Below are 57,671 nucleotides of genomic sequence, written 5' to 3'. Positions count from 1 at the left end.
TTTTCCACCACCCGGAGACTTGGTGCGTTCTCAGGCCGGATATTGATTTCCATCCTGTGCAGGCCCAGGGTCCGGAAGCAGTGGTCCGTAGCCATGGCAACTGCCGTGGGAGCAATGCCGTGCCCGGCGCGTTCCTTGTCAACCCAGTAACCCAAGGTAGCCATCATCGCCGAACCCCACACGATGGATGAGACCGTCAATTGCCCCACAATCTGCGGCTCACGGAACCCCTCGGTCCGCTCCGTGATGAGGAAGGGCAAAGCCGTGGACTGCCGGGCTTGCGCATTCAGGGATGCCACCATTTGACGGTAACTCGGCAGGCGCCCACCCGGCGCAGGATTGGATGCCTCCCAAGGTGCAAGCCATTCACTGTTCCGCGAACGGACTTCAGACCACTCCCGCTTGTCGCGGTAACGGATGGGCCGGAGCACCAAGGCTCCGCTTTCCAGCGTTACCGGCCAGATCGCAGAGCCGTACACCGGTGTTATTTGGGAAGGCCGGCAGTGAACGTTGGAAGCCACTCGCGGAGCTCGGGGCCCAGGTCATCGCGTTCGCATGCCAACTCGATGCAGGCCTTCAAGTAGCTCAACTTGTCACCGGTGTCATAGCGGCGCCCACGGAAGACAACGCCATAAACGCCGTAGCCTTCACCTTTCCCGGCAGCCAGAACCTCAAGGGCATCCGTCAGCTGGATTTCTCCGCCGCGTCCGGGAGCAGTGTTCTCCAGGACGTCGAACACTGCCGGGTGCAGAACGTAGCGACCGATCACCGCGAGGTTGGATGGAGCTTCTTCGGGGGACGGCTTTTCCACCAGCTGCTTGATGCGGACGTAGCCGTCTTCACCGTTTTCCTCGACGTCGGCGCAACCGTAGGCGCTGATCTTCGAAGGCTCAACTTCAATGAGGGCAACGACAGAACCGCCGGTCTTCTGCTGGACAGCGATCATTTCGCTGAGCAGGTCCTCGCGGGGATCGATCAGGTCATCGCCCAGCAGAACGGCGAAGGGCTCGTACCCGACGTGCTGCTTTGCACGCAGGACCGCGTGGCCAAGGCCGTTGGGGTCGCCCTGACGGACGTAGTGGATGTCGCCCAGGTTGGTGGCGGACTGGATGGCCTCCAGCTTGGCAGTATCGCCCTTCGCTGCCAGCGTTGCTTCCAACGCCGGCACCCGGTCAAAGTGATCTTCCAGGGCGCGCTTGCTGCGCCCGGTGATCATCAGGACGTCGTGCAGGCCAACCTTCACCGCTTCTTCGACGACGTACTGGATGGCTGGCTTGTCAACCACGGGCAGCATTTCCTTCGGCATCGCCTTCGTGGCGGGGAGGAACCTGGTACCAAGACCCGCTGCGGGGATGACGGCCTTACGGACAGCATTGTTATCGAGAGTCACCGGACTAATGTAACGGAAGGAATACATCAACGGGTAAACCCTCGCCGTGGCAAGACGCAGAAACAGCCCTTGAACTGGAGCGGATTTGCTGCTTTACGTAGACCACGGTAGCCCGCGCGAATCTCATGATCGGAGAAAAATGGCATCGAAGGAAGACATCCGCAGCAGCCGACGCCTGTACAGGCGCGGCCTCACCAAGGAGCAAGTAGCCGAAGCGGGCGAGGCGATTGCACCGCACGGCTTGGCGTGGGCCCGGAAGATTTCGGCCGGATCCCCCCGGACCTTCGCGATCTACGTCGGCGTGTCCCACGAACCCCCAACCATGCCCCTGATCGCAGGCCTCCACAACGCCGGCCACCAGGTCCTGCTTCCCGTCTGCGAAGCCGGACGCCAGTTGAGCTGGGTCTACTGGACGCCGGAGACGGTCTTCGTCCGGTCCGACTACGCACCCATCGACGAACCCGAAGGCGAGCGTTTGGACAGTGCTGTTGTGAGCGCTGTTGCGGGCATCTTCATGCCGGCCACCGCTGTGGACCGGGATGGCAACCGCATCGGACAGGGCGGCGGCTACTACGACCGCCTCCTCCAACGCCTGGACAGTTCCGGTGGGCGGCCACCCACCATTGCGGTGGTGTACGACGACGATGTGTTGCCTTCCGGAGCTATCCCCGCCGAGCCTTTTGACCGCCCGGTGCCGGATGCCTTGACACCCTCGGGAATCATCGCGCTTGGCGGCGGAGAGTGACCTGGTTGACGCTACGTGAAGCCGCCCACCTACGTGGAGTTGGCAGATAGCGAATGAGCGGGATGCTGATGATAGAATTGGCACTCAGGCCCTGCGACTGCTAATGCGGAGATTCTCCGCCACGGCTCCACAGGACCTGAACCTTGTCCTGAAGGAGGAACTCAGTGCCCACATACGCATACGCCTGCAAAGACTGTGACCATGCCTTTGACATCGTCCAGTCCTTCTCTGACAGCTCCCTGACGGAGTGCCCTGAATGCCAGGGCGCGCTCCGCAAGAAGTTCAACAGCGTCGGCGTTGTCTTCAAGGGCTCGGGCTTCTACCGCACGGATTCGCGCGATGCCAAGGGCAGCACCGTCTCCGCTGCGCCCTCCTCCCCGGCGACTCCGACCCCGGCTGCCACGCCTGCACCAGCGGCTGCAGCCGCAGCAAGCTAGCAGCACTTTTCCACACCAGTTACTTTTCCACATAGGGCACCCGGCCGCTGTTGGGCGGCCGAGCCCGGTGGCTAACGTGGCGTCATGCCACTAAAGTCCACCACTTCCCCACTCCCCCGCCGCGAACATTCAACTGCCCCTGCCCGGGGCCGTGGTCGCTCCCGAAACCCGCCAACCAGCACGGCTGGCTCTTTCCTCCCGCGGAAGCAGGGGCCACATCGCCAAGTGAGGCTGGGCCCCAGGCAGAGCCTGAACTTCTGGGTCTCCCGGAATCGTCGGCTGACAGTTGCACTGCTGCTCTGCCTGGCCACGGGCATTACAGTCCAACAGCTAACCCCTGCCTCTGAGCAGCACGTCAGCATTCTCGTCGCTGCCCGTGATCTTGCCGCAGGCACCAGCCTCACAGTGGCCGACTTCACCACTGTTGATGTGCCGCCCGACCTCGCGATCTCCGGAGCCCTGGAGGATCACGTTTCACTGGTGGGCCGCCAGCTTGCCTCGCCCTTGACTAAAGGGCAGATTCCCACTGAATCCAATCTTCTGGGGCCGGGTCTTCTCACTGGTGCACCTGTAGGTTCAGCTGCGGTCCCTCTTCGCATGGCTGACCCTTCATCCATCCAGCTTCTGTCCCCGGGACAGCTGGTGAATGTAGTACTCACTGCTGCAGGATCATACGACGAGTCCCGGCAAACCGAAGTCCTGGCCGCCTCCGTCCCTGTTCTTTGGACGTCTGCCCAAGGGGGTAAACCTGGCCAATGGCTTGGCACCAGCGACACCGACGGCTTGATGGTGGTAGCTGCAGATCCCCGGCAAGCAGAAAAGCTTGCCGGCGCATCCACGCTTGGCAAGCTTTTCTTCGTTTTGGTCAATCCCTAGGTTTTGGTCAATCGCTGGGGGTTTTGGTCAATGCCCAGGTTTCGCCCATCCCTGATGCAGGGCTTGGATTCGGTGATCTCATCAGCCCCAATGCGGTGGCTTCTGCTCCTTCAACCACTGCTCATGGTCATAGTTGCCTTCGTCGCCCCAACGCCGGGGATCGTCTTCAGCGGCCTTGGTAGGCAAGATTCCACCGGAAGCTTGCTTCGTCGCTGGCGTCTTTGACTCTGCCTGCTCTTCAGCGTTTTCGGCGCCTACAGCTGCGGTCTGTTCGTCAGAGCCGCTTTCGTTGTCGGTTCCCTGTTCATTCACTGGTACTTCAGTCCCATCCTCTGGATCACTGGGGGTTGGATTGCTGGCTTCTGCGTTGCTTGGTTCGCCATCCGCCCCCCTGCGCCTGTTCACATCTGTCTGTCCGGGCTGCTGGGATTCCAGCGATGCCTGGGGACTTCCCGGGCTTTGCCGATGCGAAGCCCGGGTTGCGGAGGAACTGCTGTACGAGGAGCTGCTGTACGTGGACATCCCATATGAGGAGCTGGAATACGAGGAACCTGCATACGAGGAGCCAGCATTATCCAGATTCAATTGTTCAACATCCATGTCCAGGAAGCCATGCTCCGCTGGCGGGGCGGCCTGGGGAACATGGTTCTCAAGTCCCAAATAGGACCCGATTCGATCTGCGCAGGACGACGGATCCGTGAACACTTCGATGGTCCACAGGGACATGTAACGCCAGCCCATGCGTTCCAGCAGCTGGGGCCTCAGACGGCTGCGTTCACGGACACTCATGCGTCGGTAACGCTCCGTGCCATCGGACTCGATTGCCACTGGCGTGGGAATCTCGGCGCCTTCCCGTCCAATGGTGTGGACGGGATCGGCAGCGGCGGCAATGTCCAGGACACCGTCATACAGGTGCCACACGCGGGCACCCCTTGCCCGCAACCTCTCGCCGAGATCGGCAACCAGGGGGTCCTCCCCCAAAGCCTGTTCGCTTGCAACGGCGCGCGAGGCAGGAGTTCCAAGGTTGCTGTTCCCGGACAGTTCCCGGTCCAGCAGTTCGTAAAAGTCCACAGCGCCGTGGGCCAGGCGATCCAGATCCAAATCTTCCGGACGGAAGCAGCTCAGGACGTGCATGGAACGGCGGGCGCGGGTCATCGCCAAGGCGAAGCGGTTTCGTCCGCCCTCAATGGACAGGGGTCCGAACGAGTGCAGGGCGCGGCCATGAGGTGTCCGGCCGTAGCCCAAGGAGAAAATGACATGATCGCGCACCAGGCCTTGGGCTCGCTCGAGGTCCACGACGCGGAAGGACTCAGGGCCGGCGCCGAAGAAGGCGGACAACAAGGGGTGGTTGGGTAACTGAAGCCGGATAGCCTCGCCGATCCGCGCAGCGTGGCGCAGGCTGGCCGTGACCACCGCCAAGGACGTGCGGGGCCGGAGTCTGGCATGCTCGAAGACAAGATCCACCACGCGGTTGACCTCCGCCGTAACGGACTCAACGCCCTCATGGTCCGCGCCGGGGAGGCCGGTTCCATCGGGGATGTACTCCACCAGGATCGAACGATCCAGGCCAGTCACCGAATTGCCATCAGGCAAACGCCGGAGGCCGCCGTCGTAGTAGTTCTTGCTCAGCTGCAGGATCAGATCCTCATCGACCGCCCGGTAAACCCAGTTCAGCTGCCAGGTGGGCAGGACGCGTGCCAAGGCTTTGAACGCACTGTCCACGCTCTCGTGGCTGGCCACTCCCGCCACGGGGGGTTCGACGGCAACGCTGAAGGTGCGGGCGTTCGCGACCTTCGCATCCCCGAAGGCTATGACTTGCCGGGCCCGTGCAATCGCCGGGAGGACGGCCTGAAGTGAGGTCGATTCGGCGTCGATGATGATGACGGCGTCAAACTTCTGCTCCGCCGGAAGAACTCCCGTCAACAGGTACGGGCTCACCGACCACACCGGAACAAGCAGGGGCACGAGGTCAGGGGCCTGCGCACTCAAAGCAGGGAGCGTCACCCGACCATCCTTCAGCAGGGCACGCAGCAACTCGGCTTGCCGGGGGTGCTCCACTATCCCTTGGCCCCACTTCCGGGCCAACTGCCACCGCAAACGGGCAGCACCACTGGCAATGTGGGCTTGGTCCGCGAGACGGTACTCAGCTTCAAGACGGCGGAGAGAGTCGCCGTCGGACATGGCGAGGTAGTCATCACCACTGATCATTGCTTCCAAGGCAGACTGCCACCAGGCAAGGTCCAGCTCGGCTGCCACCGAAGCGGCCGGAACTTCACGGGCGGCAAGGTCAGCGAGCAGCTCGCCGAGTCCGTGCTCGCGCATCTCCTCAATCAGGAGTGTGCGCTCCGGAAGTGTTTCAAGCGTGGCTGTATCCGCTACCAGCCGTTCGAGCCGCTCCATCAGTTCCAGATACGGAGTCTGGTGCAGCGAACCACCGGCCGAAGTGTGCTTGAGTGCCTCACCCAGACGGCGAAGCTCGCCATCGAGTTCGCGGTACAAGGACCCGAGGTCGGCGAGCCCCGACGGCACGGCCGGGTGACGTTGGGTGGTTGCATAGCCCGCCCACAGGGCACGCTGCTCCTGGACCAGGACCAGGGAGCTGTGCAGGTCCGCGATGTGAACGCCAGGCCGCACATACTCCTTCGCAACCCGCCGCAGCCTCGAACGCTGCATGGACGGCATCTCCAGGTTCCGCTCCCGCCTCCACGCCGAGCTTGCAGTTGCAGAGATGAGATCGTGAACCGGGCGATCAAAAATATCCGGAGTGAACTTGTCCAGGCTTTCGCGCACGGCAATCAGCAATTCAAGCTGTGCGCCCCACTCGGTGAAGGTGTCCGCCAAACGGATCTCGGCGTGATCCGAAACCTGCTTCATGCGCTCGCGCAGGACGGGAAGTTTCTCCTCGGCGATGCGGGCAAGCTGTTGGGCCTCTTCTGTCTCCTTGCGGGTTACGAGTCGGGCACCGTACCAGGGGCTGGAGGTGGAAGCCCGGCTGAAGCTGCCCAGCTCGGCAGCACGACGCAGGCGCCCAGCCAGTTCTTCACGGTCCTTGATGTTGTCCAGCACACTGCGCTTCAGGCGCACCGTGGTGGACGGCGCCGGGTGGATGGACGTCAGCTCGGCCAACGATTGCATAGCCTGGTACGGCGAGCATCCCCAACGTTCGCGGACATTGTGGAGCGAGGCAACATGGTCCCTCAGGGCATGCCGGTGTCCGATCAGCGTCTGATGGAGGTTCCCGAGTTGGGGTTCCAGCGCCTTTTCACTGCGCATGATGGCACGGACCAACTGGCCCTTTAGCTGCTGCGGTGTGGTGCCGTTGCCCGGACGGAACAACATCGAATCCAGGCCCAGCGATTCCAGGTGCGCAGAAAGTCCCGCCAGGCTGGACTGCCGGTCTCCCACCACAAGGACGGATTTGCCTTCGCTGACCAAGGCGCCAATCGCATTGATTGCCGTCTGGGTCTGGCCGCTGCCCGGTGGGGTGCTGACAACAAGCGAATCTCCGGCGCGAACAGCGTCCACAACATACTGCTGGTCCGTGTCAGCGTCGAGCAAGAGGAGTTCGTCTGCCGGGTCGCGTTCATCAAGGCTGGGGAACCGCCCTGCTTTGATGGGTTCGGGCTCAATCTCGCCACCATTGGCAGCAGTTGCCAGCGCAGCCACGGTGGGGTTGTTCATGTTGATCCACGGATCATCCAGGTTTCCCGAAAGATCAGCCAAAGTGGTCACGAGCAAGTTGAATTCAACCTCGGCGCCGTGAATGGGCTGAACCAGGGTAGCCAGGCGATCCAGGACCGGTTGGGGGTCAAGCCGGGCCGTGTTGTAGGCCATGCGGGCTACTGCATTGACGTCGAAGACGATGCCGTGGACGGTCTTCAAGTGACGTACCAAAGCCGGGTTCATGCGTGCTTGCGCGGTGAGCTGCAACTCGAAATCGTCCTCGCCCGGGCGAACGGTCAGGATAATGGAGGTCAGCATGACAGGGGCGGAAACCCGCTGGGGTTTGCCGCCTACGGCTGAAGTCCACACCACCGTGCCGGCGGAGAGGTACCCGGCCTCGATACCGCGATCATTGCTGAGCTCAAATATTTTGGAGCGAATGTTGCGTGCGGCCCGTGCCGCCACCAGATATTGCTGCCGGTCGCGGATAAGCGTGGACAACCTCGTTCTACGCCCAGCCAACAGCTGCGCGAGGCCCGACGGATGTGCGTTGCTGAGATCGATGGCGCCTTCGGGCGTCTTCACGAAACGCAGCATCGTGTCCGCCCCTGTAACGGGCTTAAGTCCGGACAGCCATTTGCGGAGCTCTTCGGAGCCCTCTTCCTGGCCTTGACCTAATGACACAACTGCTGCCTTCTTTTCTGTACTAGCTTTAGACGCCTTGGACCATACCGGCATACTTTCGAGGGTAGCGGGAATACTCCTTCAGCCCGCTCCGCAACACTGTGGCAATGCGAAATTCGCCGTCATTTCACAGCTGAAAGAACAGTGGCCGGCCTCCCAGGGGAGGCCGGCCACTCAAAATGCTATTCCCACTCGATGGTTCCCGGCGGCTTGCTCGTGACGTCCAGCACCACGCGGTTAACTCCATCCACTTCGTTGGTAATGCGGTTGGAGATGCGCGCCAGGAGGTCATACGGCAAACGCGACCAGTCGGCCGTCATTGCGTCCTCGGACGATACCGGACGGAGAACGATCGGGTGGCCGTAGGTACGGCCATCGCCCTGGACGCCGACACTGCGGACATCAGCCAACAGAACCACCGGCATCTGCCATACATCGTTGTCCAAACCGGCAGCAGTCAGCTCGGCACGGGCAATGGCGTCAGCCTTACGGAGCAGGTCGAGACGCTCCTTGGTGACTTCACCAACGATCCGGATACCGAGGCCGGGGCCGGGGAACGGCTGGCGGCCTACGATTTCCTGAGGCAGGCCAAGCTGGGCACCGACCGCGCGGACTTCGTCCTTGAACAGGGCGCGCAGAGGCTCGACGAGCTCGAACTGCAGGTCCTCAGGAAGCCCACCCACGTTGTGGTGGCTCTTGATGTTCGCAGCCCCCTCGCCGCCGCCGGACTCGACGACGTCCGGGTACAGCGTGCCCTGGACCAGGAACTTGATCTTCTCACCCTCGGCAGCCGCCTGGGCGATGATGGCCCGCTCCGCTTCCTCGAAGGCGCGAATGAATTCACGGCCAATAATCTTGCGCTTGGTCTCGGGATCGCTGACTCCGGCTAACGCAGACTGGAAGCGCTCTTGCTCGTTGGCAACATACAGATTTACGCCTGTAGCTGCCACGAAGTCGCGTTCAACCTGTTCTGCTTCGCCTTCGCGAAGGAGGCCGTGATCCACGAAGACACAGGTCAACTGGTCTCCAACGGCCCTCTGGACCAGGGCTGCGGCAACGGCCGAATCCACACCGCCGGAAAGACCGCAGATGACCTTGGAGTCGCCAATCTGCTGGCGGATGCGATCCACCTGCTCTTCGAGGATATTCCCCGTGGTCCAGTTAGGGCTCAGGCCCGCGCCCTTGAACAGGAAGTTCTCCAGGACGTGCTGGCCGTGCACGGAGTGCTTGACCTCCGGATGCCACTGCACACCGTAGAGGCGCTTTTCCTCGTTGGCGAAGGCGGCTACCGGTGCGCCGGCCGTGGTGGCCAGCACTTCGAAACCCTCGGGAGCTTCCTGGACGGAATCGCCGTGGCTCATCCAGGTGTTCTGTGAGGAGGGCACGCCATCAAGAATCGAGCGGGCATCGCCAACCACCAGTGCTTCGGTGGCGCCGTACTCCCGGAGGCCCGTCTCGGCCACCTTGCCGCCCAGTGCGTTGGCCATGGCCTGGAAGCCGTAGCAGATACCAAAAACGGGCACCCCGGCTTCAAAAAGGTCCGCTCCAACGCGCGGAGCACCTTCTGCGTAGACGCTGGAAGGTCCGCCGGAAAGGATGATGGCTGCCGGGTTTTTGGCCAGAAGCTGCTCGGTGGTGAAGGTATGCGGAACAATTTCCGAATACACATTCGCTTCGCGGACGCGGCGGGCAATCAGCTGCGCGTACTGGGCACCGTAGTCAACAACCAGCACCGGCTTCTGGGAAGTCTGGGGTGCGGTGGGAGTAGTCACCAACCAAGACTACTTTGCCGGGCCGCCCCGGTGCACGTTGGCAGCGGCCCGAAGAGGTCAATTACGGGGTGGTGGTTAGGTATCTCACACCCTAACGCCTCTTGGGCTGGCCCCGACGCCGCTAGTAGCGCTTTGAGGCCTGCGGGTTGGCTGCCAGTTCGGCCTCAACCTGAGCGTGGAACTTCTTCTCGACGATGAACGACATCAGGGGTACGACACCACCCAAGGCCAGCAAGACCAGCTTGGAGAAGGGCCAGCGCATGAGCGACCACAACCGGAAGTTGGACACCAGATACACCACGTACATCCAGCCATGGACGATCAATACAGTGGTGGAGATGTTGAAGCCACCGATCACGCCCTTGGGCTCAGACTCAGCGAATCCGAAGCCAAACGGCTTACCGGTCACGGCGTCCGTGCCACCGGCAAAGAGCGATACGCCGAAGCCATAACGGGCAATCAGCTCCGCGCAGAGCAGCAGGAGCATGGCACCGGTCAGGTAGGCCATGACTTTGTAGAACTTCAGCGCCGAACGGATCTGGGCTTCCGTTCCACCAAACTTGCGCTTCTTCGGCTTGGGTCCGGACTGCTCGGGCTGGATGGCCGGCTTGGGCTCAATCATTACTGCACCTTTTGTTCTGGCCCAGGTTGCTGGGGTTCAGGGCTTGTTGGTTCGTTGGGGTGGTGATTATCTTCGTCGAACTCGTCGTCTTCGAGCTCGCGACGGTAGTCGTCAGCCACCATCCGCCACCAGATGTACAGGGCGAATCCTGCGAAGACCACCCACTCAACGGAATAGAAGAGGTTCAGCCAGTTGATCTGTTGTTCCGGCGGCTGCGCAGGGATGTTGAGGGGCTTTACCGCGTCATTGACGACGACGGGAACACCTCCGGCTAGTTCTGATGTTGCGGCAACGAAGCCTTGGTAGCTGGAGACGTCCCAGACGTTGATGAGTTCGGCAACGGCCACCGCAGACGCCCGGCCTGGACCGGCGTCGACGTTTGGCACCGGCGCTTCAGAGGGCAGCAGGCGGCCGGTCAGCGTGATGGTGCCCGACGGCGGCGGAACGGCTTGGGCGGCGTCGGCCACCCAGCCCCGGGCTACTGGAATCCAGGTCTTGGGCGAGGCCGCGACACCGCTCAGCTTCGGAGCATTGTCCACAGCGAACGCCGAGACAATCCAGAATCCCTTCTGGCCGTTGTACAGGCGGCCCTCCACGAGGACCTGCTTGGCGGGATCGTAGGAGCCGGTGGCCGTGACCATCTGGTCTGAGACAGAACCAGGGAAGAACTGCCCGGGCTGCAGGACGTCCACCAGCGGCTTGACCTCTTCAATGCCGGGCGATACGGGAGCTTCGTGCTGGGTGGACCGGCTGAGCTGCCACTGGCTGAGCAGCACAAAAACCGCGGACAAGAGAAGCGCAAAGACGAGTCCTGCGATCCAGCGGGGTTTCAGCGCGGTTTTCAACACCCCTTAACCGTACTTCGTCCGGCTGTAGAACAACGAAACGAACGGTAGGAACCTTAGCCCTGGAACGGGTCCGTGGCGGCCATCTCAATAGTCGAATCTCAGTGGTCGAAGAACACCAGGCTGGAGTTGATGAGTTCGGAAATGACCTCGGTATCGTGCGCCCGGCGCAGGGACTCCCGGAATGACTCCTTGGAGAGCGAACGCGCCAACGTAGCAAGGACTTCCAAATGATCCGAGAAGGAGCTGGCAGGGGTGGCAATGAGCAGGATCAGCGTGGCTGGGCCATCAGTGGCACCAAAATCCAGGGCATGGCCGAACTTCGTGACGCCCACTGCAATGGAAATCCGGTCTACGAATTCACTGCGCGCATGCGGCAGTCCAATGCCACCGGGAAGTCCGGTAGCCAGCTGGTGTTCCCGGGAATGGACCTGCTCCAGGAAGCCCTGGAGGTTCGAGATCCGGCCAGCCGCGTGAAGCCGTTCCGCAAGTTGTGCCGCAGCGTCGATTTTGTCCTCGGCAACGAGCTCCAGGATGACGGTGTCTGGCGTCGTCAGTTCCGCGTCATACCGGTCAAGTGGTTCAGCCAAGTCGTGTTCCCTCCAATGTGGCCTTCCGGCCGCAGGTCCTGTGTTTGCTCAGCGAAGGGGAACGATGTCATCGACTCCCATGCGCGCGGCGTCAGCTGATTCGTCATCGGGTTGTTGCTGGCTAAGCCGCTCAGCTTCCACCCGGGCCAGATAGTGCTTTATTTCGCTTTCCCGCTGTGCTTCGCTCCAGCCAAGGATTTCTCCCATCAGCTTAGCCACTACTGGCACCGCTGACACACCCCGGTCCCAGGCTTCGATCGAGATTCGGGTGCGGCGCGTCAAAACGTCGTGAACATGACGGGCGCCCTCATGGGTGGTGGCGTAGACCACCTCTGCGGCAAGGTAATCGTCCGCACCGGGAAGCGGCTCCCCGAGTTCGGGTTGCGCCGCGATGAGATCCAGCACTTCCGAGGCCATGGACCCGTAGCGGTTGAGCAGGTGCTCCACGCGGGCAACATGGACGCCGGCTTCTTCCGCTGAGCGGCCGCGGCGGTTCCAGGCGGCCTTGAACCCCTCTGCACCGAGCAACGGGATTGTTTCGGTGCAGCTGGAGGGAACCCGTTCATCCATCGCCCGGGTGGCTTCATCCACCGCATCTTTTGCCATGACGCGGTAGGTAGTGAACTTCCCGCCAGCCACCACCACCAGCCCTGGCACCGGATGAGCCACCACGTGTTCGCGGGAGAGTTTGGCGGTGGAGTCGTTTTCCCCTGCAAGAAGGGGGCGGAGTCCTGCATAGACGCCTTCTACATCCTCGCGGGTGAGGGGCCGCTTAAGGACCTTGTTGACGTGCTCCAAAACGTAGTCAATGTCCTTGCTGGACGCGGCGGGGTGCGCCTTGTCCAGCTTCCAGTCGGTGTCCGTTGTCCCGATGATCCAGTGTCGGCCCCAGGGGATCACGAAGAGCACTGACTTCTCCGTGCGCAGGATCAGCCCAACTGTGGATTGGAACCTGTCCCGCGGTACCACCAGGTGAATGCCCTTGGATGCCCTGACCTTGAGCTGGCCCCGATCCGTAACCATTGCCTGGGTTTCGTCAGTCCACACGCCCGTGGCATTGACTACCTGCTTGGCACGCACTTCGAAGACGCTGCCGTCTTCCTGGTTTTCCAGCTTGGCCCCCACCACGCGTTCGCCTTCCCGGAGGAAGTCCACCACACGCACCCTGTTCACAGCATGGGCGCCATAGTGGGCTGCGGTGCGCACCACGTTGACCACCAAACGGGCGTCGTCCACTTGGGCATCGTAGTAGCGGATGGAACCAACGAAGGCATCGTCCTTGAGGCTGGGAGCCGCCCTGAGGGTGCCGCGCCTGAAGAGGTGTTTGTGCATGGGAACACCGCGGCTGTGTCCGGAAGTGAGACCCAAGGTGTCGTAAAGCATGATGCCCGCGCCCACATAGGGGCGCTCCCAGAACCTGCGCGTCAGGGGGTAGAGGAAAGGCACAGGGCGGACCAGGTGGGGTGCGATCTGCTGGATCAGCAAACCACGTTCCTGCAGGGCCTCCTGGACCAGCCCGAAATCAAGCATTTCAAGGTAGCGGAGGCCACCATGGATGAGCTTGGATGATCGCGATGACGTCCCTGAAGCCCAGTCCCTTGCCTCAACTATGCCCACCGTGAGGCCGCGGGTCACGGCGTCGAGGGCTGCTCCAGCCCCCACCACTCCTCCGCCGACAATCAGGATGTCCAACTGCTTGCCGGGTTCGGCAGTGGCTTTCAGGACTTCAATGGATGCGGCACGGGATTCCGGGCTTAATGCTCCCGGAGAATTCACCTGCGGACCGCCTGCGACATTGCTCATCGGACCCCTCCTCAAACGCAACTGCTGGTAGTCCCCTACCCTACTTGTTGGCCGGTCCGATTGGCAGAAGTCCTAGTTGCCCGAGTATGGGGATACTACGACGTCCACGCGCTGGAATTCCTTGAGGTCCGAGTACCCTGTGGTCGCCATGGACCGACGCAGAGCGCCAATGAGGTTGGACGTACCGTCGGTGTGGTGCCCGGGCCCGAAGAGGACTTCCTCCAGGGATCCGACCGTGCCAACGTTGACGCGGTCGCCACGGGGTGATTCGAGATGATGCGCTTCCGGACCCCAGTGCCAGCCGCGGCCCGGAGCTTCTTCGGCGCGCGCGAGGGCACTGCCCAGCATGACTGCGTCCGCTCCCATCGCGATGGCCTTGACGATGTCGCCCGAGCGGCCCATGCCGCCGTCGGCGATGACGTGGACATAGCGCCCACCGGACTCATCCATGTAGTCGCGACGGGCCGCAGTGACGTCTGAAATGGCCGACGCCATGGGCGAATGAATGCCCAGCGCACGGCGCGTGGTGGTGGTAGCACCTCCACCGAAGCCAACCAGGACGCCTGCAGCACCCGTGCGCATGAGGTGCAGGGCCGGTGTGTAACCAGCTGCTCCACCAACGATCACGGGGACATCGAGTTCGTAGATGAACTGTTTAAGGTTCAGTGGCTCATGGTTTTTGGAGACGTGCTCGGCGGAGACCGTGGTGCCACGGATGACGAAGATATCGACGCCGGCAGCCACCACGGTCTTGTAGTGTTCCTGGGTGCGCTGTGGGGTCAGGGAGCCGGCCACGGTGACGCCGGCGGCGCGGATCTCTGCCAGGCGGGAGCTGATGAGCTCTGGCTGAATGGGTGCCTGGTAAAGATCCTGCATTCGGCGGGTGACGGCCGGGCTGCTGGTTTCGTTGGCCAGGCCTGCGATCTCGTCGAGCACCTTCTGTGGGTTTTCGTACCGGGTCCAGAGGCCTTCAAGGTCCAGGACGCCAAGACCACCCAAACGGCCCAAAGTGATGGCCGTGCCCGGGGACATCACAGAGTCCATGGGGGCGGCAATCACCGGCATGTCGAACTTATAGGCGTCGATCTGCCAGGAGACAGAGACGTCCTTCGGGTCACGCGTCCGACGATTCGGAACGATCGCGATGTCATCCAGGGAGTAGGCACGACGCCCACGCTTGCCACGGCCAATCTCAATCTCATAAGTCACTGCTCGAGTTTATCCCACCAAAACCAAGCCACCGTTTTGTTCCGAGCTGCTCTTAGGGGGTGTTCTGGCTGGTCTCTTCCACAGTGAGCTGGGATTCGAACATCCGGAAGTAGCGGCCCCTCAATGCCACCAGCTCCTTGTGCGTTCCTTGTTCGGCAATCCGGCCATCTTCGAGCATGTACACAACATCTGCCCTTTCGATGGTGGCCAGCCTGTGGCTGATGGCAATGATGGTGCTGTTCCGGTCCGCGAAAAGCCGGGTGAAGATCCGGTGCTCAGCCAAAGCATCGATGGCCGACGTCGGTTCGTCCATGACCATGAAGGAGGCATCCCGGTAGAAGTTCCGTGCCATGGCCAATCGCTGCCATTGCCCGCCTGAGAGCCCACTCCCCTTGCGCCCGCGTGGATCCTCCATCCAATTGCTCACATGGTTTTCCAGGCCGTTGGGCAGCTTGTTGATGAATTCCATGGCCTCGGCATCTGAGGCTGCCCTCCGGATGCGTTGCTCGTCCCGGGCTTGATCGACATCGCCCAAATAGATGTTCTCCGCAGCCGTAGCGAATTCATACTTCAGGAATTCCTGGCTCAGGACCGCAAGGTGCCGGTGCCAACTGGTCACGTCGATTCCGGTGAGATCGACGCCGTCGAGCAATACTCGGCCTGAATCCGGCCGGTAGAGACCGGCCAGGATCCGGATCAGCGTGGACTTTCCTGCGCCATTCTCACCAACTATCGCAATGTGCTGGCCTGCCCTGATGGTCAGGGAAATGCCCTTGATAACTTCAATGTCACTCCCCGTATAGCTGAAGCGGATATCCCGCATTTCCACAACGGACGGCGACTTCACCAAGGGAGGTTCGTGGCCGCTGGGCACCGGAAGCGCCATGAACAGCTCGTAGTCTTTGAGGTTGGCAAGGTCTTCGTCAATGGAACTCAGCGACGAGACCAGGTTGCTGGCGGTGGACAGGGCCCGGCTGACGATCTGTTGGATGTAGAGGAACTGCCCTACCGCCTGTGCCCTGGCAATGATTTGTCCCACCACCCAGATCAACGACACTACTTCGGCCCCATACTGCAGGGCGTCCGCTGCGAGTTGCTTGGGGATGTAGCGCTTCTGGAAGTCCAGCCGCCGGCGCTCGTCAGCGTCCCGAAGCCGGGACCGCAGGTCCATCAAATAGCCCACGATTCCATAGAGCCGCATCTCGGCAATGTGCTGGGGCCTCAGGAGGTTGGTCTCGATCATTCGCCGTTGACGCCGGGAATCCACCTGGGTATTCCAATGCGCTATTTGCTCTCGTGAGAGTTTGAACTGCAAGTAGACGCTCGGGACGATCGCTATAAGGACAATGACAGCGATCCACCAACTGACCAACAACAGCGCACCGACTGCCAGGATGACCGAAACCAACTGCGTAAAGATGGCCGCGATCCGGTCCAGGACCCGCGCATAGGAATCGGAGAACCGCTTGGCGCGATCGTAGAGGTCCACCGTTTCTTTGTCGTCATAGCGCCAGAACTCCAGTGCCAGGAAGCGCTCGTACATCATGTCGCCGACGATCGCGCCTACTTTGAAGCTCATCAACTGCTGGATGTATCGGTCGACGCTGCTGAAGGCGCCCCAAAACAGTCCCAGCGCGGCAGTAATGATGACGTACAGTACCGCCCGCGGACCGGCGTCGGGATCTCCCGCGTAACCGGCGGCCAACGCCGTGGTGGTCAACGCGGCGAAGTAGGTGGTTACCAGCGGCAGCGTGGCCGAAATCAGGGAGCCAGCCACTTTCATGATGACTGCAATCGGCGATGCCTTGAAACTCACCTTCAGGACCTGCCCGACGGCGCGTGCGTACGGCCGGAGGGCAAGCTTGCGGGGCGCTTTGCCGGGTTGGACTGAATTCAGCCGGACTGACTCCGGGTGCCGCGGTTGTGCGGGCTTTTCGGACATGTCCCCAGCCTATTCCTCCCCACAGACATTTCCGTTGCGGCCCTTAAACAGCTGTTCCCCGTGGAGGCTTCCACGGGGAACAGCTGTTTAAGAAACTGATGTCAGCGGGAACCGTAGTTGGGTGCCTCCACCGTCATCTGGATATCGTGCGGGTGCGATTCCTTCAGGCCGGCAGGAGTGATCCGGACGAACTTGCCGCGTGCCTTGAGTTCGGCAATCGTGGGGGCGCCGGTGTAGAACATGGTCTGGCGGAGGCCACCGACCAGCTGGTAGGCCACCGATGCCAGCGGACCACGGAACGCGACGCGGCCTTCGATGCCTTCCGGGATGAGCTTGTCATCACCGGACACGTCAGCCTGGAAATAGCGGTCCTTGGAGTAGGACGTGTTCTTTCCACGGGACTGCATGGCGCCAAGGGAGCCCATGCCGCGGTAGCTCTTGAACTGCTTGCCGTTGACGAAGATGAGCTCGCCGGGAGACTCTTCACAACCAGCCAGCAGTGAGCCGAGCATCACGGTGTCCGCGCCGGCAACCAGTGCCTTGCCAATATCGCCCGAGTACTGGAGTCCGCCGTCGGCAATCAACGGCACGCCTGCCGGGATGGCAGCCTTCGCGGATTCGTAGATGGCCGTGATCTGGGGAACGCCAACGCCGGCTACAACACGGGTGGTGCAGATGGAGCCTGGGCCCACACCGACCTTGATGCCATCGGCACCAGCGTCAATCAGGGCCTGGGCTCCTTCACGGGTTGCTGCCTGGCCACCAATGATGTCCACGTGGGCAGCAATCGGGTCTGACTTCAGGCGGCGGATCATGTCCAGCACGCCCTGGGAGTGGCCGTTGGCGGTGTCCACGAAGAGTGCGTCCACCCCGGCGTCGATGAGCTTCATGGCGCGTTCCCAACCGTCGCCGAAGAAGCCGATGGCAGCGCCTACGCGCAGGCGGCCTTCGTCGTCCTTGGTGGCCAGCGGGTACTGCTCTGCCTTGGTGAAGTCCTTGGTGGTGATGAGGCCCTTGAGACGGCCCTGCTCGTCAACGAGCGGGAGCTTCTCAATCTTGTTGGTGGCCAGCTTGTGCGAGGCTTCCTCGCGGCTGATGCCCACATGGCCGGTGATGAGCGGCATCTTGGTCATGGCATCGCTGACGCTGCGCAGCGGGAATTCAGATTCCGGAATGAACCGGGTGTCGCGGTTGGTGACGATGCCCAGCAGCCGCCCGTCGGTGTCCACCACGGGAAGGCCGGAGACGCGGTAGCGGGAACACAGCTCGTCCAGTTCCTGCAACGTGGCCTGCGGGCCGATGGTCAGCGGGTTGGTGATCATGCCGGATTCGCTCCGCTTGACGCGGTCCACATGCTCAGCCTGATCATCGATGGACAGGTTGCGGTGCACGACGCCCAGACCACCCTGGCGGGCCATGGCGATGGCCATGCGGGACTCCGTGACGGTGTCCATGGCAGCGGAAAGCAACGGCGTCTGCACTGTGATGCGCTTGGAAATCCGGGAGGACGTGTCCGCGTCAGAAGGGATGACATCGGTGTGTCCGGGGAGGAGCAGGACGTCGTCGTAGGTCAGGCCTACGAAGCCGAAGGGATCGTGTTCGGGCTGGGTCATGAGTGCGGCCTCTTACCTGGGTTCTGGGGGCTTTAACTGGTAGGGGTTGCAACTGATGACCAGCCCGTCATTACGGGACTGGCCTGTGCATTAATTGGCCTATGCATGAGGTACTGCAAGGCAAAGGTGCTTCGGGTATTGAATAAATAGTAGAACCTCGGCGGCCATCGCCATATTCCGCGGCGCCTGAGTGTGAGCAACAGCACTGGCGGAAGGTCGGCGTCGTGCGTTCCGTGCTCCCGCGGGGCGGCGAGGCTAGCGCCCGGACTGACCAGTCGAGTCGGACCAGCCCGTCGCGGCGAGGAGCCGCTCCTCGAACATCGGGATCATGCTCTGCACATAGGTCTTGGTGAGATGGTTATCGTCCTTGTAGACGTACACATTCCCCACCACTGCCGGACACGTGCCCCGTTCGCAGATGAAGTCGCTCATGTCCATCAGGTACAACCGATCCACCTTGCCCGCGTAGTCGTCCAGAGGCGAGGACGCAGCCAGGGAATCTTCCAGCGGAGGGTTGCAGTCGGGCGAGTCAGGGCCCTTCTTCTGCACGCACTCGGGCATGTTGATGCTGAACCGCGGGTTGTCACGGATGCCCACGACGTCGATTCCTGCATCCGTGAAGGGCTTGATGCCTTCCAAATAGCCGGGCACTTCGGTCTCGAAAGGGGCCGTCACATGAGTCAGAGACGCCACGGTGAACACCGCATCGGGTTTGTGTTCCATGACGTAAGCCGCACTCGCCTTGTTGAAGTCGTTGCAGTCACTGGTGCGCTCAGGAGAGTCGGCACCGAACCGGCAATTCCCCTTCAGCAGAGTTACCACTTCCCAGCCATGCTCCTTGGCGATGGGGCCCAGGGCGGCCATGTACTGCTGGGCATGGGAATCGCCGAGCACCACGATCCTCTTGGTCACGACTTCGGGTTCTGCATTCTGGAGGCACCCCTGCAGCAACGGATCTGACGGCACGTTGGCGCCAGTACACAGGCCATCGATGTCCGCCCATTCATCCTTCATGGCGGCGGGTGCGGGAATGATCATTGCCTCAGGCGTCGGTTGGCCCGCGAACTCAGGCGACAGCGCTGCAGCACCGGGCGTCAGTTCTTTTGGCTGATCCGCAATCGCCACGCTTTCGGCGGCGATGGCACCCTGCCAGGCGGTCATCGGCAGTGCCAGCAGCGCACCGCAGGAAACAATGACGACGGCGGCCCGCCAGGACCGGGCGTCCGGCCACTGCCAGCGGCGCATGGGCACCTCGACGTACCGGGTGGTGGCAACGGCCAACGCCATCGACGCTGCCATGATGCCCAAGCCCTGCAGGAGGTTCGGGCTGGTGGTCTCCGTGACGAGCAGGAAGAACACCAGGACCGGCCAATGCCACAAGTACAGGGCGTAGGAATTGTTGCCCACCAGGACCAAGGGCTTTGAGCTGAGCACACGGTCAGCACCAAATCGGCTGTTGCTCTGGCCCGCAACGATAACCGCCGCGGCTGCGAGGGTTGGCCAGAGAGCCACGAATCCCGGGAAGGAACGGTCCACCGTCAGGATCAGGCCGCACGAGAGCATGGCGAGCAGCCCCGCCCAACCCAGGAATACCCGAAGCCGCTGAACTGGTTTGAGGTACGGGAGAGCCAGTGCCAGCAGGGAACCCAGCGCAAATTCCCACAGCCTTGTCCGGGTATCGAAATACGCATACGCCTGATTGTGGGCAGTCTGGTCGATGGAATAGACCAGCGAGGCCACAAAGACCAGGCCGAACGCCATGAACAGCAGCTGCCGGTGTTCTGTGGCCTTGCGGCCTGGGAACAGCTTTGCAAGTTGCGGCTGCAGCAGGGCCACCGCTGCGAAAATCAGTGGCCACAGGATAAAGACCTGGCCTTGCACGGACAGGGACCAAAAGTGCTGCAGGGGACTCGCTCCGGAATGGTCCTGCGCATAGTAATCAACGGCAGAATCCGCGAGCTGCCAGTTCTGCCGGTACAGCAGGGAGGCCCAAGCCTCGGCGAGCACATCCGGCCACCGGCTCTGCGGGATAAAGGCCCAGGTTCCGGCCAGGACTGCCAGCAGGACCACGACGACCGCGGGCAACAGCCGGTTGAACACATGGAGCCAGTGCTGCAGGAGCCTCAGGGGCTTACGGTTTTCGAGCTTCCGCGTAAAGGACAGGGTCATCAGGAAAGCCGAGATGAGTAAAAAGACGTCTACGCCGCCGGACACCCGGCCGAGCCAAATGTGGTAAGCCGCCACCATCAACACAGCCAAGGCACGCAGTCCCTGGACCTCCGGGCGGAAGGTTCGTTCCGCCGTCGTGGGCTTCGCTGTAGTGGGCTTCGCTGTAGTGGGCTTGCCACCCAAAGGTGCTGTTGCTTTCACCTGTCCGCTCATTGCGCCCACCCCGTCGCGGCAAACCACCTTTCGTCGAACATCTCGCCCATGCTGGTGACGTAGGTCTTGGACAGGTGGTTGTCATCCAGGTAGACGAACACATTTCCTATGACGCTGGGGCACTGGACACCATTGCAGAGGAGATCCGTCATATCCAGGAATGCGGCATTTCCAAACTTTCCCTGTTCGGCCGCGAAGGGGCTCTCCGCAGCCAGGACGTCATGCTGGTCAGACTTGCAGTCAGCGCTGTCCACGCCCTTGGACAGGGCACACTCGGTGACATTGTGGTCGTACCGTGGGTTGTCACGAATGGCCACCACCTGGATGCCGAGGTCGTTGAAGTTGGTGACGGACTGCTCAAAGCCGTACACCAACTCCTCATCCGGTGATGAGGGGGCCGCCTTGGTGCCCACCATGAACACGGAATCCGGGGTGTGGGATGCCACGTATTTGAAAGCCGCCGAGTTGAAATCATTGCAGTGCTGGTCAGCGTCAGGGTTCTCCGGCATGAACGGACAACCGCCCAACAGGAGGGCCGTGACCTTCCAATGCTCAGCCTCAGCGAGAGGGCCGAGTGCGGCCAGCCACTGCTGGGCATGGGAGTCGCCTAGGACCACAATGCTCTTGGTGGCGTCATCGCCCACACCGTTTTGCTGGCAGTTCTCCTGCAGAGTCTTGTCTTCCGGCTTGGAAACTCCCTCGCACGTCCCACCCAGGTGTGCCCAGTCTTCAGGCAACTGTTCTGCCGTGGGAAGTGTCTTGGCATCCTTGCCGACTTGGTTTACATAGCCTGGAAGGAGGGCATGGGCTCCAGGGTTGTCGTTGAATGCCTGCGTGTCAGCGGCCTTCTGGTCCAGATACTGCTTGTACTGGAAGCCGAGCAACGGCGCACACGCCACGGCCAGGCAGACGGCGATGGAGATGGCTGCGCGGCGACGTTTCACCTCCGGCCACTTCCACTCCCGGAATGGCTTCTCCACGAACTTCGTGGTCAGGAAGGCCAGGACCAATGCCAACGCCACAATCGCGGTGCCGGACAGCCACCCGGCGTGGTCCTTGCCGCTCCAAGCCAGGGCGATCACCAGGATAGGCCAGTGCCAGAGATACAGGGCATAGGAGTTATCGCCAAGACGTACCAGGAATTTGGAACTCAGGATCCGATCCACGCCGAAGCGGCTACCGGTCTGTCCCGCTGCAATCACTGCAACGGCAGCCAGCGTGGGCCAGAGCGCAACAAAGCCGGGGAACGCAGTTTGGACCTGCAGCAGGATGCCGCAGGTAAGCATGGCGGCAACGCCGATCCACCCCATCGCCACGCGGACAGGTTTGGAAAAGTCCAGGGCAGGCAGGATCAGGGCAACAAGTGTTCCGAGGGCGAACTCCCAAAGCCGGGCGAAGGTGTCGAAGTACGCCACAGCCTGGTTGTTGGCCGTAAAAATAATGGAGTACGTCAGGGAAACGACGAAGATGAGCGCAAAAACGTACGCGAGCGAGGCCCGGTACCGGAGATCGAATTTGCGGCAGATGACCGCCATCACGGCGAAGATCACCGGCCAGAGAATGAACACCTGGCCCTGGATGGAAAGTGACCAGAAGTGCTGCACAGGACTGGCGAGACTGTGGTCCGTGGCGTAGTAATTCACCGCGAGAGTCTGCAACAGCCAATTTTCGTAGTAGAACAAAGAGGCCCAAGCCTGATTGACCACTTCCACCCAGCGGGTGGGAGGCAGGAAAGCAAAAGTAGCAGCCAGTGTTCCAAAGAGGACAACCACCACTGCCGGGAGCAGGCGCCTGAACAAGTGCAGCCAGTGCCGCAGCAAGTCCATCGGGCGCCGCTGTTTGAAGCGGCTCGTGAACTGAAGAGTCATGAGGAAGGCCGAGATCAGCAGGAAGACATCAACCCCGCCTGACACCCGCCCAATCCAGATGTGGTAGCTCACAACCATGAGCACAGCGAGGGAGCGCAGGCCCTGGATTTCGGGTCGGAACGTGGACTTTACAACGGGACCGGTAGCCCGCCTGTTGGGACGGGCGGGCGGTCGGATCGTTGATGTAGTCACGTTAGGCAGTTCCTCAAGGCTATTGCACAAAGCATCCATCATACGCTGTTCCGGGCGCCGACCCCAGTTGGGCCGGCCTGCGGAACCGCCTTACGAGTGTCTATTAGCTCAGGTTGGACTATGCGTTTGCAAAGATGAAACTGTGCGTTGCCTGTGCTGCGGGCACTTCTTTTTGAAGGTCAGCCACTATGCCAAAGCCGGCCGACGCTCAGCTGTGAACTGCCGGTCTGCTGTGATCTGGCGTGCCAGATAGCGGGCGTCACGGCCAACTCCTGGAAGTGTTGCCGAAACTGCCGCGAACAGAAACTCCTGGCCAAGGAAGTAGAGACCGGGCACAGATTCCACCACTCCCCTCTTGTGGGTCGGAATCCCATCGCCGTTCTGGTACGGGAGCTTCAGCCACGAGTAATCCTCCCGGTATCCGGTACACCAAATGACGTTCGCCACATCCAAAGTCCGGCCCTCTTCCAGCACCGGTTTACCTTGCTTTACCCCGGCTATCCTCGGCAGCAGTTCCACCTTCGCGTCACGCAGATCCTTGGTGCGTGTCCGGATCAAAGGTGCCGCCATCATCTTGAATGCCGGCGCCACCTTCCGGCCAACCGGGGTATTAAGGGTCAGGACGTGAAGTCCTGCGAACCGGATCACAGGCAGGACAAACCGGGCCGCGGCGCGTCCATGGCGAACAGGGAGTTCGCCACTGGCTTTGCCAGCCAGCAACGTGGTGTGCGTTCTGCTGGCTTCAAGGGCAATTTCCGCGCCGGAATTGCCGAGCCCCACCACGAGCACTGGCCCAGGTTGGAGTTGCCCGGGGTTTTTGTACTCCTGCGAGTGAAGCTGCACGATGCCGGGATCCAGCTCAGTGGCGAATGCCGGCCGCTTAGGCAGGCGATATCCACCGGTAGCAACCACTACGTTGTTGGCGATCCAAGACCGGTCACCGGAGCTCACAAGAAAGCAATCACCCTGTTGCGTCACCCCGTCAACACGGACTCCGTGGATCACGGGCAGACTGAACCGCCGTGCATATTGTTCGAGGTAGTCCGCCAACTCATCCTTACTGGGAAACGCCAACGGGTCCCCTGGGAAAGGTGCGCCCGGCAATCCGTCGTATTTAGCCGGGGTGAAGAGACGAAGCGAATCCCAGCGTTGACGCCACGAATCCCCGGTCCTGGCGTTCTCATCAAGGATGACGAAGTTGTGGTGTCCTTTGGCCAGCCAATAGCCGAGCGCCAAGCCGGCCTGGCCACCGCCCACGATCACAGTATCGAACTGCGAATCACTAGCATTTTTCATGGCATTTCCTTTCTCGTTAATCCAACGCGGGGTCACTTATGGCCCATGGCAGGGGCCGACATGGGCCTTAAGTGACCCCGGGTTGCTGGGGTTGCAGTTGCTGGGGTTGCAGTTGCTGGGGTTTCAGCCGGAGCCTTCCGGTACCGCAGGCACCACACCAACATCAAGACCGACGTCACCACGTAAAAGGAGTGCAACAGCCACACGGGTCCCGCCGGAAGGTCGAAGACGTAGAAGGAATGCACGGCGTTGGCGATGTTGGTCAAAGTGATGTTGCTCAAACTGTAGGAGGCCAGGTCCTTGGTGCGGACTGCCTTGACCAACATGGGCAGCATGCTGGATGCAAAGAGCACGGTGGATACGGTGCCGGCGAGCAGTGGAATGTTCATAAGCCCAAACTAGGAGTCCGGCACCCTCTGCCGCGTCGGCCAAATGACGCATCCTGCTGGATGGGGCATGGGTATTTATGCGCATGTCGGGACGTGAGAGAACAACGGGAGAAACCCCGCAGGACGTGAGAGAAGATCGGGAGAAAGGCTGTGGGATGTGAGAGAAGATCAGTTGGTCAAGTGGTGTTCGAAGGCGTATCTGGTCGCAGCAACCCTGGAGGGCAAGGAGAGTTTGCTGAGGATATTGCTGACGTGCCGGGCAACGGTTTTTTCGCTGAGATACAGTTCCCGGGCAATGGACTTGTTGGCTTTTCCGTCGGCGACAAGCCGCAGGACTTCCAGTTCACGGTTTGTAAGTTCATGGGCGGTGGGCGCAGAACCAGTCCCAACACCTCCCGCCCCGCCGGCTCCCGCACTGCCTCGTCCCGCAGTAAGGCCCAGCACCTCAGTTACAGCAGGCGTTGCTTCGAGTTCAGCGAACTCGGCTGTGGCTGCTTCGAATTCCATGGCGGCAGAGTCGGGATCGCCCAGTTCCGAACAGGCGCGGCCCGTCAACACCCTGCAGCTGGCGGCGCCATACGGTGCCTCAAGGCTGTACCAGAGCCGCCATGCCTTTCTTGAGGCCACCAGCGCGTCGCCCGCCTTGCCCTCTGCGAGCAGCACTTGGGCTTCCGCCTGCGCCGCAAGCGCCCGTTCCAGGGGCCTGCCCGTTTCAAGGACCGGAGCCGCGAGTTCGTCAGCCGCGGCCCTTGCCGCTTTAAGGTCACCAGCGGCAAGCTCGACGTCGACGACGGCGGGAAGCAACCGCCGTCGGTTGGCGGGGTCCGAGCCTGCCATGGCCCTGCGCAACATGGCTTGGGCCTGGGACACTTTTTGCTGGCCTGCCAGCACCAGCGCGAGTCCGGGGAGAGCTTCGAAGCCGGTCTCTGCAGCCTTGGCATAAGCCGCGCTGGCTTCATCAAATTGGCCCTTCAAACGCAGAATCTCGCCCTGCAGATACCACGCACCCCAGGCCGCTTCCGGGTCGCCGCGGCGCGAGCGGTCCTGGGCAATGTGGACGGCTGCTATGGCGTCATCCCAGGCGCCATGGAGGATGAACAGTTCTGCCCTGTGGGACTGGCACTGCCCGCTGAACATCACCATGTCCGGCCGGTCCCCGCACCAGCGTTCCAACGCGGCGGTCCATTCATGGGCACGCTGGACGTCGAACGCCAGGCGGCAACTGCCGATGACGGAGCAGTAGATGATGCCTGAAGGGATGGGCGATACTTCCCCCGCCGTCACGGAAACCATGACTTCATCCAGGATCTCCAAGCCCTTGTCCGGGAATCCAAGGGTGATGCTGGCCGTGCCCAGGCCCAGCCGTCCAAGTGCCATCAGATCCTTGTCGTGGAATCGCTGCCCCACTGCCAAGGCGCGGCCAAAGAGCTCATTGCTGGCTTCAGGATTTCCTCCGTACAAGGCTCCCAGCGCTGACGGAATCAGGAGGTAGCCTTCAGCTTCGGTGGGCTCGTCCAGTTCTTCCACTAAATGCTTCGCCCGGGACATCCAGCCCGAGCTGCGGGCTGGCTCCCCGATGTCCATGAGGAACAGCACCAGCCACGTTGCGCAACGGGCGGCTGCAGCCATGTCTCCTACGGTGACATATTCATCGTGCGCCCGTGTCAGGTAGGCGACGCCTTCGGAGTCCTTGCCCAACAGCATGGCCACGGAGGCCGCGACTTCAATGTCCTCGGGTAGAAGTCCGCCCTCCGTGTCCGCCCGGGCAAGGCAATCCAGTGCATCGCTCCAGCGGTGCTCGGAGAACGCGGAGCGTCCCAGATCCAAGGCTGTAACCGGCATAGTCCACACTCATTCTGCGACCGCGAGCAACCCGGTTGGCGCACCCAAGCGGCCGTATTAGCGTCAGGGTACCGCCGCCGTCGTAAGCCCACAATGGCTCCACGAATCCCTGACGCGCCGTGTGGGTTCCTGACCGTCTCTGGTCCCGAGATGCCACTTTGTCACCCTTTTTCGGTTGCATGGCGGGCGCCTGAGGTTCAAAGAAGGTCGGGACGCCACACGCCCACGCCACAACCGGACGCCGGGAAGCCGACATCGGGAAGCGCAAGAGGGCAGAAAAAAGCCCTGGCCACGAGTGACCAGGGCTTTTTCGAACAGGCTGTTAGTGCTGGTGGCCTGCGTGTGCGTTTTCGTCCTCAGCCGGCTTCTCGGCAACCAGGGTCTCGGTGGTGAGAACCAGGGCAGCGATGGAAGCGGCGTTGCGGAGTGCGGAGCGGGTGACCTTGACGGGGTCGATCACGCCAGCGGCGATCAGGTCCTCGTACTCGCCGGACTTGGCGTTGAAGCCGTGGTTGGCTTCGAGTTCGGAGACCTTGGAAACGACGACGAAGCCATCGAAGCCGGCATTCTGGGCGATCCAGCGCAGCGGCTGGACCAAGGCGCGACGGACGATGCCAACAGCTGCTGCTGCGTCACCTTCCAGTGCCTTGACGGCCGGGGACTCATCCAGCGCCTTGAGGGCGTGGATGAGGGCGGAACCGCCACCGGAAACGATGCCTTCTTCAAGGGCAGCACGCGTGGAGGAAACGGCGTCCTCGATGCGGTGCTTCTTTTCCTTCAGCTCAACCTCGGTGGCTGCGCCGACCTTGATAACGCCGATACCGCCAGCCAGCTTGGCCAGGCGCTCCTGCAGCTTCTCGCGGTCCCAGTCGGAGTCCGTGCGGGTGAGTTCGGCACGCAGCTGGGCCACGCGGTCGGCAACGTCCTGCTCGGTTCCGGCGCCATCAACGATGGTGGTGTTGTCCTTGGTGACCGTGATGCGGCGTGCCGTACCCAGTACCTCGAGGCCAACAGTGTCCAGCGACAGGCCAAGGTCCGGGGAAACAACCTGGGCGCCCGTGAGCGTCGCAATGTCCTGGAGCATGGCCTTGCGGCGGTCACCGAAGCCCGGAGCCTTGGCGGCCACAACGTTCAGCGTGCCGCGGATGCGGTTGACGATCAGCGTGGAAAGGGCTTCGCCTTCGATGTCTTCGGCGATGATGAACAGCGGCTTGGAGGCCTGCAGCGCCTTCTCCAGCAACGGCAGGAAGTCCTGCAGCGAAGAGATCTTGCCCTGGTTGATCAGGATCAAGGCGTCTTCGAGGACAGCTTCCTGGCGTTCTGCGTCAGTGACGAAGTACGGGGAAAGGTAGCCCTTGTCGAACTGCATGCCTTCGGTGAGGACGAGTTCGGTCTGGGTGGTGGAGGATTCTTCGATGGTGATGACGCCATCTTTGCCCACCTTGCCGAACGCCTCGGCCAACAGTTCGCCAATTTCGTCGCTCTGTGCGGAGATGGCGGCAACGTTGGCAACCTGGGTGCCTTGCACTTCGCTTGCGTTCTCCAGGAGGCGGGCTGCGATGGCTTCAATGGAAACCTCGATGCCGCGCTTGATCTCGCCAGGAGCGGCACCAGCAGCAACGTTGCGCAGGCCTTCCTTGACCAGTGCCTGCGCCAGCACCGTAGCGGTGGTGGTGCCGTCGCCAGCGACGTCGTTGGTCTTGGTGGCTACTTCCTTGGCCAGCTGTGCACCAAGGTTCTCGTAGGGGTCGTCAAGCTCAACTTCGCGGGCGATCGTCACGCCATCGTTGGTGATCGTGGGAGCGCCCCACTTCTTGTCCAGCACGACGTTGCGGCCGCGCGGGCCAAGCGTCACCTTGACAGTGTTGGCGAGCTTGTCGATACCGGCCTCAAGAGACCGGCGGGCAGCATCGTTAAAAGCAAGCTGCTTTGCCATGGTTGTGTCCTTTCAAGACAGAAAACCCGCACCGCAGAAGGTCGGAATGATTCCAACGCGGCTGCGGTGCGGGGCTCCAGGAAGTTACTTTACGACGATCGCAAGGACGTCGCGGGCGGACAGAACGAGGTACTCGTTGCCGCCGGTCTTGACTTCGGTTCCACCGTACTTGGAGTAGATGACGACGTCGCCAACAGTTACGTCAACCGGCACGCGGTTGCCGTTGTCATCGAAGCGGCCGGGGCCGATTGCAACAACTTCGCCTTCCTGCGGCTTCTCCTGCGCGGAGTCCGGAATTACCAGGCCGGAAGCCGTGGTCTGCTCTGCTTCGAGCGGGCGAACAACAATACGATCCTCAAGAGGCTTAATCGAGACCGACACTCGGACTCTCCTTTTCATGAGCTGATTCATGGACTAAGAACTAGGGTGCCGTGGCGTGCAACCGTCGTCGCGGTGCCGGTGACGCCTGGCGTGATTAGCACCCTCCGGGGGAGAGTGCTAACACGACTCTATGTAAGCGTTAGCACTCGGTCAAGGTGAGTGCCAGAATTTCGTCCTGAGTGAACTCCCGTTACCGACCGGTGAGGTCGTCCAAATCGTAGTCTTCGCCGTCGTCGTCCTCATCTGCAGGGGCGGTTCCGCGGTTCAAATACAGCACGACGGCGGCCGCCAGGGCCACGACGCCGGAAATCACCAAGGCGATAATCCCGCCAATACGGGCTCCACTGTAGAGCTCCCGGATGTCGCGGGCTTCATCAGTAGCGTCATTCACGCTCTTGCCCGTCACGGAGTACGCCGCAGCGTTGAATGAGTCCAACGCGAAGATGACGATCAGCAGGCCAATGCAGACTACAGCGATCACGGCCCCCGCGATCAAGGCAGGACGGGCAAAAGCCACGAGGGATCGACCGGAGGAATGCTCTGAAGCTCCCGGGGCAGTGGAGTGGTTCCCGCCCGGGTTGTTTGTGTCGGAGGGCTGCGGAACTGCGTTGTCTTCCATGAAAACAACCCTATCGTCGCTGGTTCCCAACTCACGGCGTCATGGCGGGCGCCGTTAGGCTTGATCCCATGTCTCACGCACCGCAGGAACAGATCGCACCCTTGCTGACCACTGAAGGATGGGAACTCCTTGCCTCGCTGGGGCCGTACCGCGAAGACGAAGCGTTCAGCGTTAACGCCGACCTCCGAAAAGCAGGCCACTCCCCTGAACTCGTGGCCGCGGTACTGACGCAGTCCCGGCTCCGGACCCGCGCCGAAGCAAAGTTCGGCGAGTTTGCCCGCCAGATGCTGTTCACCCAGGCCGGACTCGAACAGGCAACCCGCCTCAACGTCGCGGCCCGGCACGCCGAGCGTTTTGCCAAGGCCGGCATTTCCCACGTAGCCGACCTCGGCTGCGGCCTCGGAGCTGACTCCATGGCCTTGGCCTCCATGGACATTGCCGTGACCGCCGTGGAAATGGACGAAACCACTGCCGCCTGTGCCACCATCAACCTCATGCCCTTCCCGCACGCCACGGTGGTGCATTCCGATGCCACATCAGTGAACCTGGACGGGATCGACGGCGTGTGGCTGGACCCCGCACGACGCACAACCTCGACGTCCGGAACCAAGAGGATCTGGGATCCGGAAGCGTTCTCTCCCCCGTTGTCGTTCGTTGAAGGCCTGGCCGCGGCCGGCCGGGCAGTGGGAGTCAAGATGGGTCCCGGGATGCCGCACGACTCGGTTCCGGCGAACTGTGAAGCGCAGTGGGTCTCGGTAGGCGGCGACGTCACTGAGGTCACCTTGTGGTTCAACGCGGTGGCCCGCCCCGGGGTTCGGCGCGCGGCACTTGTCATCGGCCCCCAGGGCGCTGCCGAGCTCACCAGCGGCGAGGATTTCGACGGCGGCCCGGTAGCCGCCGTCGGGCCTGTAGAAGGATTCCTCTACGAACCGGACGGTGCGGTCATCCGCGCAGGGCTGGTGGCCGACGTCGCAGAACGCCTTGGCGGGCACCTGGTGGACGAACATATCGCCTACATCTGCGCCCCGGAACTCCATGACTCGCCTTTTGCCCGCGCGTACAAGGTGCTGGAAGTGATGCCTTACAACGTGAAGGCGCTCAAAGCCTGGGTCAAAGCGAACGGCATCACGGTGCTGGACATCAAGAAGCGCGGCACGGCAGTCACTCCGGAAGAACTGCGCAAACAACTGCTTCCATCCAAGCGCGAGACCAAGCCCGCAAAAACGGCCACCCTGGTCCTCACCAGGATTGGCGAGGAAAGAGTGGCCGTGGTGGTGGAGCCTGTGACGTTCTAGGCCACGTCAGCGGCGGGAGAACTCCGAGGCTTCGCGGACCTGGTCTGCACTCGGGCGGACGCCCGTGTACAGGACGAACTGTTCCTCCGCCTGGATGGCGATGACTTCGGCTCCGGTGATCACCGGCTTGCCTGCTTGACGGGCCGCCGTGATGAGCGGTGTCTCGGAGGGGAGGGCGACGACGTCGAACACTATCTTCGCAGCGGCAATGGTTGCGTCGTCAAAGGACTGTGCCCGTTCGTCCGCGCCCGCCATCCCCAACGGCGTGACATTGATGATGAGGTCCGCCGTTGATCCGTTGACGTCGTCCTGCCAGCCGAAACCATAAAGGTCCGCGAGCGCACGTCCGGTGGTTTCGTTGCGGGCCACGATTGTCACGGACGTAAAGCCTGCATCGCGGAGAGCTGCGGCCACCGCTTTTGCCATTCCTCCTGCTCCACGCAGCAGCACCGTGTGGCTGTTGGGTACTTTGTGGTCCTTCAGCAGGCGGGCAATGGCTATGTAGTCGGTGTTGTAGGCCGTGAGGACGCCGTCGTCATTGACAATCGTGTTGACCGAGTCGATGGCCCTTGCCGATGGATCCATTACATCAACCAGCGGGATGACAGCTTCCTTATAGGGCATGGACACCGCGGCTCCCCTGATGGGGAGGCCGCGGATGCCAGCCACTGCAAGAGTGATGTCCGCTGGGGCGAAAGCCTTATAGACAAAGTTCAGTCCGAGCAGATCGTACAAATAATTGTGGAACCGGGTCCCGATGTTGCTGGGCCGGGCCGCAAGCGAAATGCACAGGGACATGTCTTTGTTCAGGATTGGCATTCACCCATTAAACAACGGTCTCTTTACGCTGCCGTTCTCTTAGCCCTGGCGGGCCTTCATGCGCGGATTGTTCTTGATAATGACGAATGTGCGCCAACGCCGCCGGACGATCTGCGCACCCGCCAGCAATCACGCATGCTCCGGCTGCACTAGACTTGAGCCGACCGCTGACGGCCCCGCAGCGGGTTGCGTCCAGCTGAAACTCCAGCAGAAACAAGCAACGAGGGGACTACGTGCAGATTGAGTTTGCGCCATCCAGGCAATCGACACTGGGTGTGGAATGGGAGTTGGCGCTCGTCAATGCACGCACCGGGGAACTGGTCTCAGTCGCGAACGACGTCCTCAAGGGCGTGGCCGCGAACCACCCGGACCTCAACGAAGACGACGAACACCCCCATATCAAGCGCGAACTGCTCCTGAATACCGTGGAGCTCGTTACCGGAATCTGCGAAACGGTCAAGGAAGCCAAAGAGGACCTCAGCCGCTCTCTCGCCGCTGTCCGCGAAGTCACAGATCCCATGGGAGTCGAGGTGTTCTGCGCAGGCAGCCATCCCTTCAGCCCTCCCCTGCTCCAGCCGGTCACCGACAAGGAGCGCTACGCCAAGCTGATCGAGCGGACCCAATGGTGGGGACGCCAAATGGTCATCTACGGAGTCCACGTCCACGTGGGCATCGATCGCCGGGACAAAGTACTCCCCATCCTGGACGGCCTGGTCAACTACTTCCCGCACTTCCAGGCCCTTAGCGCTTCCAGCCCCTTCTGGGCCGGCGAAGAAACCGGCTACGCATCCCAGCGCGCCCTCATGTTCCAGCAGCTCCCCACCGCTGGCTTGCCGTTCCAGTTCGAAACCTGGGAAGCGTACGAGTCCTATGTCCAGGACATGTTCACCACAGGTGTCATCGATGCCACCTCTGAAATTCGTTGGGACATCCGACCCGTCTCCAACCTGGGCACTATCGAGATGCGCATTTGTGATGGCCTCGCCACACTCGAGGAAGTGGGCGCGATCGCAGCACTGACGCAGTGCCTCGTGGACGAGTTTTCCTCCATCCTCGACGCCGGCGGCAGCATCCCCACGATGCCGCCATGGCACGTCCAGGAAAACAAGTGGCGTGCCGCCCGCTATGGCATGGAAGCCATCATCATCCTCGATGCCAAGGGCAACGAGCAGTTGGTCACCGAGCACCTGGCAGAAACCGTCGCACGCTTGGAACCCGTGGCAGCCAAGCTCGGGTGCTCTGAGGAACTGGCCGATGTCCTGAAGATCATCGAACGCGGCGCCAGTTACCAGCGCCAGCGCCGCGTGGCCGCTGAACACAACGGGGACCTGCAGGCAGTGGTCATGGATCTCGTGCAGCAGATGCGCAAAGGCCCGGACGCTTAGGTCCAGGGTACTTACGCCGCCACCGACACCGTAGTAACCGGCATGGAGGAATCCGGCGCGAAGGCGATTCCGCTGGGCCCGATCCCTGCCATGATCAGTTGAGCTCCAAGCGCTGCCACCATGGCACCGTTGTCCGTGCAGAGATCCAGCGGCGGCACGTGCAGCTTGATGCCCGCCGACACGCACCGTTGACCGGTTAATTCACGCAGCCTTGAGTTGGCGGCAACGCCACCACCAAGCAGCACGTGGGTAATGCCGTTCTCCTTGCAGGCCAGGACCGCCTTTGAACTGATGACGTCCACTACGGCTTCCTGAAACGCTGCAGCGATATCGGCTACAGGTACTTCCTCACCGCGGGCTTCGAATTGCTCCACGCATCTGGCCACGGCCGTTTTCAGGCCGCTGAAGGACCAGTCGTAGCGATGCGGTCCCTTTTCCTCCGCCGTGCCCATGTATTTGGGCTGGGTGAGGCCGCGCGGAAAGCGGATCGACTTGGGATTGCCCTGACGCGCGAGTTTGTCGATGGCCGGGCCACCCGGGTAGCCAAGGCCCAGGATCCGGGCTACTTTGTCGTAGGCTTCTCCAGCGGCGTCGTCGATGGTGGAGCCCAGGAGTTCCACGTCATCTGTGATGCTGCGAATGCGGAGGATCTCTGTGTGGCCACCGGAAACCAGAAGGGCACCGAGGTTCTCTGGCAGCTTGCCCGCACTCAGGCCGGCACTCAAGCCGGCGGCAGCACCGGCGTCGGGCCTTGCCTCCAGCAGCCCCACTCCAACGTGCGCCACAAGGTGGTTGATCGCATACAGCGGCTTGCCCGTAGCGACGGCCAAGGCCTTCGCGGCGCAGACACCCACCATGAGGGCGCCGGCCAGGCCGGGACCGGAGGTGACAGCAATGGCATCGATGTCCTCCAAGGTCACCCCGGCTTCGTGCAGCGCTTCCTGGAGGGTGGGGACAAAGGCGTCAAGGTGGGCGCGCGAAGCGATCTCCGGGATGACGCCACCAAAGCGCACGTGCTCGTCCATGGACGAGGACACCGTGTTGGTCAGCAGCGTTGTGCCGCGCACGATTCCGACGCCGGTTTCGTCGCAGGACGATTCGATGCCCAGCACCAACGGCTGCTTCGGCTGTTCTGGATAAGGGCCGCTCACGCGTTGGCTCCTTCTGTGGAATGTGGCTCGTTGAGGGGTAGGCGCATGATCAACGCGTCCGTCCCGTCCCGGTAATACCGCGGCCGGACATGGATCTGCTCAAATCCGAAGCGCAGATACAACTGCTGTGCGCGTGGATTGTCCGCACGCACTTCCAGGAGGACGTCCGCCGCACGACGTCGCCGGGCCTCTTCAATCAGTTCTGTCAGGATGGCAGAGCCGATGCCCTTGCCTTCGAATTCAGGAACGACGGCGATCGTCTGGACGTCCGCGATCGGCTCAATGCACATCAAGCCGGCGTACGCCACGATCTGTCCCGCAACCTCGGCCACTACATAACGGCGGGTCTCCGGCTGGGACAATTCGTCGAAGAACATCTGCAGGGGCCAGGCATCCACGGGGAACAATCGCCGTTCCAAGGCTTCCACGGCCGGGACGTCAGCCTCTGTCATGTCTCGCAGGGAAACTCCGGAGAGCTCCAGTTTGGGTGAAAGTTTCATCGTTCCCCTTTCATCACAGGGCACGCTTCCTGGGGCCCGGTACCTGGGCGTCCGATTCGCGCAAGTACAAGGGTGTGGAATCCAAGAGTTCCTGCCCTGCCGTCAACCGGGCAAGCGCGACCTGGCCAAGGGAAGCCGCGTCCGGTTGGGTGTCGGCAAAGTCTTCGTCGGCGCGGAGGACGTCGGCATACAGTCCAGCGCCGGCCCCGAACACGGGAAGATCCGGCAAGTCCGAGGCGAAACCCACATGCGGTCCGTCGATGAGTTGGGGAAGCTGGCCCTCCTCGAGGACGTACCGCGACCAGTAGACCTCTTTGCGTCGGGCGTCAGTGGCCACCAGGAATTCGGGAGCGGCGGCAGTGGACTCCGCCACTTCAAGGGCTATCGCATCAAGGCTCATCAACCCATACAGGGGCTTGTTCCAGACGAAGGCCAGGGTGCGTGCGGTTGCTATGCCCGAGCGCAGCCCGGTAAACGGTCCGGGCCCCACCCCTGTGACGATCACGTCAATGTCCGCGCCGGTGACCCCTGCTCCGGCCAGGAGTTTCTCGATGCCGGGCGCAAGGACTTCGGCATGGCTTCGCGTGTCCTCAGTGGCGAAGGAATCCAGCACGCCTTCCATGGCAACGTCCGAAATCAGCGCAGCACTGGCCACTGCAGAGGTATCGATGGCCAGGATCAGCATCAGTGGCCTCCTTCAGAGATCGTGGTTTCAAGAAGCTTCGGTGCCTCGGCCCAGCGGGGGCCGAAACCGCGGAAAACGATGGTGCGGGGTTCGTCGTCGTCACCAGTGTCAAAGTCGAGCACCATGCCGCCGCTGTCCGCAACGTTGGCCGGCACAGCACCCACAGACCGGTGAAGATCCACTTCCAGACGGCTGTCCGAGAGGTGCTCCACCCGGTCCCGCCCCCACTCCACCACGGTTACGGACGAGTCCATGGTGTTCTCCAGATCAATGTCATCGATCTCAGCAGCTGATTCCAGCCTGTAGGCATCGACGTGGACCAGGTCCGGGCCACCGGGGCGTGGTCCATCGGGAAGGTTGGGATGAATCCGAACCAGCACGAACGTAGGCGAGATGATCCCGGCACGGACGCCTAAGCCTTCTCCCAGACCCTGGGTGAAGGTCGTCTTTCCAGCACCCAACTCCCCGGTCAGGATAAGGAGATCCCCCGCCTCAAGTACCCCGCCCAGTGCTGCACCGAGCGCGTGGGTCTGCTCCGCCGTCGTGACCTTCAGGCTGCGTTCCCACAGCGGTTCGCTTGGTTCGGTCAGTGGTTCGTTCACAGCGTCGCCGATTCCGATGCGGCCTGGGTGCCGCGTTGTACCTTCGGTTGTGCCTCCGGCCGCGCCGGAGCCTCATTGACGTAGCTGCGAGGCACGCGCGGGCTGATGCGCGTGACGATCTCGTAGTTGATGGTTCCCGCTGCGGCCGCCCAATCATCCGCGGTGGGACCCCCATCGGCACCGTCGCCGAACATCACGGCTTCGGCGCCCTTGAGGCCGGCCGCTTCTTCAGAGGTGAGCGGTCCAAGATCAATCACCATCTGGTCCATCGCGATCTGGCCCACCACAGCGTAGTTGACGCCGTTGACGCGAACTGGTCCGCCAGTGGCGACGCGCGGGACGCCATCCGCGTAGCCCAGGGGAATCAAGCCGAGGGTGGTCTCCTGGCTGGTGTGGTACTTCAGGCCGTAGGAAACGCCTTGCCCTTTCGGCACCTTTTTGCAGTTAGAGAGGAGTGTGCGGACGCTCATAGCAGCGTGCAGGCCAAGTTCGGCGGAGGTAACCCCTTCGAAGGGCGACAACCCGTAGATGCCGAGCCCGACGCGGATGAGGTCAAAGTGCGAATCCGGCCGGGACAGCGCAGCGGGAGTGTTGGCGATGTGCCTGACCTCAGTATCGACGCCGGCATCCTCAGCAATGGCGAGCGCGTCACGGAAAACCGCTAATTGCTCGTCCGTTTCGGGTCGGTGCGGCTCGTCGGCCACGGCAAGGTGAGAGAAAATGCCAACGACGCGAAGCAGGCCTTCGTCCTGGTATTCCATCGCCTGGCCCACCAACTGGTCCCAGTCGCTGATCGGGCAGCCATTCCGCCCCAGCCCTGTATCCACCTTCAAGTGGACCCGTGCGGGGCGCTCCTGTTCGCGGGCGGCCGCCACGACGGCGTCGAGTTCCCACCCGGAAATCCCGACGTCGATTCCAGCGGCGACTGCGGCTTGGAAGTTGCTTTCACGGGTGTGCAGCCACGCCAACAGGGGTGCTTCAATGCCGGCGGCACGTAAGGCGAGCGCCTCGGAAATGTGGGCGACGCCGAGCCAGGCCGCTCCGGCGTCGAGGGCGGCACGTGCCACCTGCAAGACGCCATGGCCATAAGCGTCGGCCTTCACCACAGCCATGACGGAAGCCGGGGAGGCAATAGCAACAAACTGGCGAACGTTGTGCCGCACGGCCTCAAGATCGATCACGGCGGAACGCTCCAGCACCGCTGACTTTGCTATGGAGGCCTTGGACCCGATCCCGATATCTGCAGCTGCTTCGTAAGTCACCCTAGAGATTCTAGTGGTGTGGGTGAAGAGGGGTTAACTGCCGGCTCTGCTACTGGGCGTCTGACAAGTGGGCGATCGTGGCGCGGGCTCGCCGTTGGGCTTCGGCGGGGATGTCCTTCACGATCGGCTCAAGGAACGCGAAACGCCGCAGCCACTGGCTCGATTGGCGTTCCTTCCTCGCGTTGGCACGCTGCCACCAGTCCGCGATGTCGCCCCAGCCAGGTGCAGCGAGGGATCCGCCAACTTGTTGTACGGCCAGCGAGGCACAGAGGTTCGCGAACCGCAGGCGGTCCCCCAATCTCCACCCTGCCAGAGAGCCCACAATGAAGGCCGCCCCGAAACAATCACCGGCGCCGGTCGGATCGTACGCAGACACAGGCAACGACGGCACCCATTCCTCTTCGCCCGTCTCCGAGTCCACGGCCATGGCGCCCTGCGCACCTAATGTCACCACAGCCACTGGAACGCGATCGGCCAAGGAATAGAGCGCCGCCCAGGGATCGGTCTTGCCCGTGAACGCCATGGCCTCCGGGGCGTTGGGCAGGAAAGCGTAAAAATGTTCCAGTTGGTCCAGCCTGCGCTGGGACCACTCTCCGCTCGGGTCCCAGCCCACCACGCCGAAAAGCTTCGTTCCCCCTGTCTTCGCCGCCAACATCCACGGTTCCAACTCCTCGTCCAGATCCGCGACGGCGGCGAGTGCCTTGGGTGGCTGTCCGATCAGCTCCGAGGCCTTGATCGGCGCGGGGTGCCCGTGGGTGACCATGGATCGATCCTGGTTCACGCACATGGACACCGTCACCGGCGAGTGCCAGCCGGGGACGCGGCGCGACAGGGACAAGTCCACATGCTCCTGGCCTTCCAGGATCTGCCAGTTGTAATCCCCGTAACCGTCGTCCCCAAAGGCTGCGGCCAAGTTGGTCCTCAGGCCAAGCCGGGCTGCTGCGATCGCTTGGTTGGCAACCCCGCCCGGGCAGCTGCCCATGCCTTCGCTCCACACTTCAGTTCCGGGCTCGGGAGAGTGCGGGAGTCCCGTGAAAATGATGTCCTGGAAAACCGTTCCTGCCAGGAGAAGGTCGCATTGACCATCGCCCTCCTTGCGCACGGCGGCAAGAGGGTCAAAACGTCGCTGGGGCATTGCGTCCATGCACGGCACACTACGCTGCGCCTTCCGGGCTGCATAGACTCGGATCATGCGGCTCATGATCGCCGGTGGCGGCGGATTCCGGGCACCCCTTGTGTACCGTGCCTTATGTACGGGTCCGTTCGCGGGACTGGTGGACGAGGTGGTGCTTTACGACGTCGATCCCGCACGTCTCGCCGCCATCGAAGCGGTCCTCCACGATATGCCCACCCCGGAAGGCTCCCGGCCCGCCGTCGTGATTTCCACGGACCTGTTGCAGGCACTCACGGGCACCAACGTGGTCTTCGCGGCGATCCGCCCTGGTGGAACGGAAGGCCGGATCGCCGATGAACGCGTGGCCTTGGACCTGGGGTTGCTGGGCCAGGAGACCACGGGCGCGGGCGGTATCTCTTACGCCCTCCGCACCATTCCGCACATGCTGGATCTCGCCGAGGGAATGCGGCAGTATTGCCCGGATGCGTGGCTCATCAACTTCACCAACCCCGCCGGGATGGTGACCGAGGCACTCGTGCCGGTGCTGGGACGAAAGGTCCTTGGGATCTGCGATTCCGCCGGCGGCTTGGTCCAGCGCGCGGCACGGGCTGCCGGTTCACCCCTTCATGAAGGAACGCTCGACGGCGTGGGCTACTTCGGGTTGAACCACCTCGGCTGGCTTTACAGGCTGGCGCCCGGTGGCCGGGACCTCCTACCGGACCTGTTATCGGATCGTGGGGCGCTCGAACGAATTGAGGAAGGGCGTTTGTTCGGCCAGCACACCCTGGAGAAACTCGGTTGCCTGCCCAATGAATACCTTTACTACTACTACGAAACCGAGCAGGCGACGGAAGCCATCCTGAAGCAACGCGAAACGCGTGGGGCCTCCATCCACCAGCAACAGAGCACGCTCTACCCTTCCCTGGTGGAATCCGCCAACGCCTACGCCACGTGGGATGCGGCCCGGCGCTCCCGGGAGGAAGGCTACTTGGCCGAGGCCCGTACTCACGGGGAGCACCGCGACGAGGAAGACCTCGCCGGGGGCGGCTATGAGCGCGTGGCATTGTCCGTGATGCGGGCTCTATCCGGAGGTGGGAGCGCCCAGTTGATCCTCAATGTCCCCAATTCACCCGTCTCCCCCTCCTCGGCTGGTGAGGCGGAAGTCGCCGTGCCCGGGCTGCCGGGGGACGCCGTCGTCGAAGTTCCCTGCGAGGTAACGCCCGACGGCGCCCTGCCGCTTGCGCAGGAACGGCCGGGTGGGCAGTTCCTCACCCTGATGCAACACGTCAAGGAAGTGGAGCGGCTGACGGTCCGGGCAGTGCGGGACGGTGACCGCGACGCTGCAGTGGAAGCCTTTGCCGCCCACCCGCTGGTAGGTTCGGCGTCGCTGGGCGCGCAACTCCTTGACGGCTACGAGGCAGCCTTCCGGGATCTGCGCGGGCTCTGGAAATGATTTGTGTGGGCTCCTAGAGCTTCCGGTACATCACATGCAGGCCGACGTAGCCGATTTCAGGATGGTCGAAGGCCTCAGGCACTGTGGCAAGGATGCGGAAACCCATCGATTGCCACAACCACACCGCGCGGACGTTGCTCTCCACCACAGCATTGAATTGCATGGAGCGGAATCCTGCCGCTTTGGCTTCTTTTAGCGAGTAGGCACACAGCGCCCGTGCAATTCCCTGACCCGAATGTTTGGAGCTCACCATGTACCCGGCGTTCGCCACATGACTGCCGCCACCGGCCTGGTTCGCATGGAACTCGCCGGTGCCCAGGACCTCGCCTCCGGGGTGCGGCCCGTCCGCAGTACGCACCGCCACAAACGTTTGGCCCGGCGCTTCCTTCATCCACTTGTCACGGGCAGCTTCTTCAGTGGTGTCGCGGTCCCAGGTGAAGGTCTCCCCCTCACGGATGATGGGCTCCATGACGGACCAGATACCGGGCCAATCTTCGGATGTGGCTGGGCGGATGTCGAAAAGGGTTTCTTGGCTCACAGCGCACACGCTAGCAGCCTTGTCCACTTAGCCGGGATTGCTTGTCCACATAGCCGGGATCGGCGCCATGTAGTGCTCGGCTTCAGGAGTAGTGTTTTCTGCAGGGCAAAAAGTGGTTTGGCTTCACAAGTTGGCTTCACGAAGGAGGAAAGTGTGCCGTTGATCCGGCGGGTGGCATTCCTTTCACTGCACACCTCCCCCATGGAGCAGCCAGGGGCAGGTGACGCTGGGGGGATGAACGTCTATGTGCGGGCCCTGGCCCTCGCACTGGCGGAGTCCGGCGTAGAGGTAGAGATTTTTACCCGTTCCACCAAAGCCGGCCAAGCTGCCGTCGAACATCCCGGTCCCGGTGTATGCGTCCACAACGTCCTGGCCGGACCGCGGCGGAAAGTCCCGAAGGAAGAATTGCCTGCCCTGCTCCATCAGATGGTGGAGCAGATCGATCGAATCCGGCACGAGCAACCGAACGGCCGCTACGACGCCATCCATTCGCATTACTGGGTGTCCGGGGTTGCGGGTCTGGAATTGTCTGAGCTCTGGGGTGTTCCGCTGATCCACACCATGCACACCATGGCGAAGGTCAAGAACCTTGTTCTCGAGTCCGGTGAGCGCCCCGAGCCGCGGCGTCGGGAGGAGGGCGAGCAGAGGATCGTTGATGGAGCTACCCGTCTCATCGCCAATACAGCTTCCGAGGCAGACGAGCTGGTCTCCCACTACGGTGCAGATATCGACAGGATCGACATCGCGCCTCCGGGGGTCGACCTCCAGATCTTCACGCCATCATTCCGTCGTAAATCCCGAGCCCAGCGCGATGTCAGGCCGGACAGTTTCCATATTCTGTTCGCGGGCCGGATCCAACGGCTCAAGGGCCCCCAGGTCTTCGTCAAAGCAGCCGGCCTCCTGCGAAAGCGCAGGCCAGACATCGATTTGGAAATGACCATTCTGGGCTCGCTCAGCGGCGCCAAGGACTTCAACCTGCAGCACATCATCGAGGAGGCCGGGCTGGCTGACATCGTCACGCATCGCCCGCCGGTTGTAGCGCCCGAGCTTGCCAGCTGGTTCCGCTCCGCCGACGTCGTAGTGATGCCCTCTTTCAGCGAATCCTTCGGACTTGTGGCCTTGGAAGCACAAGCGTGCGGGACTCCCGTGGTGGCCACCAACGTTGGTGGGCTCTCTCGCGCCATCTCCGATGGCCGGACAGGCATCCTCGTGGATGGTCACGATCCTTCCGACTGGGCTGATGCCCTTGAGGATTTGTACGACGACGTCCAGACACGCGAGGACATGGGCCGTTTGGCCGCAACCCATGCCGAATCCTTCGGCTGGCAGCGCACTGCTGCGATCACTTTGGAAAGCTACCGCGAATCTGTCAGCGGCCTGCTGGTCCCCCGGCGGTGAACCTCACGCAGTTACTGGCTGTTGACTGATAGATTGTCGCGCACAGCGCAGGCGGACGCGGAGCGTCTGCCCACACAGCGTAAGCACTAAGCCGAAGGACAACGATGTCTGAAAACAAGGGCCTGAGCGATCTTGAGATAGCCCATAGCGCCACCATCCTGCCCATCGAAGAGATTGCACGACGGGCGGGCATCAACGTGGACGCATTGGAACTGTATGGGCCTTACAAAGCCAAGATCAATCCGGCCAAGCTTGTGCTCCCTCAGGGCAAGGCGCCCGGCAAGGTAGTCCTCGTTTCAGCCATGTCCCCCACCCCTGCGGGCGAAGGCAAATCGACAACCACTGTAGGGCTCGCCGATTCCCTCGCCCGTGCCGGCCACAAAGTGATGATCGCACTCCGCGAACCCTCACTCGGGCCGATCCTTGGCATGAAGGGCGGGGCAACCGGAGGCGGCTACTCGCAGGTGCTGCCCATGGACGATATCAACCTCCACTTCACCGGCGACTTCCACGCCGTCACCTCGGCCAACAACGCCCTCATGGCACTCGTGGACAATCACATCTTCCAAGGCAACCACCTCGGAATCGACCCCCGCCGCATGACCTTCAAGCGGGTCATCGACATGAACGACCGCTCCCTACGGGAAATCATTATCGGGCTCGGCGGTCCCGCCCAGGGCGTACCCCGGCAAGATGGCTTTGACATCACAGTGGCCTCCGAAATCATGGCCGTTTTCTGCCTCGCCACGGACTTGAACGACCTTCGTGCACGCTTGGGCCGCATCACTTTCGGCTACACCTTCGACCGCCAACCCGTAACTGTTGCGGACCTTGGGGTGGAGGGTGCCCTGACTCTGCTCTTGAAGGACGCCATCAAACCAAACCTTGTCCAGACCATCGCCGGGACGCCGGCACTGGTCCATGGTGGGCCCTTCGCCAACATTGCCCACGGGTGCAACTCGCTCATAGCAACCCGGACCGCGCAGCAACTTGCGGACATCGTGGTCACCGAGGCTGGATTCGGCGCGGACCTGGGTGCCGAAAAGTACATGGACATCAAGTCCCGCATCGCTGACGTGGCACCGTCCGCCGTCGTTGTTGTGGCAACGATCCGGGCGCTGAAGATGCAAGGCGGAATTCCAAAAGACAAACTCAGCGAGCCCAACGTGGACGCTGTAGCCGCTGGGGTGGAAAACCTCAAACGCCATGTTGGGAATGTTGCCAAGTTCGGCATCTCGCCGGTCGTCGCCATCAACAAGTTCGCCACCGATACCGACGAAGAACTTCAGTGGCTACTGAAGTGGTGCGCAGCCGAAGGCGTGGAGGCCGCCGTCGCCGATGTCTGGGGCCGCGGCGGCGGAGGCGATGGTGGGGACGAACTTGCGGCGAAGGTGGCAGCGGCAGTGCAAGGGCCATCAAATTTCCACCACTTGTACCCGCTGGAACTTTCTGTGGAGGACAAGATCCGGACCATTGTGCAGGAGATCTACGGCGCAGACGGCGTCGAATTTTCTGTCCCGGCACAGAAGCGACTTGTGGACATTCAAAAAAATGGCTGGGGCGGGCTCCCCGTCTGCATGGCCAAGACGCAATACTCGTTCACGGACGACGCATCCAAGCTCGGGGCGCCAAAGGGATTCCGGGTACACGTGCGCGAACTCATCCCCAAGACCGGCGCGGGCTTCATTGTCGCGCTGACCGGTGCCGTCATGACCATGCCCGGACTGCCCAAGGAACCGGCAGCCATGCGCATGGACGTCGATGCGGACGGCAAACCCACAGGCCTCTTCTGACCTTCTCTCACATCGTGGCCGCTTTCCACCGATCCTCTATCACCTCCACCGGCATAACCACCGATCTTCTATCACCTCCACCCGGTCGCCAAAAGGGGTGCCGGTACGTGAGAGAGGGACGGGCGAAAAGCGTAAGGACGTGAGAGAGGGACCGGCGAAAAGCGTCAGGATGTGAGAGAGCATCGGAAGCACAAAAGACGCCCTCCCATGGGAGTGGGAGGGCGTCTTTTGTCAGCGCTCGGTCTTAAAGGGCGCGGGCTTTTGCGCTCGAGGGTTTAGCGCTCGATGTCGCCGCGGATGAAGGCTTCCACCTTGTCGCGGGCCAGGTCGTCGTTGAACTGCTCCGGCGGGGACTTCATGAAGTAGCTAGACGCGGAGAGCAGCGGGCCGCCGATGCCGCGGTCCAGGCCAATCTTGGCGGCGCGGATGGCATCGATGATCACACCTGCGGAGTTCGGGGAATCCCATACTTCGAGCTTGTATTCGAGGGAAACGGGAGCATCACCGAAGTTGCGGCCCTCGAGGCGGACGAAGGCCCACTTGCGGTCGTCAAGCCAGGCAACGTAATCAGACGGCCCGATGTGGACGTCGTCAGCGTGAAGCTCGGCCTCAACGTTGGAGGTGACAGCTTGCGTCTTGGAGATCTTCTTGGACTCGAGGCGATCGCGCTCAAGCATGTTCTTGAAGTCCATGTTGCCGCCAACGTTCAGCTGGTACGTGCGGTCCAAAGTGACGCCGCGGTCCTCGAACAGCTTGGCCATCACGCGGTGGGTGATGGTGGCACCGATCTGGCTCTTGATGTCGTCGCCCACGATCGGAACACCCGCTGCAGTGAACTTGTCAGCCCACTCCTTGGTTCCGGCAATGAAGACGGGGAGGGCATTGACGAAGGCCACGCCGGCGTCGATGGCGCACTGGGCGTAGAACTTGGCAGCCTGCTCCGAACCAACGGGCAGGTAGCAAACCATGACGTCTACCTTGGCTTCGCGGAGGGCAGCAACGATGTCGACGTCCTCCTCGGGAGCTTCGACGATGGTCTCGCGGTAGTACTTGCCCAAGCCGTCAAGGGTATGTCCACGCTGGACGGTTACCCCGGTGGCAGGGACGTCGGCGATCTTGATGGTGTTGTTTTCGCTGGCGCCGATGGCGTCGGCCAGGTCCAGTCCAACCTTCTTGCTATCAACATCGAAAGCAGCAACGAACTGAACATCGTTGACGTGGTACTGGCCGAACTCGACGTGCATCAGACCCGGAATCGTGGCCTTGGGGTCAGCGTCGCGATAGTACTGAACACCTTGGACCAGCGATGCGGCGCAGTTTCCTACGCCGACAATGGCAACACGAATCGGATGTGAAGACACGGAACTCCTTTTGAGAACTAAACCTCAGGTGCCAGGCGCAAACTCTGACTGAGCTCAGAGCACGACTGATTGGCACGGCGCCAGTTGGCGCACACTTGCATTGTAGCCAACAGAGAAGGGGCCGGCTTTGTTCCCGCCGGCCCCTTCTGTTTTATGTCTTTTCCCTCGGTTTACTTCTGCGCCCACAGATTGATGTCGGATTCGACGGCGAACTCGTCGATCGCAGTCAGCTCATCAGTAGTGAACTTCAGGTTGTTGATGGCACTCAGCGTGTCTTCAAGCTGTGCAACGCTGGACGCCCCAACAAGCGCGGATGTTACGGGAGAGCCCTTCGGCTGGTCACGGAGAATCCATGCAATGGCCATCTGTGCGAGGGTCTGTCCACGGCCTTCGGCGATGGCGTTGAGTCCCCGAACGCGGTCCAGCTTGTCCTCCGTCAATGCGGATTCAGAGAGGAACCGTTCCTTTGCGGCCCGTGAGTCGGCCGGAACACCGTTGAGGTAGCGGTTGGTCAGCATCCCCTGGGCAAGAGGAGAGAAGGCGATGGAGCCGGCGCCCACCTGGTCCAGTGCCTCGTAGAGGTTCGGCGAACCGTTCTCGGTCCATCGGTTCAGCATGGAGTAGCTGGGTTGGTGGATGAGCAGAGGGGTGCCTAGTTCCTTCAGGATCCGGGCTGCCTCGAGCGTCTGCTCGGGGGTGTAGGAAGAGATACCCGCGTACAAGGCTTTGCCGGACCGGACCGCGTAGTCCAGCGCCCCCATGGTTTCCTCCAATGGAGTTTCGGGGTCAGGCCGGTGGCTGTAGAAGATGTCCACGTAGTCCAGGCCCATGCGCTGCAGGGACTGGTCAAGGCTGGAGATCAGGTACTTGCGGGATCCCCATTCGCCGTACGGGCCCGGCCACATGTAGTAGCCGGCCTTCGTGGAGATGACGAGCTCATCACGGTACGGCTTGAAGTCGTCCTTCAGGTGGCGCCCGAAGTTTGTTTCTGCCGATCCATCCGGCGGGCCATAGTTGTTGGCGAGGTCGAAGTGGTTGACACCCAGATCGAAGGCACGGCGCAGGATGGCGCGCTGTTCGTCGAACCGCTTGTCGTCGCCGAAGTTGTGCCAAAGGCCCAGCGAGATAGCGGGGAGCTTGAGACCACTGCGTCCAACGCGGCGGTAGGGCATGGTTTCGTAGCGGTTTTCCGCAGCCGAATAAGTCATACGTACCATCCTGCCACTGCACAGATCACCGTGTTCGGGCTGTCCGCAATGTGGGCGCCGTCACCCTCGTCACTGCTCGCCTTGCTGGACACGCACGACGGCGGCGCTCCCACCGGGCAGGGTCAGCGAACCGTCGTCGAGGACTACTTCCGTGTCGGTTGCGAGAAGCAGGGACCCACCCATAGGCGAATCCAGCGGCTCGTCACCAAAGTTGCACACCACGCGGATGGCGCCGCGGGTCATCTCCAGCCAGTGCTCGTCGTCGTCGAACTCCACCGTGGTCGCGCCAAAACCTCCGTTCACCAGCTCCGGCGTATTCCTGCGCAGCTGTGCTAAATCCCGATACAGCTGCAACAGGCGGGCGTGGTCCCCGGCGCTGGGCTCGTCCCAGTCCAGCTTTGAGCGCTTGAAAGTTTCCGGGTCCTGGGGGTCGGGCACAACGGCAGGGTCCCAGCCCATTCGTTCAAATTCCTTGATCCGGCCCTTCGCTGTGGCCTCCCCCAATTCCGGTTCGGGGTGCGAGGTGAAGAACTGCCACGGCGTGGAAGCCCCGAATTCCTCGCCCATGAAAAGCATGGGTGTGAAAGGGGATGTCATGGTCAGCACTGCGCCGATCGCCAGCCGACCAAAAGATAGGGATGCAGTTAGCCGGTCACCGGTGGCGCGGTTGCCGATTTGGTCGTGGTTTTGCAGGCAAACTACCAACGCGGAAGGATGCGCGAGGTCGTGCCGGATCGGCCGACCGTGGTGGCGTCCCCGGAAGCTTGAGTAGCTGCCATCGTGGAGGAAGCCGTGCTCGAGGACCTTGGCGAGGACAGCGAGGGAATCGAAGTCCGCGTAGTACCCGGTGGTTTCACCGCTAAGGTTCACGTGCAGGGCGTGGTGGAAGTCGTCGCTCCATTGGCCTTCCAAGCCATATCCGTTGTCCTTACGGGGATAGATGAGCCGCGGATTGTTCAAGTCCGATTCTGCAATCAGGGTTTTGGTAACCCCGGTTTCCGCTTCGATCTGATCTCCCAGCGCGCCAAAGTCCTCAAGGATGTGCACGGCACGTTCGTCGCGCAGGGCGTGCACGGCGTCTAGCCTGAGCCCATCCACGTGATAGTCGCGGAGCCACATCGCCGCGTTCTCCAGGATGTAACGGCGTACCTCGTCGGAGCCCGGACCATCGAGGTTTACTGAATCGCCCCACGTGTTCCCCTCCCCGGATTTCAGGTAGGGGCCAAATTTGGGCAGGTAATTGCCACTGGGTCCAAGATGGTTGTAGACCACATCCTGGATGACGCCCAGGCCTGCGGCGTGGGCGGCGTCGACGAACCGTTGGTAGGCCTCCGGGCCACCGTAGGGCTCGTGGACGGCGTACCACAGCACGCCGTCATAACCCCAGTTGTGAACTCCGTTGAATGCATTGACCGGAAGCAATTCGATGAAGTCGACGCCCAGGTCAACCAAATAGTCGAGTTTCCCGGCGGCTGCGTCCAGTGTGCCTTCGGGAGTGAACGTGCCCAGGTGGAGCTCATAGATGACGGATCCCTTGAGGCTGCGCCCCTTCCACTCACCATCCCCCCAGTGGTAGGCGGCAGGATCGAAGGTAGCGGACAATCCATGCACCCCGTCCGGCTGCCGCCTCGAGCGCGGATCGGGAAACGGCCCCTCGCCGTCCACGATGTACCCGTACGCAACTGCGTCACCTTCCTGGCCAGTGACCTCTGCGGACGCGCGCCACCATCCTGTAGCGCCGCCGTCGTGGATTTGTTCCATGGCGTGCTCGCTACCTCCGGCGAGCAGCTTCACAGATCCGGCGTTGGGCGCCCAGACGTCATAACGGTTTTTTCCAGCAGCGTGCTCCAGCATCGTGTCCCCTGTGCTTGTTTTAGCTTGCGTTGCAGTGGCGGTGTTGGTTTGGGTGTTCGTGTTCAGCGGATCAGTCAGCGGGCACCAGCAGTGCGACCGGGTAGTGCTCCAGCAGCGTAGCAACCGCGACGGAACCGGCGTCGTACGTGGTCCCGGTCAGTTCGTCATGGCAGTTGACCGGCAAGTCGATGGCCGTATCCCGCCAACCGCCTTCACGGGCGAGGCGCTTGGGCAGCCGCGTGCCAACGGTAATGGCACCGGGCGCGTCCACACCGCGGCTGAATGCAACCACATGCTCAGCTGCCGCGCCGCTCGCGTGCAAAGGCCCGTAGCCGCCGAACAGCTCTGGCCGGTCCCGACGCAACCTGAGCGCCCTGGAGACCACCAGCAGTTTGGCAGATTCGTCCGTGAACTCAGGCCGCGCACCGGTATCGAGTTCTGCGAGCGCCGCGATCCGGGCTTGGAAGTCCACTGGCCGCCGATTGTCGGGGTCAGTCAGTGACCCGTCCCGGAACTCGGTGCCCTGATAAACATCCGGAACGCCGGGCATGGTCAGTTGGATGAGCTTGGCCGAGAGTGAGTTCGAGGTTCCATAAGGTTCGAGTTCCTCGACGAAATTCTCCAGCGCGGCAGCGACCTCGGGGACGTCAAAAACGGCGTCGACGGCGGCAGCCAAGTGACGCTCGAAGTCCAGGTTGGGGTCGGTCCAGTTGGTCGAATTTCCGGCTTCGCGGGCGGCCTTGAGCGCATACGATTGGAGGCGCCCACGATCGGCGGGCCAAGCGCCTGCAATGGACTGCCAAACAAGGGCGGCCAGCGGACCGTCCGGGATGGGCGCCAGCTCCTGGACAGTGCCAAGGAAGAGTTCCCATTCGGGGACAGATTCGGAAATGACCGAAATCCTGGCCCGGGCGTCCTCGCTGCGCTTGGTGTCGTGGGTGCTCAGCGTGGTCATGGAGAGCGGGATCTCTGCCTGACGACGTGCCATGCGCTCGTGGAACTCATCAGAGGAAAGCGCAAACTCAGTGGGATCGGCGCCCACTTCGGTGAGCGTCCCCAAGCGTGTGTAGCGGAAGAATGCGGTGTCCTCCACACCCTTGGCCATAACCATGCCGGAGGTCTGTTGGAAGCGGCGGGCGAGTTCCCCAGTGGTATCAGTCAGGAGTGGACTTAGCCCGTTCAGCACAGACCGGAGCCCCGGCCGATGTTGTGCTGCCCGTTCCATGGCTTCTTCCAGGATCTCCTGGCCGTGCGGAAGGTAGGTCCTGTAGACGGGGAACCAGCAAATAATCTCGGCCAGGGCATCGGCTACCTCGTCGCGCGGCAATTCCGGTGACTCGGGAACAAGCCGCGACAACCGGAGGATTTCAGACCTCAGGATGCCATCGGCGATGCGCCGTTTGGTCCCGTGGATCATGTCCGCATAGTCAGCCGGCTGGGCTGCATCCCGCAGCCGGGCATCGAGGGAGTCCAGGTATTCCTCGGCTGCTGGGTCAACGAACAGGCGGTCTACGTCCGCCAGCGCGTCATACCCTGTGGTGCCTTCGCAATCAAAGGTTTCCGGCAGTTTCTCTCCCGGCTCAAGGATCTTCTCCACCAGGAGGTATGCCCCGCCCGTCTCCTTGCGAAGCCTTGCAAGATACCCTTCAGGATCCGCCAGCCCATCGGGGTGATCGATCCTGAGACCATCCACCAGCTCTTCGCGGAACCATCGCACGATTTCCTCATGCGCCTCATCGAATACCCACGCAACCTCGACGCGGACGCCTGCCAGGGTATTGACTGCGAAGAAGCGGCGGTAGTTCAATTCAGCGTCCGCGCGGCGCCAGCCCACCAGTTCATAGTGCTGCCGCGAATGAACCTCCTGCGGACTGTCTCCAGCACTGAAGCTGCCCTCGGCCAACGGGAAACGGTGATCGTAGTAGTGCAGTTCGCCGTCCACCACAGTGAGTTGCCCAAGGTCGTCATCGCTGCCGAGCACCGGGATACGGATCTTTCCGCCGCCGAAGTCCCAGTCGACGTCGAACGCTTCCGCGTACTTGGACGAGCGACCCTCCTTCAGGAGCTGCCACCACCAGGCATTCTGTCCTGGCGAGGCGACACCCATGTGGTTGGGAACGATGTCCGCCAGGATGCCAAGTCCTTTCGAGCGCGCGGCCTTGGACAACGCAGCCAGACCCTCGGCTCCGCCACGGGCAGGATCCACGGACGAAGGATCCGTGACGTCATAACCGTGGTCTGAGCCTTCTTCCGCGGTGAGGATCGGCGATACGTAGACCCAATCGACCCCAAGGTTGTGCAGGTACCCGGTGAGTTCCGCGGCGTCCTGAAGCGTAAAGCTTTGGCGGATTTGCAGCCTGTACGTTGACACGGGGGTCCTCATGAGTCCGCCTTCTTCGAAGTACGGCGCCTCCGTGCGGGTTTTGATTCCGCAACGGGTGGATCTCCCCCGTCGGAAGCGCTGACCGCCTCTGCCCCATTCGTAGACCGAGCGTTCGTCGACGAATCTGTCCGCTTCGAATCCACCGCAGGAGCCGTGAGCGACGCCGTTTCGGGCGTGCTCGTCTGACTTAGGGCGGCAAGGGAAGCGGCCACAGAGTGGTCCGGCTCAGACTCTGGTGTGCTGTGGGCACGAAGCACCACGAGTGACTTCGCTGCGATCATCAGGATCTGATCCGCCTTCACGACGTCTGAATCAGCGCCTTCACCCCCGGTGTCGATCATGACGTCCCACGCAGGGGCATATTCGTCTGACGGCACCCGGAACCCAACTTCGTCCTCGTCCGCATTGAAATACAGCAGGAAATTGACGTCGGTGATCCGGCGGCCCTGAGTGTCACGTCCGTGGATACCGTCGCCATTCAAGAACACGCCAACGGAACGGCCCAGCGCGGTGTCCCAGTCCGACGGCGTCATGGTGCTGGCGTCGGCATCCAGCCATACGATGTCCGGAAGCCGCTCCCCCTCGCCTCGCAGCACGGGCCGTCCGTCAAAGAATCTGCTTCGGCGGAGGCTGGGGTGCTTGGCCCGCAAGGCGCTAACAGCAGCCGTGAACTCCACCAAGGGCTGGTCAACGCTATCCCAGTTGATCCAGGTGAGCTCGGAGTCCTGACAGTAACCGTTGTTATTGCCCTGCTGCGTCCTTCCAAGTTCATCGCCATGCAGGAGCATGGGAACGCCCTGTGACAGGAAAAGGGAGGCGATGAAGTTCCGCTGCTGACGGGCCCTGAGCCCTAGAACCTTGGGATCGTCGGTGGGGCCTTCAACGCCGCAGTTCCACGAGCGGTTGTGTGATTCGCCGTCATTTTTCCCCTCACCGTTGGCCTCGTTGTGTTTCTCGTTGTACGACACGAGGTCGGCCAATGTGAAGCCATCGTGGGCAGTGACGAAGTTGATGGATGCCACAGGCCGGCGGCCCGAGTGTTCGTAGAGGTCGGCAGAGCCCGTCAGCCGCGAGGCAAATTCACCAAGCGTGGAGGGCTCTCCGCGCCAGAAGTCACGAACGGTGTCCCGGTACTGGCCGTTCCATTCCGTCCATTGGGGCGGGAAGTTGCCCACCTGGTACCCACCCGGACCCACATCCCACGGTTCGGCAATGAGCTTCACCTGGGACACAACGGGGTCCTGCTGGATGAGTTCGAAGAAGGTTGACAGCTTGTCCACGTCGTAGAATTCGCGGGCCAGCGTGGACGCGAGGTCGAACCGGAACCCGTCCACGTGCATCTCCGTCACCCAGTAGCGGAGCGAATCCATCAGCAGCTGGAGTGAATGCGGACTGCGGACATTCAATGAGTTGCCGGTGCCGGTGTAGTCCATGTAGTACTTTTGGTCGTTCTCCACCAGGCGGTAGTACGCGGAATTGTCGATGCCCTTGAATGACAGGGTAGGTCCGAGGTGGTTGCCTTCAGCCGTGTGGTTGTAAACGACGTCCAGGATGACTTCGATCCCGGCGTTGTGCAGGGAACGCACCATGGCCTTGAAATCCTGGACCTGCTGGCCGGTATCACCCTTGGAACTGTAGCTGTTATGCGGGGCGAAGAAGCCGATGGTGTTGTAGCCCCAGTAGTTGTTCAGGCCCTTGTCCTGCAGGATCCCGTCATTGACGAACTGATGCACCGGCATGAGCTCGATCGCCGTGATTCCGAGTTTTTGAAGGTGGGAGATGACTGCGGGGTGAGCCACGCCAGCGTAGGTTCCGCGCTGTTCCTCGGGAACCTCTGGATGCAGCTGGGTAAGTCCCTTGACGTGTGCCTCGTAGATGACGGACTTGTGGTACGGAATCTTCAGTAGTTTGTCGCCGTCCCAGTCGAAGAACGGGTTAATGACGACGCCCAGCATCATGTGCGGTGCGGAGTCGGCGTCATTCCGGGAGTCCTGGTCCCCCATGTTGTAGGAGAACAGTGCCGGGTCCCAGTCGATCTGCCGGTGGATGGCCTTGGCATATGGGTCCAGCAACAGCTTGTTGGGGTTGAACCGTTGGCCGGCATCCGGGTTGTAAGGTCCGTGCACCCGATAGCCATATTTCTGTCCCGGTTGGACTTGCGGCAGGTAGCAGTGCCACACGTAGCCGTCCACCTCGCTGACATCTACGCGGACTTCCCCGCCGTCGTCGTCGAAGAGGCACAGTTCCACTTTCTCGGCCTTCTCGCTGAACAGCGCGAAGTTGGTGCCGGTGCCGTCAAAGGTGGCTCCAAGCGGATAGGCCGATCCAGGCCAGACTTCCATGCGTTCTCCTCTGGTGATGCGGATAACTTGCTGCAAGCCTACTCATGACCCCTGACACGGACAGTAACCTTACGGTCCTGTGCGGTCGTATTCCGCAGTCAGCGAACCTATGACGCTCGGTACCGCTGCCAAGATCGCCGAGGCTGTAAGGGGGCCACCATCAAAATCTTTCGACGCGATCGCGCCTGCTCGGCCATGAACACTGGCGGCAACCGCGGCCACAGCAGCCCAGCGGTCGTCCAGTTTCAAACCCAGGGCCGCGTACGCGCCGTCGTCGTCCTTGACCGAGTCCACAGATTGCGCCAGCAATGCGCCCAGAATGCCCGCCAGGACGTCACCGCTGCCGGCAGTCGCCATCCAGGCGGTGCCCTCGGACTGACTGAAAACAACGCCCGACGGCGAGGCCACCAGTGTGGTGGCACCCTTCAGCAGGACGGTGGCGCCGGTTTGTTCGGCTGCTTGCCGTACGAAGTGCAGGGGCCGGGACTCGACATCCTCGCGGGTCACGGCGACCTCACCCGTGGACGGAAGGGACGCCAGCAACGTGGCCAGCTCCCCAGCGTGAGGCGTGAGGATCCAATGCGCAGGACAACGCTCCGGCAGGATGCTCAGTGCTCCGGCATCGACGACGCATGGCAGCTCAGCGGCAATCGCTGACTCCGCGGCGTCCCCGGCACGTCCGAGTTGGTCCTCCCCGTCCACACCAGGACCAAGCAACCACGCTTGGACGCGGCCAGGCTCGTCCGTCTCCCACAGGGCCTCCGGCGTCCGCGTCAGAACTTGGCGTGCCGCAGATTCCGGCCCTACATAGCGGACCATCCCAGCGCCGGTCACTGCTGCCGCATGGACGCTCAGCACGGCTGCCCCGGCAAAACGAGACGAGCCGGCGACTACGCCCAGCACTCCACGGGAGTATTTATGGGAGCGGCGTCCGGGCTTGGGGAGCACGGATTGCATATCTGTGGCAGTAAGCCGGCGCAACTCAGGGGTAGCCAGGGAGTCTTCGATCCCAATCTGCACCAGAACCACGCGTCCCCCACAGCCTTCGCCGGGGTCTGTCATCAAACCGGCCTTGATGCCACCGAAAGTCACAGTGACGTCGGCGTCCAACACCGGCCAGTGGACTTCCCCTGTGGTCGCATCCAGTCCGCTGGGGAGATCGCACGCCACCACACAACGGGGCTTCAGCTCCTGAAGGGAAGCAACCAACTCCGCGGAAGCATCACGCAATCCGCCCCGCGCGCCGGTGCCCAATAGGGCATCGATAATGACATCGTCACCAGCGCAGAGGACGGCAAGCTCCTCGGCGTTGCCGGGATCCAGTTGCAACACACGGCCGCCCGCCGCCTGAAACGACACCAGCGCGTCAGGGTGGACTTCGGCTGAGGCGAGGACCGCCGTCGTCCGCATGCCACGGCGGGCAAGCATGGAAGCAGCGAAGAGGCCGTCACCACCGTTATTGCCTTTGCCTGCCAGAACCGTGACGCTGGCGCCGGTCAGCTTGCGCCGGGCCTTGACCACGCGAGCCACTTCCTGCGCCAGGCCGTAAGCCGCCCGTTGCATGAGAACAGCGCCCTCACCGGAGTCCAGGAGCGGTTGTTCCGCGTCCCTGATCTGTTGTCCGGTGAAGGCGCTGATCATCGTTATGTATAGGTCCGTTTAGCCCTCGGCGAGGACATACGCCGTAGCGATGCCGCCATCGTGGCTCATGGACAGGTGCCAGCGCTTGACGCCCTTGGCATCAGACACGGCCAAGACCGTTCCTTTGACCTGGACGGTAGGACCATTCTGGTCAAGACCGATCCAGCAGTCCTGCCAATTCATGCCTGCGGGAGCACCCAGGACCTTGGCCACCGCTTCCTTGGCAGCGAAGCGGGCCGCGAGTGATCTGGTGTTGAGTTCGCGCTCCGCAGGAACGAACAGCCTGTCCCGAAGTCCGGGGGTCCGCTCGAGTTGCCGGGCGAACCGCTCGATGTCTACGACGTCTACGCCAATGCCAACAATCATGCGGTTATTCTACGGTCACGCTCTTGGCGAGGTTACGCGGCTGATCGACGTCGTAACCCTTCGCCCCGGCCAGTTCAGCAGCAAAGATCTGCAGTGGCACGGTGGTGAGCAGCGGCATGAGCAGCGTGGGCGTCTCCGGTACGTAGAACACGTGCTCCGCATAGTCCCTGACCGACTCGTCGCCTTCTTCAGCAATGACCAGCGTACGGGCACCGCGTGCGCGGACTTCCTGGATGTTGCTGACAACCTTGGAGTGCAGGGAGTCACGACCACGCGGGGACGGGACAACCACGAAAACGGGCTGGCCGTCGTCGATCAGGGCGATCGGTCCGTGCTTGAGTTCACCAGCGGCGAAGCCCTCAGCGTGGATGTAGGCAATTTCCTTGAGTTTCAAGGCGCCTTCCAGGGCCACCGGGTAGCCAACGTGGCGGCCCAGGAACAAGACGGACTTTTCGTCCTTCATGCTGCGGGCGAGTTCGCGCAAGGGACCTGCGTTGTCCAGGATCTTCTGAATCTTGGCCGGGATCTTGTTCAGGTCCGCGAGGACGTCCTTGATCTGGCCGGAGAAGATGTTGCCACGCAGCTGGGCCAGGTAAAGGCCAAGCAGGTAGGCGGCAGTGATCTGGGCGAGGAACGCCTTGGTGGATGCAACTGCGATTTCCGGGCCAGCGTGGGTGTAGAGCACGGCGTCGGATTCACGCGGGATGGTGGAACCGTTGGTGTTGCAGATGGAGATCGTCTTGGCGCCCTGTTCGCGGGCGTAGCGGACGGCCATGAGCGTATCCATGGTCTCGCCGGACTGGCTGATGGAAACCACCAGGGTGTTGGCGTCAACGATCGGATCGCGGTAACGGAACTCGTGTGCGAGCTCTACTTCCGTGGGGATACGGCACCAGTTTTCGATGGCGTACTTGGCAACCAGCCCAGCGTAGGCTGCGGTACCGCATGCCAGAACGATGATCTTGTCAACCTGCTTGAGGAGTTCCGGATCGATGCGGACTTCGTCCAGCGTCAGCTTTCCGTTGAGGTCCGAACGTCCCAGGAGAGTCTGCGCTACGGCGTCGGGCTGGTCGTGGATTTCCTTCTCCATGAAGGAGCTGAAGCCACCCTTTTCGGCAGAAGCCGGGTCCCAGTCAACGTGGTATTCCTTGCCTTCAGCGGGAGCGCCGAAGAAGTCTGTGATCTCCACGGAGTCCGCGGTGATGGTGACGATCTGGTCCTGACCGAGTTCCACGGCACGGCGCGTGTAGTCGATGAAGCCGGAAACGTCCGAGCCGAGGAAGTTCTCGCCCTCGCCAAGGCCAACCACGAGCGGGGAGTTGCGGCGGGCGGCCACGACGACGTCGGGCTGGTCCGCGTGGACGGCGAGGAGGGTGAATGCACCTTCCAGGCGCTGGCAGGCCAGTCGCATCGCGTGCGTGAGGTCGCCGCCGTTGCCGTTGAGTTCGCTGCGGAAGATGTCGCCAACCAGTGCAGCAGCAACTTCGGTGTCTGTCTCCGACTCGAAGGTGACGCCCTTACCCAGCAGTTCTTGCTTGAGCTCGGCGAAGTTTTCGATGATGCCGTTGTGAATCAACGCCAGACGCCCGCCGTCGGAAAGGTGGGGGTGTGCGTTACGGTCGGTGGGCCCACCATGCGTGGCCCAACGGGTGTGGCCAATGCCGGTCAGGGATTCGGGAACCGGGTTTGCTTCCAGTTCACTGATCAGGTTGCTCAACTTGCCGGACTTTTTACGGGACGAGATGGTCCCATCGGCCACCACTGCGACGCCAGCGGAGTCATAGCCGCGGTACTCAAGACGACGCAGCCCCTCCACGACGACGTCAAGGGCGCTGTGACCAGCTGCCTTACGAGACGAATTGCCAACATAGCCTACGATTCCACACATGGGTATAAGCCTAACGGCTAGGTCAAACAACTGATGTGGGACATCCCTTCTCCTCCTATTGCCTGCGCGGCATTAATCACCCACAATTCACCTTCACGTCGTCGCGCATTTCCTGATCCGCCGGGCTAAGGGCAGAATCAGAACGTGACTTTGCAACGCACCGAAGCAAACGGCGACGGCGCTTCCCCCTTTGTTGAGCTGGACCGCCAAACCTGGTCCCGGCTTGCAGCACAGATGGAGCAGCCCCTCAACGAAGAGGACATTTTCCGCCTCCGAGGCCTCGGCGATCCCCTGGATATGAAGGAAGTGCGGGAGGTATACCTCCCCCTTTCGCGGCTTCTGCACCTTTACGTGCAGGCTTCGCATGAGCTACACGCAGCGACAACAACGTTCCTGGGTGAGCAAACGCAGCGCACCCCATTCGTCATCGGTGTGGCCGGTTCCGTTGCTGTTGGAAAGTCCACCATCGCCCGTGTTCTTCGTGAAATGCTGCGGCGCTGGCCGGGAACACCGAACGTAGAACTCATCACCACAGACGGCTTCCTGTACCCGCTGGCCGAGCTGAAGCGCCGGCATCTGCTGGAACGCAAGGGTTTCCCGGAGTCCTACGACCGCCGTGCGCTATTGCGTTTTGTGTCGGAAATCAAAGGCGGAGCCGAGGAAGTCCGGGCACCGTGGTACTCCCACGTCACCTACGACATCGTCCCGGGCAAGGAAGTTGTTGTCCGCCGCCCGGACGTCCTGATTGTGGAAGGCCTCAACGTTCTGGCCCCTGCAAGACCCCGCATGGATGGCAAGCAGGGCCTCGCGCTGAGCGACTTCTTTGACTTCTCCATCTACGTTGACGCCAAGACCTCGTACATCGAGGAGTGGTACGTGGATCGGTTCCGAAAGCTCCGCACCACGGCCTTCGCTCAGCCTGAGTCCTACTTCCACCGCTACGCCACCCTGTCCGACGAAGATGCCGAGTCAACAGCCCGCGGTATCTGGAAGCGCATCAATGAGCCGAACCTCGAAGAGAACGTGCTCCCCACCCGTGGCCGCGCGCAGCTGGTACTCACCAAGGATGCGGACCACTCCATACGCCGCATGCTTTTGCGGAAGGTCTAAGTGGACATCCAACCTCAGCCGATGCCCAGCCGCCGGGCATTCGCGGGTCTCCTCACCGCTGGCGCAGGCCTGGCCGCACTGACTGCCTGCACTCCGGATGGCCCCGCAGCCTCCCCTGCAGCGACCTCCCCTACAGGGACTTCGGCGATACCTTCCGCCACTGCCTCCAGCGCCACACCAACTCAAGTCACTGCCGTAACGCCCGCTGCGGCTACAGAACCTTCCAGCAGCCCTCCCACCGCAGCGCCCTCTCAGGCCGCAGCCAAGCAGTTCTCGCTGACCGATCCAGCCAGCCCATGGGTGGTGGTCAACAAACACCGGCCGTTGAACCCGCAGAACTACGTCCCGGCGGATTTGGTTCAGCCGAACATCCGGCTCGCCGTCAGCGGTGAAGCCACACAAATGAACAGCACGACGGCGACTGCCG

45 protein-coding genes and 1 pseudogene (2 of these 46 cut by a window edge) are annotated in these 57,671 nt (G+C 62.1%); 10 read left to right on the top strand and 36 right to left on the bottom strand.

Going from position 1 to position 57,671, the window contains the following annotated elements; genetic code table 11:
• On the bottom strand, positions 1-479 hold the 5' portion of the coding sequence (locus tag AC1DCM_RS10505) for a GNAT family N-acetyltransferase (protein WP_442004120.1). Its footprint begins 148 nt before the window's first position; the window shows 479 of its 627 coding nt (coding positions 1-479); it begins with the start codon at positions 477-479; its stop codon lies off the left edge, out of view.
• Positions 480-484: 5 nt separating this feature from the next.
• A complete protein-coding gene (galU, locus tag AC1DCM_RS10500) occupies positions 485-1,417 on the bottom strand; it encodes a UTP--glucose-1-phosphate uridylyltransferase GalU (protein ID WP_477518186.1) in 933 nt (310 codons plus the stop codon).
• Between the two features lie 112 nt (positions 1,418-1,529).
• Between galU and AC1DCM_RS10495 the strand changes: the two genes are divergently transcribed.
• From AC1DCM_RS10495 to cpaB, 3 genes are all read left to right on the top strand, one after another.
• Positions 1,530-2,135: a 5-formyltetrahydrofolate cyclo-ligase gene (locus AC1DCM_RS10495; protein WP_477518185.1), complete on the top strand. Its 606-nt coding sequence runs from the start codon at positions 1,530-1,532 to the stop codon at positions 2,133-2,135.
• A 164-nt stretch (positions 2,136-2,299) separates the two neighbouring features.
• Complete coding sequence (locus tag AC1DCM_RS10490; protein ID WP_442018786.1) at positions 2,300-2,572, top strand: FmdB family zinc ribbon protein; 273 nt, start codon at positions 2,300-2,302, stop codon at positions 2,570-2,572.
• Between the two features lie 225 nt (positions 2,573-2,797).
• Positions 2,798-3,448, top strand: coding sequence for a Flp pilus assembly protein CpaB (gene cpaB, locus AC1DCM_RS10485; RefSeq protein ID WP_477518184.1), 651 nt, complete (start codon positions 2,798-2,800; stop codon positions 3,446-3,448).
• Between the two features lie 81 nt (positions 3,449-3,529).
• Here the strand turns inward: cpaB and AC1DCM_RS10480 are convergent, their stop codons facing one another.
• The 17 genes from AC1DCM_RS10480 to AC1DCM_RS10400 form a co-directional block, all read right to left on the bottom strand.
• Complete coding sequence (locus AC1DCM_RS10480; protein ID WP_477518183.1) at positions 3,530-7,849, bottom strand: AAA family ATPase; 4,320 nt, start codon at positions 7,847-7,849, stop codon at positions 3,530-3,532.
• Positions 7,850-7,977: 128 nt separating this feature from the next.
• Complete coding sequence (guaA, locus tag AC1DCM_RS10475; RefSeq protein WP_442018783.1) at positions 7,978-9,567, bottom strand: glutamine-hydrolyzing GMP synthase; 1,590 nt, start codon at positions 9,565-9,567, stop codon at positions 7,978-7,980.
• A 121-nt stretch (positions 9,568-9,688) separates the two neighbouring features.
• Positions 9,689-10,189, bottom strand: coding sequence for a DUF3817 domain-containing protein (locus AC1DCM_RS10470; protein WP_477518182.1), 501 nt, complete (start codon positions 10,187-10,189; stop codon positions 9,689-9,691).
• Positions 10,189-11,037: an SURF1 family protein gene (locus AC1DCM_RS10465; RefSeq protein WP_442004112.1), complete on the bottom strand. Its 849-nt coding sequence runs from the start codon at positions 11,035-11,037 to the stop codon at positions 10,189-10,191. Before AC1DCM_RS10465 ends, AC1DCM_RS10470 begins: the two co-directional genes overlap by 1 nt.
• Positions 11,038-11,135: 98 nt before the next feature.
• Entirely contained in the window at positions 11,136-11,624 is a 489-nt protein-coding gene (locus tag AC1DCM_RS10460) for a PTS sugar transporter subunit IIA (RefSeq protein WP_216925144.1), read from the bottom strand.
• 48 nt (positions 11,625-11,672) lie between these two features.
• Positions 11,673-13,427: a glycerol-3-phosphate dehydrogenase/oxidase gene (locus tag AC1DCM_RS10455; protein ID WP_442018780.1), complete on the bottom strand. Its 1,755-nt coding sequence runs from the start codon at positions 13,425-13,427 to the stop codon at positions 11,673-11,675.
• A gap of 72 nt (positions 13,428-13,499) precedes the next feature.
• Positions 13,500-14,636, bottom strand: coding sequence for a GuaB3 family IMP dehydrogenase-related protein (locus AC1DCM_RS10450; RefSeq protein WP_477518181.1), 1,137 nt, complete (start codon positions 14,634-14,636; stop codon positions 13,500-13,502).
• A 52-nt stretch (positions 14,637-14,688) separates the two neighbouring features.
• The gene (locus AC1DCM_RS10445; RefSeq protein ID WP_477518180.1) at positions 14,689-16,578 is read right to left on the bottom strand and encodes an ABC transporter ATP-binding protein; all 1,890 of its coding nucleotides are present in this window, start codon (positions 16,576-16,578) and stop codon (positions 14,689-14,691) included.
• A gap of 101 nt (positions 16,579-16,679) precedes the next feature.
• Complete coding sequence (guaB, locus tag AC1DCM_RS10440) at positions 16,680-18,191, bottom strand: IMP dehydrogenase (RefSeq protein WP_223933862.1); 1,512 nt, start codon at positions 18,189-18,191, stop codon at positions 16,680-16,682.
• Between the two features lie 255 nt (positions 18,192-18,446).
• The gene (locus tag AC1DCM_RS10435; RefSeq protein ID WP_477518179.1) at positions 18,447-20,573 is read right to left on the bottom strand and encodes an acyltransferase family protein; all 2,127 of its coding nucleotides are present in this window, start codon (positions 20,571-20,573) and stop codon (positions 18,447-18,449) included.
• The gene (locus tag AC1DCM_RS10430) at positions 20,570-22,672 is read right to left on the bottom strand and encodes an acyltransferase family protein (RefSeq protein WP_477518357.1); all 2,103 of its coding nucleotides are present in this window, start codon (positions 22,670-22,672) and stop codon (positions 20,570-20,572) included. Before AC1DCM_RS10430 ends, AC1DCM_RS10435 begins: the two co-directional genes overlap by 4 nt.
• Positions 22,673-22,819: 147 nt before the next feature.
• A complete protein-coding gene (locus tag AC1DCM_RS10425; protein WP_477518178.1) occupies positions 22,820-23,929 on the bottom strand; it encodes a flavin-containing monooxygenase in 1,110 nt (369 codons plus the stop codon).
• 32 nt (positions 23,930-23,961) lie between these two features.
• Positions 23,962-24,318: a hypothetical protein gene (locus AC1DCM_RS10420; RefSeq protein WP_477518177.1), complete on the bottom strand. Its 357-nt coding sequence runs from the start codon at positions 24,316-24,318 to the stop codon at positions 23,962-23,964.
• A gap of 168 nt (positions 24,319-24,486) precedes the next feature.
• A complete protein-coding gene (locus tag AC1DCM_RS10415) occupies positions 24,487-26,160 on the bottom strand; it encodes a helix-turn-helix transcriptional regulator (protein ID WP_477518176.1) in 1,674 nt (557 codons plus the stop codon).
• 322 nt (positions 26,161-26,482) lie between these two features.
• Complete coding sequence (gene groL, locus AC1DCM_RS10410; RefSeq protein WP_477518175.1) at positions 26,483-28,096, bottom strand: chaperonin GroEL; 1,614 nt, start codon at positions 28,094-28,096, stop codon at positions 26,483-26,485.
• Between the two features lie 84 nt (positions 28,097-28,180).
• The gene (gene groES / locus AC1DCM_RS10405) at positions 28,181-28,477 is read right to left on the bottom strand and encodes a co-chaperone GroES (RefSeq protein ID WP_211711208.1); all 297 of its coding nucleotides are present in this window, start codon (positions 28,475-28,477) and stop codon (positions 28,181-28,183) included.
• Between the two features lie 190 nt (positions 28,478-28,667).
• On the bottom strand, positions 28,668-29,096 hold the full coding sequence (locus tag AC1DCM_RS10400) for a hypothetical protein (protein WP_477518174.1): 429 nt from the start codon (positions 29,094-29,096) through the stop codon (positions 28,668-28,670).
• A 68-nt stretch (positions 29,097-29,164) separates the two neighbouring features.
• Between AC1DCM_RS10400 and AC1DCM_RS10395 the strand changes: the two genes are divergently transcribed.
• Positions 29,165-30,391: a THUMP-like domain-containing protein gene (locus AC1DCM_RS10395; RefSeq protein WP_477518173.1), complete on the top strand. Its 1,227-nt coding sequence runs from the start codon at positions 29,165-29,167 to the stop codon at positions 30,389-30,391.
• 6 nt (positions 30,392-30,397) lie between these two features.
• Here AC1DCM_RS10395 and AC1DCM_RS10390 read toward each other — a convergent pair whose 3' ends face one another.
• Both AC1DCM_RS10390 and AC1DCM_RS10385 read right to left on the bottom strand, forming a co-directional pair.
• Positions 30,398-31,210: a shikimate 5-dehydrogenase gene (locus tag AC1DCM_RS10390; protein WP_477518172.1), complete on the bottom strand. Its 813-nt coding sequence runs from the start codon at positions 31,208-31,210 to the stop codon at positions 30,398-30,400.
• A gap of 39 nt (positions 31,211-31,249) precedes the next feature.
• Positions 31,250-31,330, bottom strand: a pseudogene (locus AC1DCM_RS10385) (ribosomal protein bL36); the annotation flags it as partial.
• 113 nt (positions 31,331-31,443) lie between these two features.
• Between AC1DCM_RS10385 and AC1DCM_RS10380 the strand changes: the two are divergent.
• The gene (locus AC1DCM_RS10380) at positions 31,444-32,595 is read left to right on the top strand and encodes a glutamate--cysteine ligase (RefSeq protein WP_442004100.1); all 1,152 of its coding nucleotides are present in this window, start codon (positions 31,444-31,446) and stop codon (positions 32,593-32,595) included.
• Positions 32,596-32,606: 11 nt separating this feature from the next.
• On the opposite strand, the gene tsaD is transcribed toward AC1DCM_RS10380, so the two are convergent.
• From tsaD to AC1DCM_RS10350, 6 genes are read right to left on the bottom strand one after another with little or no spacing between them, the layout of a single operon-like run.
• Complete coding sequence (gene tsaD / locus AC1DCM_RS10375) at positions 32,607-33,746, bottom strand: tRNA (adenosine(37)-N6)-threonylcarbamoyltransferase complex transferase subunit TsaD (RefSeq protein WP_477518171.1); 1,140 nt, start codon at positions 33,744-33,746, stop codon at positions 32,607-32,609.
• Positions 33,743-34,246 carry a ribosomal protein S18-alanine N-acetyltransferase gene (rimI, locus tag AC1DCM_RS10370; protein WP_442004098.1) on the bottom strand — a complete coding sequence of 168 codons (504 nt, stop codon included), beginning with the start codon at positions 34,244-34,246 and terminating at the stop codon, positions 33,743-33,745. Before rimI ends, tsaD begins: the two co-directional genes overlap by 4 nt.
• Positions 34,247-34,259: 13 nt before the next feature.
• Positions 34,260-34,931 (bottom strand): tRNA (adenosine(37)-N6)-threonylcarbamoyltransferase complex dimerization subunit type 1 TsaB, encoded by a 672-nt coding sequence (tsaB, locus tag AC1DCM_RS10365; protein WP_442004097.1) that lies wholly within the window; start codon positions 34,929-34,931, stop codon positions 34,260-34,262.
• Positions 34,931-35,533, bottom strand: a complete 603-nt coding sequence (gene tsaE / locus AC1DCM_RS10360; RefSeq protein ID WP_442004096.1) for a tRNA (adenosine(37)-N6)-threonylcarbamoyltransferase complex ATPase subunit type 1 TsaE — start codon at positions 35,531-35,533, stop codon at positions 34,931-34,933. The genes tsaB and tsaE overlap by 1 nt, the downstream gene beginning before the upstream one ends.
• Positions 35,530-36,795 carry an alanine racemase gene (gene alr, locus AC1DCM_RS10355; RefSeq protein ID WP_442004095.1) on the bottom strand — a complete coding sequence of 422 codons (1,266 nt, stop codon included), beginning with the start codon at positions 36,793-36,795 and terminating at the stop codon, positions 35,530-35,532. The genes tsaE and alr overlap by 4 nt, the downstream gene beginning before the upstream one ends.
• A gap of 49 nt (positions 36,796-36,844) precedes the next feature.
• The gene (locus AC1DCM_RS10350) at positions 36,845-37,939 is read right to left on the bottom strand and encodes a carbohydrate kinase family protein (RefSeq protein WP_442004094.1); all 1,095 of its coding nucleotides are present in this window, start codon (positions 37,937-37,939) and stop codon (positions 36,845-36,847) included.
• A 46-nt stretch (positions 37,940-37,985) separates the two neighbouring features.
• Between AC1DCM_RS10350 and AC1DCM_RS10345 the strand changes: the two genes are divergently transcribed.
• Positions 37,986-39,362, top strand: coding sequence for a family 4 glycosyl hydrolase (locus tag AC1DCM_RS10345; protein WP_477518170.1), 1,377 nt, complete (start codon positions 37,986-37,988; stop codon positions 39,360-39,362).
• A 13-nt stretch (positions 39,363-39,375) separates the two neighbouring features.
• On the opposite strand, the gene AC1DCM_RS10340 is transcribed toward AC1DCM_RS10345, so the two are convergent.
• The gene (locus AC1DCM_RS10340) at positions 39,376-39,909 is read right to left on the bottom strand and encodes a GNAT family N-acetyltransferase (RefSeq protein WP_442004092.1); all 534 of its coding nucleotides are present in this window, start codon (positions 39,907-39,909) and stop codon (positions 39,376-39,378) included.
• Between the two features lie 144 nt (positions 39,910-40,053).
• Here AC1DCM_RS10340 and mshA point away from each other — a divergent pair, with 144 nt between their 5' ends.
• A complete protein-coding gene (gene mshA, locus AC1DCM_RS10335; protein WP_477518169.1) occupies positions 40,054-41,298 on the top strand; it encodes a D-inositol-3-phosphate glycosyltransferase in 1,245 nt (414 codons plus the stop codon).
• 104 nt (positions 41,299-41,402) lie between these two features.
• A complete protein-coding gene (locus AC1DCM_RS10330) occupies positions 41,403-43,091 on the top strand; it encodes a formate--tetrahydrofolate ligase (protein ID WP_477518168.1) in 1,689 nt (562 codons plus the stop codon).
• A 275-nt stretch (positions 43,092-43,366) separates the two neighbouring features.
• Here AC1DCM_RS10330 and AC1DCM_RS10325 read toward each other — a convergent pair whose 3' ends face one another.
• The 8 genes from AC1DCM_RS10325 to glmS form a co-directional block, all read right to left on the bottom strand.
• Positions 43,367-44,452, bottom strand: coding sequence for an inositol-3-phosphate synthase (locus tag AC1DCM_RS10325; RefSeq protein WP_477518167.1), 1,086 nt, complete (start codon positions 44,450-44,452; stop codon positions 43,367-43,369).
• Positions 44,453-44,622: 170 nt separating this feature from the next.
• Positions 44,623-45,660 carry an L-glyceraldehyde 3-phosphate reductase gene (mgrA, locus tag AC1DCM_RS10320; RefSeq protein WP_477518166.1) on the bottom strand — a complete coding sequence of 346 codons (1,038 nt, stop codon included), beginning with the start codon at positions 45,658-45,660 and terminating at the stop codon, positions 44,623-44,625.
• Between the two features lie 69 nt (positions 45,661-45,729).
• Complete coding sequence (gene treZ, locus AC1DCM_RS10315) at positions 45,730-47,514, bottom strand: malto-oligosyltrehalose trehalohydrolase (protein ID WP_477518165.1); 1,785 nt, start codon at positions 47,512-47,514, stop codon at positions 45,730-45,732.
• Positions 47,515-47,584: 70 nt separating this feature from the next.
• On the bottom strand, positions 47,585-49,897 hold the full coding sequence (gene treY, locus AC1DCM_RS10310; protein WP_477518164.1) for a malto-oligosyltrehalose synthase: 2,313 nt from the start codon (positions 49,895-49,897) through the stop codon (positions 47,585-47,587).
• Complete coding sequence (gene glgX / locus AC1DCM_RS10305) at positions 49,894-52,239, bottom strand: glycogen debranching protein GlgX (RefSeq protein ID WP_477518163.1); 2,346 nt, start codon at positions 52,237-52,239, stop codon at positions 49,894-49,896. Before glgX ends, treY begins: the two co-directional genes overlap by 4 nt.
• A gap of 69 nt (positions 52,240-52,308) precedes the next feature.
• Positions 52,309-53,880 (bottom strand): NAD(P)H-hydrate dehydratase, encoded by a 1,572-nt coding sequence (locus AC1DCM_RS10300; RefSeq protein WP_477518162.1) that lies wholly within the window; start codon positions 53,878-53,880, stop codon positions 52,309-52,311.
• Between the two features lie 18 nt (positions 53,881-53,898).
• A complete protein-coding gene (locus AC1DCM_RS10295; protein ID WP_216925115.1) occupies positions 53,899-54,246 on the bottom strand; it encodes a holo-ACP synthase in 348 nt (115 codons plus the stop codon).
• Between the two features lie 4 nt (positions 54,247-54,250).
• Complete coding sequence (gene glmS, locus AC1DCM_RS10290) at positions 54,251-56,134, bottom strand: glutamine--fructose-6-phosphate transaminase (isomerizing) (protein WP_477518161.1); 1,884 nt, start codon at positions 56,132-56,134, stop codon at positions 54,251-54,253.
• A gap of 144 nt (positions 56,135-56,278) precedes the next feature.
• Between glmS and coaA the strand changes: the two genes are divergently transcribed.
• Both coaA and AC1DCM_RS10280 read left to right on the top strand, forming a co-directional pair.
• On the top strand, positions 56,279-57,244 hold the full coding sequence (coaA, locus tag AC1DCM_RS10285; RefSeq protein ID WP_477518160.1) for a type I pantothenate kinase: 966 nt from the start codon (positions 56,279-56,281) through the stop codon (positions 57,242-57,244).
• Positions 57,245-57,265: 21 nt separating this feature from the next.
• Positions 57,266-57,671 carry the 5' end (the start) of a M15 family metallopeptidase gene (locus AC1DCM_RS10280; protein WP_477518356.1) on the top strand. It continues 443 nt past the right edge of the window, so only the first 406 of its 849 coding nucleotides appear in the window; its start codon is at positions 57,266-57,268; its stop codon lies off the right edge, out of view.

The organism is Paenarthrobacter sp. 10N417 (assembly GCF_056394745.1).
Note: the sequence above shows the minus strand (reverse complement) of the source record. Positions and strands in the feature narration are given on the sequence as shown.

Bases quoted from the DNA above. Each gene is read 5' to 3' on its own strand.
- galU (WP_477518186.1), bottom strand. From the start codon at position 1,417: ATGTATTCCTTCCGTTACATTAGTCCGGTGACTCTCGATAACAATGCT.
- AC1DCM_RS10495 (WP_477518185.1), top strand. From the start codon at position 1,530: ATGGCATCGAAGGAAGACATCCGCAGCAGCCGACGCCTGTACAGGCGC.
- AC1DCM_RS10480 (WP_477518183.1), bottom strand. From the start codon at position 7,849: ATGCCGGTATGGTCCAAGGCGTCTAAAGCTAGTACAGAAAAGAAGGCA.
- AC1DCM_RS10470 (WP_477518182.1), bottom strand. From the start codon at position 10,189: ATGATTGAGCCCAAGCCGGCCATCCAGCCCGAGCAGTCCGGACCCAAG.
- AC1DCM_RS10455 (WP_442018780.1), bottom strand. From the start codon at position 13,427: ATGAGCAATGTCGCAGGCGGTCCGCAGGTGAATTCTCCGGGAGCATTA.
- AC1DCM_RS10445 (WP_477518180.1), bottom strand. From the start codon at position 16,578: ATGTCCGAAAAGCCCGCACAACCGCGGCACCCGGAGTCAGTCCGGCTG.
- guaB (WP_223933862.1), bottom strand. From the start codon at position 18,191: ATGACCCAGCCCGAACACGATCCCTTCGGCTTCGTAGGCCTGACCTAC.
- AC1DCM_RS10435 (WP_477518179.1), bottom strand. From the start codon at position 20,573: ATGAGCGGACAGGTGAAAGCAACAGCACCTTTGGGTGGCAAGCCCACT.
- AC1DCM_RS10430 (WP_477518357.1), bottom strand. From the start codon at position 22,672: ATGGATGCTTTGTGCAATAGCCTTGAGGAACTGCCTAACGTGACTACA.
- AC1DCM_RS10425 (WP_477518178.1), bottom strand. From the start codon at position 23,929: ATGAAAAATGCTAGTGATTCGCAGTTCGATACTGTGATCGTGGGCGGT.
- AC1DCM_RS10420 (WP_477518177.1), bottom strand. From the start codon at position 24,318: ATGAACATTCCACTGCTCGCCGGCACCGTATCCACCGTGCTCTTTGCA.
- AC1DCM_RS10415 (WP_477518176.1), bottom strand. From the start codon at position 26,160: ATGCCGGTTACAGCCTTGGATCTGGGACGCTCCGCGTTCTCCGAGCAC.
- groL (WP_477518175.1), bottom strand. From the start codon at position 28,096: ATGGCAAAGCAGCTTGCTTTTAACGATGCTGCCCGCCGGTCTCTTGAG.
- AC1DCM_RS10400 (WP_477518174.1), bottom strand. From the start codon at position 29,096: ATGGAAGACAACGCAGTTCCGCAGCCCTCCGACACAAACAACCCGGGC.
- AC1DCM_RS10395 (WP_477518173.1), top strand. From the start codon at position 29,165: ATGTCTCACGCACCGCAGGAACAGATCGCACCCTTGCTGACCACTGAA.
- AC1DCM_RS10390 (WP_477518172.1), bottom strand. From the start codon at position 31,210: ATGCCAATCCTGAACAAAGACATGTCCCTGTGCATTTCGCTTGCGGCC.
- rimI (WP_442004098.1), bottom strand. From the start codon at position 34,246: ATGAAACTTTCACCCAAACTGGAGCTCTCCGGAGTTTCCCTGCGAGAC.
- tsaB (WP_442004097.1), bottom strand. From the start codon at position 34,931: ATGCTGATCCTGGCCATCGATACCTCTGCAGTGGCCAGTGCTGCGCTG.
- AC1DCM_RS10350 (WP_442004094.1), bottom strand. From the start codon at position 37,939: ATGGACGCAATGCCCCAGCGACGTTTTGACCCTCTTGCCGCCGTGCGC.
- AC1DCM_RS10345 (WP_477518170.1), top strand. From the start codon at position 37,986: ATGCGGCTCATGATCGCCGGTGGCGGCGGATTCCGGGCACCCCTTGTG.
- AC1DCM_RS10330 (WP_477518168.1), top strand. From the start codon at position 41,403: ATGTCTGAAAACAAGGGCCTGAGCGATCTTGAGATAGCCCATAGCGCC.
- mgrA (WP_477518166.1), bottom strand. From the start codon at position 45,660: ATGACTTATTCGGCTGCGGAAAACCGCTACGAAACCATGCCCTACCGC.
- treZ (WP_477518165.1), bottom strand. From the start codon at position 47,514: ATGCTGGAGCACGCTGCTGGAAAAAACCGTTATGACGTCTGGGCGCCC.
- treY (WP_477518164.1), bottom strand. From the start codon at position 49,897: ATGAGGACCCCCGTGTCAACGTACAGGCTGCAAATCCGCCAAAGCTTT.
- glgX (WP_477518163.1), bottom strand. From the start codon at position 52,239: ATGGAAGTCTGGCCTGGATCGGCCTATCCGCTTGGAGCCACCTTTGAC.
- AC1DCM_RS10300 (WP_477518162.1), bottom strand. From the start codon at position 53,880: ATGATCAGCGCCTTCACCGGACAACAGATCAGGGACGCGGAACAACCG.
- AC1DCM_RS10295 (WP_216925115.1), bottom strand. From the start codon at position 54,246: ATGATTGTTGGCATTGGCGTAGACGTCGTAGACATCGAGCGGTTCGCC.
- glmS (WP_477518161.1), bottom strand. From the start codon at position 56,134: ATGTGTGGAATCGTAGGCTATGTTGGCAATTCGTCTCGTAAGGCAGCT.